The 45,798-nt window shown below is 74.7% G+C and carries 38 protein-coding genes and 1 pseudogene; 18 read left to right on the forward strand and 21 right to left on the reverse strand.

The features are described 5' to 3' along the window. Window positions 1-237: 237 nt before the first annotated feature. The 4 genes from VK501_RS18280 to VK501_RS18295 are packed head-to-tail and all read right to left on the reverse strand — an operon-like array spanning window position 238 to window position 6,470. Window positions 238-1,635, reverse strand: a complete 1,398-nt coding sequence (locus tag VK501_RS18280; RefSeq protein ID WP_324339868.1) for a sensor histidine kinase — start codon at window positions 1,633-1,635, stop codon at window positions 238-240. Between the two features lie 7 nt (window positions 1,636-1,642). Continuing rightward, window positions 1,643-3,340 carry an FAD-dependent oxidoreductase gene (locus VK501_RS18285; RefSeq protein WP_324339871.1) on the reverse strand — a complete coding sequence of 566 codons (1,698 nt, stop codon included), beginning with the start codon at window positions 3,338-3,340 and terminating at the stop codon, window positions 1,643-1,645. Continuing rightward, a complete protein-coding gene (locus VK501_RS18290; protein ID WP_324339873.1) occupies window positions 3,337-4,995 on the reverse strand; it encodes a DHA2 family efflux MFS transporter permease subunit in 1,659 nt (552 codons plus the stop codon). The genes VK501_RS18285 and VK501_RS18290 overlap by 4 nt, the downstream gene beginning before the upstream one ends. Then, entirely contained in the window at window positions 4,968-6,470 is a 1,503-nt protein-coding gene (locus tag VK501_RS18295) for a helix-turn-helix domain-containing protein (protein WP_324339875.1), read from the reverse strand. Before VK501_RS18295 ends, VK501_RS18290 begins: the two co-directional genes overlap by 28 nt. A gap of 45 nt (window positions 6,471-6,515) precedes the next feature. Between VK501_RS18295 and VK501_RS18300 the strand changes: the two genes are divergently transcribed. The 5 genes from VK501_RS18300 (at window position 6,516) to VK501_RS18320 (ending at window position 12,364) form a co-directional block, all read left to right on the forward strand. Beyond that, window positions 6,516-7,556, forward strand: coding sequence for a DUF917 domain-containing protein (locus tag VK501_RS18300; protein ID WP_324339877.1), 1,041 nt, complete (start codon window positions 6,516-6,518; stop codon window positions 7,554-7,556). Beyond that, on the forward strand, window positions 7,543-8,925 hold the full coding sequence (locus VK501_RS18305; RefSeq protein ID WP_324339879.1) for a hydantoinase/oxoprolinase N-terminal domain-containing protein: 1,383 nt from the start codon (window positions 7,543-7,545) through the stop codon (window positions 8,923-8,925). Before VK501_RS18300 ends, VK501_RS18305 begins: the two co-directional genes overlap by 14 nt. A 199-nt stretch (window positions 8,926-9,124) precedes the next feature. Beyond that, window positions 9,125-9,916: a sigma-70 family RNA polymerase sigma factor gene (locus VK501_RS18310; protein WP_324339881.1), complete on the forward strand. Its 792-nt coding sequence runs from the start codon at window positions 9,125-9,127 to the stop codon at window positions 9,914-9,916. A 4-nt stretch (window positions 9,917-9,920) separates the two neighbouring features. Continuing rightward, the gene (locus VK501_RS18315) at window positions 9,921-10,715 is read left to right on the forward strand and encodes a SigB/SigF/SigG family RNA polymerase sigma factor (RefSeq protein ID WP_324339883.1); all 795 of its coding nucleotides are present in this window, start codon (window positions 9,921-9,923) and stop codon (window positions 10,713-10,715) included. Continuing rightward, on the forward strand, window positions 10,712-12,364 hold the full coding sequence (locus VK501_RS18320) for an FAD-dependent oxidoreductase (RefSeq protein ID WP_324339885.1): 1,653 nt from the start codon (window positions 10,712-10,714) through the stop codon (window positions 12,362-12,364). Before VK501_RS18315 ends, VK501_RS18320 begins: the two co-directional genes overlap by 4 nt. A gap of 19 nt (window positions 12,365-12,383) precedes the next feature. Here the strand turns inward: VK501_RS18320 and VK501_RS18325 are convergent, their stop codons facing one another. The 5 genes from VK501_RS18325 to VK501_RS18345 are packed head-to-tail and all read right to left on the reverse strand — an operon-like array spanning window position 12,384 to window position 16,648. Beyond that, window positions 12,384-13,550 carry a hypothetical protein gene (locus tag VK501_RS18325; RefSeq protein WP_324339887.1) on the reverse strand — a complete coding sequence of 389 codons (1,167 nt, stop codon included), beginning with the start codon at window positions 13,548-13,550 and terminating at the stop codon, window positions 12,384-12,386. Next, window positions 13,550-14,395: a glucose-6-phosphate dehydrogenase gene (locus tag VK501_RS18330; RefSeq protein WP_324339889.1), complete on the reverse strand. Its 846-nt coding sequence runs from the start codon at window positions 14,393-14,395 to the stop codon at window positions 13,550-13,552. The genes VK501_RS18325 and VK501_RS18330 overlap by 1 nt, the downstream gene beginning before the upstream one ends. Continuing rightward, window positions 14,392-15,612, reverse strand: a complete 1,221-nt coding sequence (locus VK501_RS18335; protein WP_324339891.1) for a cation:proton antiporter — start codon at window positions 15,610-15,612, stop codon at window positions 14,392-14,394. The genes VK501_RS18330 and VK501_RS18335 overlap by 4 nt, the downstream gene beginning before the upstream one ends. Then, on the reverse strand, window positions 15,609-15,884 hold the full coding sequence (locus VK501_RS18340) for a 4a-hydroxytetrahydrobiopterin dehydratase (RefSeq protein WP_324339893.1): 276 nt from the start codon (window positions 15,882-15,884) through the stop codon (window positions 15,609-15,611). Before VK501_RS18340 ends, VK501_RS18335 begins: the two co-directional genes overlap by 4 nt. Then, window positions 15,881-16,648: a sigma 54 modulation/S30EA ribosomal C-terminal domain-containing protein gene (locus VK501_RS18345; RefSeq protein ID WP_324339895.1), complete on the reverse strand. Its 768-nt coding sequence runs from the start codon at window positions 16,646-16,648 to the stop codon at window positions 15,881-15,883. The genes VK501_RS18340 and VK501_RS18345 overlap by 4 nt, the downstream gene beginning before the upstream one ends. 151 nt (window positions 16,649-16,799) lie before the next feature. Here VK501_RS18345 and VK501_RS18350 point away from each other — a divergent pair, with 151 nt between their 5' ends. Continuing rightward, window positions 16,800-17,297 (forward strand): hypothetical protein, encoded by a 498-nt coding sequence (locus VK501_RS18350; RefSeq protein WP_324339897.1) that lies wholly within the window; start codon window positions 16,800-16,802, stop codon window positions 17,295-17,297. Here the strand turns inward: VK501_RS18350 and trxA are convergent. Both trxA and VK501_RS18360 read right to left on the reverse strand, forming a co-directional pair. Next, window positions 17,288-17,752: a thioredoxin gene (gene trxA / locus VK501_RS18355; RefSeq protein WP_324339899.1), complete on the reverse strand. Its 465-nt coding sequence runs from the start codon at window positions 17,750-17,752 to the stop codon at window positions 17,288-17,290. The genes VK501_RS18350 and trxA overlap by 10 nt on opposite strands. 9 nt (window positions 17,753-17,761) lie before the next feature. After that, window positions 17,762-18,031, reverse strand: a complete 270-nt coding sequence (locus tag VK501_RS18360; RefSeq protein WP_324339901.1) for an Hsp20/alpha crystallin family protein — start codon at window positions 18,029-18,031, stop codon at window positions 17,762-17,764. 125 nt (window positions 18,032-18,156) lie between these two features. Between VK501_RS18360 and dnaK the strand changes: the two genes are divergently transcribed. The 5 genes from dnaK to clpB are packed head-to-tail and all read left to right on the forward strand — an operon-like array spanning window position 18,157 to window position 24,588. After that, window positions 18,157-20,067 carry a molecular chaperone DnaK gene (gene dnaK, locus VK501_RS18365; protein WP_324339903.1) on the forward strand — a complete coding sequence of 637 codons (1,911 nt, stop codon included), beginning with the start codon at window positions 18,157-18,159 and terminating at the stop codon, window positions 20,065-20,067. After that, on the forward strand, window positions 20,060-20,608 hold the full coding sequence (locus tag VK501_RS18370) for a nucleotide exchange factor GrpE (RefSeq protein ID WP_324339906.1): 549 nt from the start codon (window positions 20,060-20,062) through the stop codon (window positions 20,606-20,608). The genes dnaK and VK501_RS18370 overlap by 8 nt, the downstream gene beginning before the upstream one ends. Next, a complete protein-coding gene (locus VK501_RS18375) occupies window positions 20,608-21,615 on the forward strand; it encodes a J domain-containing protein (protein WP_324339908.1) in 1,008 nt (335 codons plus the stop codon). Before VK501_RS18370 ends, VK501_RS18375 begins: the two co-directional genes overlap by 1 nt. Next, window positions 21,612-21,902 carry a chaperone modulator CbpM gene (locus VK501_RS18380; RefSeq protein WP_324339910.1) on the forward strand — a complete coding sequence of 97 codons (291 nt, stop codon included), beginning with the start codon at window positions 21,612-21,614 and terminating at the stop codon, window positions 21,900-21,902. Before VK501_RS18375 ends, VK501_RS18380 begins: the two co-directional genes overlap by 4 nt. Window positions 21,903-21,909: 7 nt before the next feature. Further along, the gene (gene clpB / locus VK501_RS18385) at window positions 21,910-24,588 is read left to right on the forward strand and encodes an ATP-dependent chaperone ClpB (protein ID WP_324339911.1); all 2,679 of its coding nucleotides are present in this window, start codon (window positions 21,910-21,912) and stop codon (window positions 24,586-24,588) included. 27 nt (window positions 24,589-24,615) lie between these two features. Here clpB and VK501_RS18390 read toward each other — a convergent pair whose 3' ends face one another. Beyond that, the gene (locus tag VK501_RS18390) at window positions 24,616-25,632 is read right to left on the reverse strand and encodes a sensor domain-containing diguanylate cyclase (protein WP_324339913.1); all 1,017 of its coding nucleotides are present in this window, start codon (window positions 25,630-25,632) and stop codon (window positions 24,616-24,618) included. 194 nt (window positions 25,633-25,826) lie between these two features. Between VK501_RS18390 and VK501_RS18395 the strand changes: the two genes are divergently transcribed. Genes VK501_RS18395 through VK501_RS18405 form a run of 3 tightly spaced genes read left to right on the forward strand, consistent with a single transcriptional unit; the run spans window position 25,827 to window position 28,635 of the window. After that, window positions 25,827-27,293 carry a glycosyltransferase 87 family protein gene (locus VK501_RS18395; RefSeq protein ID WP_324339915.1) on the forward strand — a complete coding sequence of 489 codons (1,467 nt, stop codon included), beginning with the start codon at window positions 25,827-25,829 and terminating at the stop codon, window positions 27,291-27,293. After that, complete coding sequence (locus VK501_RS18400) at window positions 27,290-27,706, forward strand: GtrA family protein (protein ID WP_324339917.1); 417 nt, start codon at window positions 27,290-27,292, stop codon at window positions 27,704-27,706. Before VK501_RS18395 ends, VK501_RS18400 begins: the two co-directional genes overlap by 4 nt. Next, complete coding sequence (locus VK501_RS18405; RefSeq protein WP_324339919.1) at window positions 27,703-28,635, forward strand: alpha/beta hydrolase family esterase; 933 nt, start codon at window positions 27,703-27,705, stop codon at window positions 28,633-28,635. The genes VK501_RS18400 and VK501_RS18405 overlap by 4 nt, the downstream gene beginning before the upstream one ends. Before the next feature lie 1,069 nt (window positions 28,636-29,704). Here VK501_RS18405 and VK501_RS18410 read toward each other — a convergent pair. Both VK501_RS18410 and VK501_RS18415 read right to left on the reverse strand, forming a co-directional pair. Next, window positions 29,705-30,346: pseudogene (locus tag VK501_RS18410) on the reverse strand (glycosyltransferase family 39 protein); the annotation flags it as partial. Window positions 30,347-30,357: 11 nt separating this feature from the next. Further along, the gene (locus VK501_RS18415) at window positions 30,358-31,149 is read right to left on the reverse strand and encodes a glycosyltransferase family 2 protein (protein WP_324339921.1); all 792 of its coding nucleotides are present in this window, start codon (window positions 31,147-31,149) and stop codon (window positions 30,358-30,360) included. A 123-nt stretch (window positions 31,150-31,272) separates the two neighbouring features. On the opposite strand from VK501_RS18415, the gene VK501_RS18420 reads away from it, so the two are divergent. Both VK501_RS18420 and VK501_RS18425 read left to right on the forward strand, forming a co-directional pair. Beyond that, the gene (locus VK501_RS18420; RefSeq protein ID WP_324339922.1) at window positions 31,273-31,983 is read left to right on the forward strand and encodes a response regulator transcription factor; all 711 of its coding nucleotides are present in this window, start codon (window positions 31,273-31,275) and stop codon (window positions 31,981-31,983) included. Window positions 31,984-31,989: 6 nt separating this feature from the next. Next, a complete protein-coding gene (locus VK501_RS18425; RefSeq protein ID WP_324339924.1) occupies window positions 31,990-33,435 on the forward strand; it encodes a HAMP domain-containing sensor histidine kinase in 1,446 nt (481 codons plus the stop codon). A gap of 14 nt (window positions 33,436-33,449) precedes the next feature. On the opposite strand, the gene VK501_RS18430 is transcribed toward VK501_RS18425, so the two are convergent. Genes VK501_RS18430 through VK501_RS18455 form a run of 6 tightly spaced genes read right to left on the reverse strand, consistent with a single transcriptional unit; the run spans window position 33,450 to window position 42,969 of the window. Beyond that, on the reverse strand, window positions 33,450-34,244 hold the full coding sequence (locus VK501_RS18430) for a lipoyl protein ligase domain-containing protein (protein ID WP_324339926.1): 795 nt from the start codon (window positions 34,242-34,244) through the stop codon (window positions 33,450-33,452). A gap of 15 nt (window positions 34,245-34,259) precedes the next feature. After that, window positions 34,260-35,972 (reverse strand): adenine deaminase, encoded by a 1,713-nt coding sequence (gene ade, locus VK501_RS18435; protein ID WP_324339927.1) that lies wholly within the window; start codon window positions 35,970-35,972, stop codon window positions 34,260-34,262. Between the two features lie 29 nt (window positions 35,973-36,001). Further along, on the reverse strand, window positions 36,002-37,300 hold the full coding sequence (locus tag VK501_RS18440) for a YibE/F family protein (protein ID WP_324339928.1): 1,299 nt from the start codon (window positions 37,298-37,300) through the stop codon (window positions 36,002-36,004). A gap of 50 nt (window positions 37,301-37,350) precedes the next feature. Further along, on the reverse strand, window positions 37,351-38,652 hold the full coding sequence (locus tag VK501_RS18445; protein ID WP_324339929.1) for an MFS transporter: 1,302 nt from the start codon (window positions 38,650-38,652) through the stop codon (window positions 37,351-37,353). Next, window positions 38,642-41,659 (reverse strand): putative bifunctional diguanylate cyclase/phosphodiesterase, encoded by a 3,018-nt coding sequence (locus VK501_RS18450; RefSeq protein WP_324339931.1) that lies wholly within the window; start codon window positions 41,657-41,659, stop codon window positions 38,642-38,644. The genes VK501_RS18445 and VK501_RS18450 overlap by 11 nt, the downstream gene beginning before the upstream one ends. Then, window positions 41,656-42,969, reverse strand: a complete 1,314-nt coding sequence (locus VK501_RS18455) for a pyridoxal phosphate-dependent aminotransferase family protein (protein ID WP_324339933.1) — start codon at window positions 42,967-42,969, stop codon at window positions 41,656-41,658. The genes VK501_RS18450 and VK501_RS18455 overlap by 4 nt, the downstream gene beginning before the upstream one ends. Before the next feature lie 236 nt (window positions 42,970-43,205). Here VK501_RS18455 and VK501_RS18460 point away from each other — a divergent pair, with 236 nt between their 5' ends. Then, a complete protein-coding gene (locus tag VK501_RS18460) occupies window positions 43,206-45,011 on the forward strand; it encodes a diguanylate cyclase (protein WP_324339935.1) in 1,806 nt (601 codons plus the stop codon). A gap of 94 nt (window positions 45,012-45,105) precedes the next feature. Next, window positions 45,106-45,420 carry a hypothetical protein gene (locus VK501_RS18465; protein ID WP_324339938.1) on the forward strand — a complete coding sequence of 105 codons (315 nt, stop codon included), beginning with the start codon at window positions 45,106-45,108 and terminating at the stop codon, window positions 45,418-45,420. Window positions 45,421-45,472: 52 nt separating this feature from the next. Here VK501_RS18465 and VK501_RS18470 read toward each other — a convergent pair whose 3' ends face one another. Beyond that, the gene (locus tag VK501_RS18470; protein ID WP_324339940.1) at window positions 45,473-45,754 is read right to left on the reverse strand and encodes an ArsR/SmtB family transcription factor; all 282 of its coding nucleotides are present in this window, start codon (window positions 45,752-45,754) and stop codon (window positions 45,473-45,475) included. Window positions 45,755-45,798 lie beyond the last annotated feature (44 nt).

A 45,798-nucleotide genomic window follows, 5' to 3' on the forward strand; every position in this document is an offset into this window, starting at 1 on the left:
GAACCACGCTCCGCGGCACCACCAGCGCCCGAGCGGAACGCCACCAACGCCGGCGCCCACGAACAGCAGACGCATGCTGGATCGGCCCCGCATATGGGGGTCAATCGCGCACGGATCGCCCGCACCCGCGCGCCGGCGGACGCCCGGGGGCGCCGGCAGTCCCCAAACGCTCGCTCTCGTCGGTGACCCCGGACCACGCGCCGCAGCACGACCAACGCCCGAGCTGGGCGCCGCCCCCTACCGCGCCGTATTCGCCACCGGCAACCACACCGAGAAGACCGTCCGGCCCGGCTCCGACGCCACCAACAGCGAGCCGCGGTGGCGTTCCTGGACGATGCGGCGGGCGGTGTCGAGGCCGAGGCCGGTGCCCTCGCCAACGCCCTTGGTGGTGAAGAAGGGGTCGAAGACGCGGTCGAGGATCTCGGGTGGGATGCCGGGGCCGTCGTCGGCGATGTCGATCACCGCGCAGTCGCCCTCCTGGCGCGTGCTGATCGTGATCGTCCCGGTCTCGCCCAGCGCGGCGATCGCGTTGTCCAACAGGTTGGTCCACACCTGGTTGAGCTCGCCGCCGCGCGCGATGAGCTTGGGGAGGTCGCGGTCGTAGTCGCGGACGACCTCGATGCTGGTGTGCTTGAGCTTGTGGTTGAGGACGACGAGCGTCGTCTCGAGCGCCTCGTGGACGTCGACGTCGACCACGTCGCCCTGGTCCATGTAGGCGTAGGACTTGACCGCGCCGACGAGCTGGCTCATGCGCTCGGTCGAGTCCGCGATGTCGGACGCCAGGCCGGACGCGGTCAGCGACGCGGCCACCCACGCGACGGCGGCCTCGGTCGCGCCGCCCGCCGCGGCGGCGACGCGCGCCAGCCACGCGGCGTCGAGCCCCGCGCCGGCCAGCGCCTCGGCGTACTTCCAGCCGTCGGCGAGCCCGAGATCCTCCAGTGCGTCGCGCAGCGCATCCTCCTCGTCGGCCGCGTCGAGCGCCGACAGCGCCGTGCGGCCGTCGGCGGCGGCCAGCGCCTCCTGCTGCAGGGCGACGAGCTCCTCGGCCCCCTCGCGCGACACGCCGGCGGCGACGAAGTGCCCGATCGTCGAGCTCAGCACCGCCAGCTCGTCGCACATCGCCTTGGCCGCCCGGCGCGCTGCGGCGGCGGGGTTGTTGAGCTCGTGCGCGAGGCCGGCGGCCATCGTGCCCAGCGACGCCAGGCGCTCGCGGTTCTGCTCGCGCTGGGTCATCCGCGACATGACCGGCCGGACCTGGGCCATGACCCGGCTGAACACCGGACGCTGGCCGACGATGAGCTCGTAGGCGTCGGCGACCGGGATCGTCACCAGCCGCACCTCGCCGTCGGCCTGCATGAGACCCGGCACCGGCATCTCGGTGAGGATCGGGATGGCGCCCATCCACGTCGGCCCGGTGTGCCGGGCCAGGGGCTCGGGCCGCCCGTTCTCGAGGGTCAGCATCTGGATCGTGCCGTCGAGGATGAGGTGCAGCCCCGCGGATCCGTCGCCCTGGCGCTCGAGCGTCTCCCCCGCGGCCAGGTGCCGCTCGACGGCGGGCGCGAGCCAGCGGCCCAGCTCGTCGTCGGTGAGGTCGTCGAAGAGGTCGATCGGCCGCAGGTCGGCGATCGTCAGCACGGACGGGCTACGCCCCCGCGAGGTACTCGTGGATGAGCGAGACGGCCATCGAGCCCTCTCCGACCGCGCTGGCCACGCGCTTGATCGAGCGGGCGCGCACGTCGCCGGCGACGAAGACGCCCGGCACGCTGGTCTCCAGCACGAGCGGGTCGCGCTTCAGCGGCCAGCCCTCCTCGCGCACGTCCGGCCCGGCGAGGATGAACCCGCGGGCGTCGCGGGCGACGACGCCGTCGAGCCAGTCCGTCCGCGGCGACGCGCCGATGAACACGAAGCACGCGTCGACGTCCTCGACCGACTCGCTGCCGTCGGCGTGCCGGACGGTGATGGTGCGCAGGCGGCCGTCGTCGCCGTCGGCCGCGAGCACCGACGCTCCGGTGCGCACGTCGACGTTGGGCAGCGCCGCGATCTGGTCGATCAGGTAGTGCGACATCGACTTGGCGAGCGAGTCGGCGCGCACCAGCATCGTGACCTTCCGCGCGTAGCCGCTGAAGTAGACCACGGCCTGGCCGGCCGAGTTCGCGCCGCCGATGACGACGACGTGCTGGCCGGCGCAAGACCGCGCCTCGGTCATCGCGGCGCCGTAGTAGACGCCGGCGCCGGCGAACCGGTCGAAGCCGGGCGCGTCCATCTTGCGGTAGGCGACGCCGGACGCCACGAGCACCGTGTTGGCGCTCAGCGCGCCGCCACCGGTGAGGTCGATGAAGCGCCCCGCGCCCTCGACGCGCAGCTGCGACGCGTCCTGCACGGTCAGGAGCTCGGCGCCCAGCCGGCGCGCCTGGTCGGTCGCGCGGCGCGCGAGGTCCGAGCCGCTGAGCCCCCGGGGGAAGCCGAGGTAGTTCTCGATCAGGCTGGACTGGCCGGCCTGGCCGCCGGGCGCCTCGCGCTCGATCATCACGGTCCGCAGGCCCTCCGACGCGCCGTAGACCGCGGCGGCCAGCCCGGCCGGTCCGCCGCCGACGATCACGAGGTCGTAGTGCTCCTGCGTCGGCTGCACGGCGATGCCGAGCCGCTCGGCGAGCTCCAGCAGCGTGGGGCGCTCGAGGACCGTGCCGTCCTCCAGCAGCGCCACCGGCAGGTGCTCGGCGTCGGCGCCGACGACGGTCAGCAGCTCGCGCGCCTCGCCGTCGCGCTCGACGTCCAGCCAGCGGCCCGGAACCCGGTTGCGGGCCAGGAAGTCGCGCAGCTCGTGCGTGGCCTTCGAGAAGCGATGGCCGATGACGCGCACGCCGCCGGACTCGAGCGCGGCGCCCGACTCCCACGTCGTCAGCAGGTCCTCGAGCACCGGGTAGAGCTGCTCCTCGGGCGGATCCCAGGGCTTGAGCAGGTAGTAGTCCAGCGCGACCTCGTTGATCGCCGCGATGGCGGCCTCGGTGTCGGCGTACGCGGTCAGCAGGACGCGCTTGGCGTCGGGCGCGAGCTGGCGCGCCTGCATCAGGTACTCGGTGCCCGAGAGCCCGGGCATGCGCTGGTCGGCGACCAGGAGGGCGACGGGCTCGCCGCGGCGCCGCAGCTCGGTGAGGATCTCGAGGCCCTCGGCGCCCGACGACGCGCGCAGCACGCGGTAGCGCTCGCCGAAGCCGTGGCGCAGGTCGCGCGCGACCGCCGCGAGGACCGCCGGCTCGTCGTCGACCGCGAGGATCGCGGGGCGGCGCTGGCGGGGTGCGACCTCGTCGGGCTGCTGGACCGATGCCGTCTCCGAGGTCATGGAGCGGACGGTACCGAACCGGTCTCGGCGCCCGAGAGCGACAGCGCCGGCACCGACCGGGGGACCGCCGCGGCGGGCTGGCCGGCGAGCTGGCCGCCCGCGCAGTCCTCGCAGCGGACGACCCGCCGCGGGTTGACGATGCCGACGAGGCCGAGCAGACCTGCGAACGCGACCAGCACCGCCGACAGGCCGATGCCGAGATGGAAGGCGTGGACCGACGAGGCCTGCACCGCCTCGGCCACGGGCCGGCGCTCGGGCGGCGGCACGCGCGAGACGTCGGCCTCCGCGAGCGTGCGCCGCTTGGCCTCGACGACCGCCTGGCGGGCCGCCGGGCTCAGCGGCCGCCCCGACAGCTCCCGGTCGATCGACGAGGAGAACGACGCCGCGACGACCGCGCCGAGCGCCGCGATCGCCAGCAGCCCGGCGACGCGCGCGATCGCGTTGTTGACCCCCGAGGCGATCCCGGCGTTGGAGTCGTCGGCGTCGGCCAGCACGGTGGCCGTCAGCGGCGCGACGGTCGCCGACAGGCCGAGCGAGAACAGCAGCAGCCCCGGCAGGATGTCGGTCCAGTAGTCCACCGTGGCGCCGATGCGCGACAGCCACGCCAGCCCCGCGGCGGCCACCAGCGGGCCGAAGCCCATGAACCACCGCGGCCCGTAGCGGTCGGCCATGCGCCCGGCCCGCTTGGACAGCGCGAACATCACGAGCGTGGTGGGCAGCGTCGCCAGGCCCGCCTGCAGCGCGTCGTAGCCGGCGACCTGCTGGAGGTAGAGCACCAGGAAGAAGAAGGTGATGCTCAACCCGCCGTACATGAGGAACGTCTCGGCGTTGCCGACCGAGAAGTTGCGCCGCCGGAAGAGCCCGAGCGGCAGCATCGGGTGGGGCGCACGCGCCTCCCAGGCCAGGAACCCCCCGAGGAGCGCGAAGCCCGCGAGGCCGGGCACCAGCACGCCGGGTGCGGTCCACCCCAGCTCGGGCTGGCGGATCAGCGCATAGACCGGCCCGGCGAGGCCGAGCGCGCAGAGCACCGCCCCGAACACGTCGATCGGCTCGTGGCGCCCGGCGCGGACCCGCTCGGGCACGGCCACCGCGACGATGACCAGCGTGGCGATCACGAACGGCACGTTGATCGCGAAGATCCAGCGCCACGAGGTCGCGTCGACGAGGTAGCCGCCGGCCAGCGGGCCGATCACCGTCGCGATTCCCGACCACGCGGTCCACGACCCGATCGCCCCGCCGCGCTCGTCGGGTGGGAACGCCGAGACGATCACCGCCAGCGCGCTCGGCGTGAGCAGCGCGCCGAAGACGCCCTGCAGCGCGCGGCCGGCGATCAGCACCTCGATCGACGGCGCCAGCGCGCAGACGACGGACATGAGCCCGAAGCCGGCGACGCCGATCGTGAAGACGCGGCGCTCGCCGAGCACGTCTCCCAGCGACCCGCCGATGAGGATGAGCGACCCGAGCGCGAGCAGGTACGCGTTGGACACCCACTGCTGGCCGGCGAGGCCGCCGCCGAGGTCGTTGGCGATCGACGGCAGCGCGACGTTGACGACCGTCGAGTCGAGCCCGACGACGAAGGACCCCATGATGGCCGCGAGGAGGCTCAGCCGCTTGGCGTCGAAGCGCTTCACGCCGCCATCTCGCGAGCGCGGCACGCCAGCTGCAGCAGCAGCCGGTCGTCGGCGCTCTCGGGATCGACGTCGAGCATGGCGAAGATCTGGTTGATCCGGTAGGACACGGCGTTGCGGTGCAGGTCCAGCGCCTCGGCGGTCTTGGTCAGCGAGCCCTGGTGGTCCAGGTAGACGTGCAGCGTCTGGATCAGGCGCTCCGAGCGCGCGCCGCCGAGCTCGACGAGCGGCCGCAGGACCGTGGTGATCGCGTCCTGAGCGGTGTCGGACGCGTACCACTCCACGAGCGTGCGCCGGAGGCCGACGCTGTCGAACGGCACGGCGCTGCCCGCGCGCCGCGTCGTCCGCGCGGCGGTGGTGGCGGCCCGGGCCTCCGCGGCGGAGGACAGCAGGCCGGCCAGGCCCGCATGGGGGCTGCCGACGCCGCAGCGGACGACCGTCGTGGCCCGCGGCAGCCGGACGTGACCGAGCGCGGCGTCGATCTCCTGGGCCAGCTTCGCGGCCGCCCCCGACCCGGGGTCCTCGGACGTCATCGACACGAGCACGGCCGCCGTCCCCGAGCGGGCGGCGTGCCACACCCCACCCGCCTGCGCGAGCTCGCCGAGGACCGCGCGCGCCATCGCCTCGCGCTCGGCGAAGGCCGCGACGCCGTCGCGCTCCGGCGCGTCGGCGAGCTCCTCGAACTCCAGGCGCGCCGCGACGTGCCAGCCGTCGATCGGGATGCTGAGCGAGCGGGCGCGATAGGCCGAGGCGTCGCGGGCCTCGGGCGGCACGGCCAGCATCTCCGTGAGGACCTCGGTCCGCGACTGCATCGGCAGCTCCTCGGCCCGGTGCGCGTGCTCGAGCGCCTGCCAGGTCCCGGCGGCGACGATCGGCAGCACGAGGTCGACCGCGAGGCCGAGGTCGCCGTCCTGAGCGTCGGCGACGACCCACAGCTCGGTAGGCCCGTCGCGGCCCACCGGCGCCGCCGGCCCGTCGGCCGGCGCGCTGCCCGCGAGCGACACGGCGACCCCGAGCGCGGCGCTCGCGAGGCCGGCCAGCGCCTCGGGCGTCCCGCCGGCCGGATGGGCGAGCACGGCGCGCATCGCGGTGTGCGCCCGCAGCAACGCCGCCTCGGCGCCGCCGGCCAGCTCCCGGCCGATCGCGATCGCCAGCTCGCCGAGGTCGGTATCGGGTCGCGCGCCGAGGATCGCGATGCCCGCGCGATCGGCGATCGCCGCGGCCGTCGTGGTGACGTCGGCCAGCTCGGGCCCCGACAGCACGAGCGCGGCGAGTCCGACGCTGCGCGCCACGCGCAGGGCGACGTCGAAGCGGTACGTGCCGGCGACCGCCGAGGCCTCGCGGGTCAGCAGGACGATCGTCTCCGCGCGGACGCGATCGAGCTCCGAGACGTCCTCCACCAGCGCGACCCCCTGGACTTCGGGGGTCTCCTGTGGGCGTGCCAGATAGCTGAGCCGTCGGCTCAGGGGCGGCGACCCAACGAGCTGTTCCAGTGTCGCCACGGGCTTATGCTAGTCCCCGCCCGACCGTGTTCCCAGCGCTGCCTGATGCGCCTTGACGATGACACCCTGCCGGACCTCGCGAGGGGTTGCGCGATCCTCGGCGCAGGGGGTGGCGGGGAGATCGACCTGGCGCTGGCGATGGCCCGCCATGCGGTCGATCAGCATGGCCCCGTCGACGTCATCGGGCTCGACGACGTGCCCGACGACGCCCTGCTCATGCCCTGCGGGCTGGTCGGCTCGCCGACCATCGCGGCCGAGCGCATCCCCAGCGGCGACGAGGGCCTGGTGCTGCGCGCCGCCGTGGAGGCGCGGGCCGGCGCGCCCGTCGCGGCGCTCATGCCCTACGAGATCGGCGGCAGCAACGGGCTGATGCCCGTGGTCTGGGCCGGGCGCCTCGGGCTCCCGCTGGTCGACGCCGACGGCATGGGCCGCGCCTTCCCGTCGCTGGCGCAGCTGGCGCTCGAGCTGTCCGACGTGCACGTCGGCTCGTGGGCGCTGACCGACGGCCGCGGAAACGTCGTCGCCGTCGACGCCGCCGACGCCGTCTGGGCCGAGCGGCTCGTGCGCGGTGCGTCGACGACGCTCGGCGGGGTCTGCGCCGCCGCCCCGGCCGGCCTCACCGGAGCGCAGGCGCGGGCGGGAGCGATCGCGGGCTCGGTCTCGCGCGCGCTCGCGTGCGGCGCGGCGCCCGACGGCACCGGTCGCCTGCTGATGGAGGCGCGCGTGACCGAGGTCGCGCGCCGCGTCGACGGCATGCGCGTCCACGGCTCCGCCACGCTGCACGGCACGGGCCCGGACGCCGGACGCCGGGCGCGGCTCGAGCTGCAGAGCGAGTACCTGCTGGCGCTCGAGGACGGCGACGTGCTGGCCGCCGTCCCCGACATCATCGCGCTCCTCGGCGCGCAGTCCGGCGCGCCCGTGCCGGCGCAGCGCCTGCACCGCGGCCAGCGAGTGCGCCTGATCGCGCTCGAGGCACCGGAGATCTGGCGCTCGGCCCGCGGACTCGCCGCGGCCGGCCCCCGCGCCTACGGGCTGGACGTCGACCACGCGCCGATCGCACCGGAGCCCGTCCGTGTCCGGCGCTGAGCTGCGGGTCGGCATCGACGTCGGGGCGACGAACGCCCACGCGGTCTTCATGGACGGCGGCGGCCGGCTGCTCGCGCGCGCCAAGGTGCCGGTCGGGCGCGATCTGCGCGCCAGCCTCGACGCGGTGCTGGCCGAGCTGCTCGGCGCGGCGCCCGACGCCATCTCCCCCGGCGGGCCCGTGCGCGTGACGCTCGGCACGCGGCGCGTGACCGACGCGCTGGCGCAGCGGCGCGGGCTGACGCGGGTGGCGGTCCTGCGCCTCGGGTCGCCCCTGACCGGCGGTGTCCCGCCGCTGTGGACGTGGCCCGCGGAGCTGCGCGCGGCCGTGTCGGCGGGCGAGCAGATCGTCGGCGGCGGGGCGGAGTACGACGGACGCACGCCGACGCCGCTGGACGTCGACGCCGTCCGGCGCTTCCTGCACCGCGTCGCCGGCACCGCCGAGGCCGTCGCCGTCAGCGGCGTGTTCTCCCCCATCTCGCCGGAGCAGGAGCTGGCCGTCGCCGACCTGGTCCGCCGCGAGCTGGGCAGCGGCCTCCCGGTGAGCGCCAGCCACGAGATCGGCTCGTTCGGGTTGCTCACGCGGGAGAACGCCACGGTGCTCAACGCGACGCTGATCGCTCCCGTCCAGGCCGTGGCCACCGCGCTGACCGGCGCGCTGCGGGCGCGGGACATCGCGGCCGAGACCTATTTCGCGCAGAACGACGGATCGGTGATGGCACTTGAGCATGCGCTGCGCTTCCCGGTGCTCATGATCGGCAGCGGCGCGGCGCTCAGCATCCGCGGGGCCGCGCAGCTCAGCGGCGTGGCCGACGGGGTGGTCGTCGACGTCGGCGGCACCCGCACCGAGGTGAGCGTGCTCGTGCACGGGTTCCCGCGCGAAGCCGCGCCGCCGACCGAGGTGGCCGGCGTGCACACCGACTTCCCGCTGCCCGAGGTGTGGACGCTGCCGGTCGGGGCCGCCACGGCCGACGGCGGCGGCGACGCGCTGGCCTGGGAGCTCGAGGACGTCGACGTCCTGGGCGGCGACGCCGGCGCGCCGGTCGTCGCGGTCGGCGGCGGGGCCGCGCTGGTCGAGGAGGCGCTGCCCGGCGACCACGAGGTCGTCCTGCCCGCCCACGGCGACGTCGCCGGGGCGATCGGCGCCGCCATCGCGCCGGTGAGCGGGCGCGCCGACGTCGTGTGCGACCGGGACTCCGACCATTTGGACGCCGCGCTGCTGCGGGCGCACCGGACCGCCGTCGAGCGCGCCATCCACGCCGGGGCCGACCCGGCGCGCGTCGAGATCGTCGAGGTCGAGCAGATGCCGCTCAGCTACCTCGTCGAGCCGGCGTTCCGCGTCCGCGTGCGCGCGACCGGACCCTGCGTCTGACGGTGGCGACTCAGACCCAGAGCCGCACGGCGGACCCGGACCCGTCGTCGGTGCTCCTCCCCAAGACCCCGCCCGCCGCGTTGTTTTGCAACGCCTGCCGGCCGCCGGCCGCCGGATCTGTGCAGCCCTCACAGACCGCGGCGCACGTCTGTGAAGTCCGCCGAAGACGCGGCGGGAGACGTTGAGGACGGTGGACGCCATGACAGTGATCTCGGCAACCCACCAGCAGACCTCGCTGAAGGCCGAACGCGAGATGCTCATCGCCGCCCGGCCGCACGACGCCGTGCGCCGCGACGAGGTCGTCGACGCGTTCATGCCCCTCATCGGCTCGGTCGCCCACCGCTATCGCGGCGCCCGCGCCGTGGACCGCGCGGAGCTCATGCAGGAGGGCGTGGTCGGCCTCCTGCGGGCCCTCGACCGCTACGACCCGACCCTGGAGACGCCGTTCTGGGCCTACGCCTCGTGGTGGGTGCGCCAGGCCATGCAGCAGTTGGTGAGCGAGCTGACGTGGCCCGTCGTCCTGTCGGACCGTGCGCTGCGTCAGCTGGCCCGGGTCAAGGACGCCCAGCGCCTCTTCGCGCAGGACAACGGCCGCGAGCCGAGCCCGACCGAGCTGGCCGAGACGACCGGTCTGCGCAAGGAGCACCTCGGCTTCCTGCTCGCGGCCGAGCGCACGCCGCGCGCGCTGCACGAGCCCGTCGCCGCAGGTCAGGCCAGAGGCAGCGCGCTCGGCGACCTACTGGCCGATCCGGCCGGCGAGGATCCGCTGGAGCGCGTGCCGCCCCGCCACGCCGCGGGGGTGCTCGCCGGCGTCCTGGCGCAGCTGACGGTGCGCGAGCGCAGCGTCCTGAGCCGGCGCTACGGCCTCGACGGCCCCGAGCAGACCCTGCGCGAGATCGCCGGGACGCTCGGCGTCAGCGCCGAGCGCGTGCGCCAGATCGAGCAGGGCGCGCTGGAGAAGCTCCGCGAGACATGCGACTGGCAGGGCTGAGGCGATGGATGCCACCGAAGCCCAGCGCGAGCGCCGGCTGTTCAGCCGGCTCCATGATCCGAGCGACCCGGTGGACGCCGACGTGGTCCTCCGGCGCTACCTCCCGCTCGCCCGCCGCATCGCCGCGCGCTTCCGGGGGACCGGCGAGCCGTTCGACGACCTCCTGCAGGTCGCCAGCCTCGGCCTCCTGAAGGCCATCCGCCGTTTCGACCCGCAACGCGGGACCATGTTCTCGTCCTTCGCCACGCCGACGGTGCTCGGCGAGCTGCGGCGTCACTTCCGCGACACGACGTGGTTCGTGCACGTGCCGCGCGAGCTGCAGGAGCTCGCCCTGCGCGTCGACCGCGGCGGCCGCGAGCTCACCGTCCGCTCCGGACGCCCGCCGACCGTCGACGCGCTCGCCGACGCGCTCGGGTGCTCGACCGAGGAGGTCGTGGAGGGCCGCATGGTCCTCGGAGCCCACCGCGCGATCTCGTTCGAGACGCCGCGCCGCGGCGACAGCGAGGACGAGGCCGCGCTGATCGACACCCTCGGCGACGAGGACGCGGGCTTCGGCGGCGTGGTCGAGCGCGGCGCGCTGGACATGCTCCTGCGGTCGGTGCCCGTGCGCGAGCGCGAGATCCTGCGCCTGCGCTACTACGAGGACCTGACCCAGGGCGAGATCGGCCGGCGCATCGGCGTGTCGCAGATGCAGGTGTCGCGCATCCTGCGCCAGGCGCTCGGCCGGCTGCAGGCGGCCAGCAGGGGCGAGCCGGCGCTGGCCGGCGCGCTGCAGCGCTCGACCGCGAGCGGGACATGACCACGCGCACCGAGGCGCCGACGCTCGTGGAGACCCCCGACCACGACGGCGCCTACCCGCGGCTGAGCCCGGAGCAGATCGCGGCGCTGTCGCGGTACGGCACGCGCCGGGCGGTCAAGGCCGGCGAGATCGTGTTCCGGGAGGGCGACGAGCACTACGACTTCTTCGTCGTGCTGGCCGGGACGGTGGCGATCGTCCAGGACCACGGCGGCGAGAACCGCCTGATCGCGGTCCACGGCCCGGGGCGCTTCCTCGGCGAGCTGAGCCTGCTCACGGGCCTGGCGGCGTTCTTCACCGCGGTGATGCGCGAGGACGGCGAGGTCCTGCAGGTGCCCGTCGAGCGGCTGCGCGCGCTGGTCGCCCAGGACGCCGCGCTCGGCGACCTCATCCTGCGCGCCTACCTCATGCGGCGCGAGATCCTCATCGGCCTGGGCGCCGGCCTGAAGATCGTTGGCTCGCGGTACTCGCCCGACACCCGGCGGCTGCGCGAGTTCTGCGCCCGCAACCGGATCCCGTACCGGTGGATCGACCTCGAGGAGGACGGAGCCGCCGAGCAGCTGCTGCAGGGCATGTCCGTCCGGCCCGACCAGACGCCGGTGGTGGTGTGGCATGGCCGCGTGCTGCGCAACCCGAGCCCGCAGGAGCTCGCCCGGGCCATCGGGCTGGGCGAGTCGGTCGACGACAAGGTGACGGTGTGCGACCTCGTCGTGGTCGGCGCCGGGCCGGCCGGCCTGGCCGCCGCGGTCTACGGCGCGTCGGAGGGGCTGGACACGGCCGCGCTGGACGCCGTGGCCACCGGGGGCCAGGCGGGCACCTCGTCGCGCATCGAGAACTACCTGGGCTTTCCGTCCGGGATCTCTGGCGGGGAGCTGGCCGAGCGCGCGACGATCCAGGCGCGGAAGTTCGGCGCGCGCATCTCGGTCCCCGCGGAGGCGGTCGCGCTGGAGCGCGAGGACGGCCACTACCGCGTCCGGCTGGCCGACGGGCACACGCTCCAGACGCGCGCGCTGGTCATCGCCAGCGGAGCCCGCTACCGCAAGCTGCCCGTGCCGCGGCTGGAGGAGTTCGAGGGCAACGGCGTGTACTACGCGGCCACCACCATGGAGGCGCAGCTGTGCGCCGGCCAGGCCGTCGCGGTGGTCGGGGGCGGCAACTCGGCCGGCCAGGCGACGCTCTTCCTCTCGCAGTACGCCGCCCCCGTGCGGCTGATCGTCCGCCGCGACGACCTCGGCGCCGACATGTCGCGCTACCTCGTCGACCGCATCGAGCGCGCGCCCAACGTCGAGGTGCTCCTGCACACCGAGGTGCGCGAGATCGACGGAGACGGCCGCCTGGAGCGGATCGTCGTCGAGGACAACCGGGCCCACGAGCGCCGGACGCTCGGCTGCGGCGCGCTGTTCGTCTTCATCGGCGCCGACCCGCACAGCGACTGGCTGTCGGGGCTCGTGGAGCTCGACGAGAAGGGCTTCGTCCTCACCGGCGTGGCCGACCACGCCCATCGGCGCGCGCTGCTGCTGGAGACCAACCTGCCCGGCGTGCTGGCCGTCGGCGACGTGCGCAGCGGCTCGGTCAAGCGCGTGGCGTCCGCGGTCGGCGAGGGCTCGATGGCGGTGCGCCTGGTGCACGAGCACCTCGGCACGCTGCACTGAGCGGCGGCCGCCTCCGAGCTTAGGCCGGCTCCGGCCGCGGCGGGAGCCCGAACCGCAGGCCCGCGGCGGCGCGATGCTCGCGCAGCGGCGTGTCCTGCGCGACGACGTGCTCGATCGTGCCGCCCTCCTCGATGACCGCCTCGACCAGGTCGTCGACGACGTCGGGCACCGGCCGCGTCGGGCTGCCGCACAGCGGGCACGTCGCACCCTCCAGCGCCAGCCAGCCGTCACCCTGGTCGCAGACCACGCCGGGGACCTCGAGGTCCTCCTGCACCAGCAGCGTCCCGACCGCTTGCACCGTGCCCGCCCACAGGCAGTCCTCGAGGCCGACGACGGCGGGACCGTGCGCGGCGGCGACCCCGAGCACGTGCTCGACGCTGTGGCGCTCCTGCCGGCGTTCGTAGCGTTCGACGACCTCCTCGGCGGCGCGCCGGAGGTCTTCGGTCGTGGCCGTGCGGGGATCGAGGCTGATCGTGCCCGCGACGCGCGCCCGCAGGTCGTTGGGCAGCTCCTCGACGAAGCCGGGCCGCTCCTCGCGATGGCCACCGATCACCAGCAGCTCGCAGCCGTGGGCCAGGCAGACGATGCCGACCTGGCGCGCGACCTTCCGGTAGTGGCGCCGGGCCAGCTCGCCGCTGCGCCGCTGGACGCGGTGCTCGTCGAGGCCCGCCCAGCCGGCGAAGTCGGGCTTGCGCGGCGTCTCGTCGCGCTGGCCGCCCGACCACCGCAGCTCGCCGTCGGCCAGCGTCCACACCCGCGCCGCGCCGCGATCGACGACCACGACGCAGGCCGAGTGCTCCTCGTCCAGCACCGCGACCATCGGCCGGATCCACGGCGTGCCGTCGACCACCGCGCGGTTGCGGATGGTGCGCGACAGCGCGACCTCCTCGTAGAGCCCGGCGCCCGAGCAGGAGACGATCGCCGCGGTCCCGGCCGGCCACTCCTGCTGGGTGAGTGCCTCGTGGATGCGGCGCTCGTCGGCGCGCAGCGAGGAGCGCGCGGCGTGCGACAGCGAGCCGTCGCGCGCGACCTGCCGGCGGACGTCGTGCAGCAGGCTGTCGGCGTGCGTGCCGAGCGCGCGATCCCCCGGGTCGACCTCCACGCGCGAGTAGACCGACACGACCGGGAGGCCGTGCGCGTCGAAGGCCGCCAGGCGGCGGACGGTCTCGGCCGAGACGCGGCGCATCAGATCGCCCTCCACCGGTGGCGGGGGCACAGGATCCGGGTGGCCTCCTCCGGGCCCTGCGAGCCGGCCGGGTACTGCGGCAGCGGGCCGGGCAGCGAGTGCCACTCCTGCAGGACCGGATCGCAGATCCGCCACTGGGCCTCGACCTCGTCGTCGCGCGTGAAGAGCGTGGCGTCGCCGCGCATGGCGTCGAGGAGGAGGCGCTCGTAGGCCTCGGGCGAGTCCGACAGGAACGTCGCCCCGTAGACGAACTGCATGAGCACGGGCCGCAGGCGCATGCGCGGCCCCGGGATCTTGGCGGCAACCGACACGGAGACTCCCTCGTCGGGCTGGATGGACAGGACGATCTTGTTGGGCTCGACGGGCGCCGCCCCGTCGGCCGCGAAGCTCAGGTGCGGGACCGGGCGCAGGATCACGGCGATCTCGGTCTTCTTGCGGGTCAGGCGCTTGCCGGTGCGCAGGTAGAAGGGCACGCCGGCCCAGCGCCAGTTGTCGATGGACAACCGCAGCGCTGCGTAGGTCTCGGTGGTCGAGCTCGGCGGCACGCCCTCCTCCTCCAGATAGCCGGGGACGAAGTCGCCGCCGATCACCCCGGGGCCGTACTGGCCCCGCGCGGCACGACGGGTGATCTCGGCCGGCGCCGGCGGCTGGATGGCGTGCAGCACCTTGACCTTCTCGTTGCGCACCTCCTCGGCGGCGAAGCGCGACGGCGGCTCCATCGCCACATGGCAGAGGAGCTGGAGCAGGTGGTTCTGGATGAGGTCGCGCAGCGCGATGGGATGGACCGGGAGGCGTTCGAGGCCTTCGATGAGCGGGTTCTCGGCGACGACCGCGGGGATGCTCATGTCATGCCCTCCCTGCTGGTACCAGGTCGTGGCAGCCCGACGCGCAGGAGGCTGTCGACGGCGCGGAGGACCAGGTCGGGGCTGCGCATGAGCACCGGCCCGACGATGGCCGTGACCAGCACGTAGCCGGCGGCCAGCGGCGCGAGCTGGGGCTCGAGCCCGGCGCCCGCCGCGAGTCCGGCGAGCACGATGGCGATCTCGCCGTGCGCGATCAGCGCGGTGGCGGCCCGCGCGCGGCCGGGACGGTCGACGCCGGCCAGCGTGGCGGCGTGCCAGCCGGTGATGCCCTTGGTGACCACCGTGACGACGGCCAGCGCCGAGATCGGCGCGGCCACCGACGGCAGCCGGCCGGTGTCGATCTGGAGGCCGAAGAACAGGAAGAACAGCGCCATGTTGAAGTCGCGGATCGGCTCGAGCAGCGGCCGGGTCCGCTCGGCCACCTCCCCCGACAGCGCGATGCCGACCAGGAACGCGCCCACCGCCGCCGACACCTGGAGCGTCTCGGCAAGGCCGCCGACGACCAGCACGAGCCCGAGGACCGAGAGCAGCACCGCCTCCTCGGAGCGGTGCTCGACCAGCCGCCCGAGGGTCGCCCCGTAGCGCAGGGCGCCGATCAGCGCGACGAGCACCGCGCCCGCCGCGACGGCCACCGAGCCGGCGATCGCGATGACGCCGCCGCCGAGCAGGAGCGACGCGACCAGCGGCAGGTACGCGGCGGTCGCCAGCTCTTCGACGAGCAGGACCGACACGATCGCCGGCGTCTCCGGGCAGACGAGGCGCCCGAGGTCGCGCAGCGCCTTGCCGGTGATCCCCGAGGACGACGCCCACGTCACGCCGCCGAGCACCACCGCCGCCACCCAGCCCCAGCCGAGCAGGACCGCGAGAATCACGCCCGGCGGCCCGTTGAGCAGGGCGTCGGTCACGCCGGCACGGCGGAAGCGGCGCAGGTGGCCGGTGAGCTCCTCGGCGGTGTACTCCAGGCCGATCAGGAACAGCAGCAGGATCAGGCCGAGCTGCGCGGCGAAGCGCACCACCTCGCCGTCGAGCGAGGGCAGGTCGAGCGCGCCGACGACGAGCCCGGCGAGCAGGTAGAACGGCACCGGCGAGATCCCGACGTGGGCCGCCGCACGGGCGCTGAGGCCGAGCAGGAAGACGGCAGCGCCGAGCTGCAGGTAGATCGGGGCCACGTCCTGCGCGGCAAGGATCGTGGCGGTCACGCGCGCGGCGGCACGGCGGGAAACGACCACTCGACGATGGCGTCGACCTTGGCCGCCAGCCGTAGCTCGGCGTGGGTGATGCCCGCGTGGTTGAGGTTGCTGATCGACAGCCGCACGTGGTTGAACTCCGAGATCGTCATGTCGGGCCGCCGCTGGTAGTCGACGGCGCCGCGCGCCACGAGGCCGACGAAGCGGAAGGCCGCGTCGAAGTCCCGGAACCGCAGGTCGCGCACGAGGGCCCCGTCCTCCTGGCGCCAGCCCGCCTGGGTCATTCGGGCGTCACCAGGCCGTAGTCGCCGTCGGCGCGGAGGTAGAGCACCTTGCCGCGGCCGTCCTCGGCGTCCACGAAGTACAGGAACCGGTGGTTGAGCATGTCCATCTCGCTCCGGGCCGTCCCCAGGCTCAGCGGCTCGTCGTAGCGGCTGGGCTCGGGCACGACGTCGGTCTCGTCGCCCAGCGCGCTGCCGGGCGGGTACAGCAGCCCGATGCGGCCGTCGTCGCGCCAGTGGACGACCGCGTCCTCGTTCGTGCGCACGTGGACGAAGACGTGGAACAGCTCGGCGTCCTCCAGGAGGTCGACGATCGCCGACAGCGTGGGCTCGGGCGAGGACGCGTACGAGCGGCGGCTGACGATCTCGCGCTCCTCCGGCGGCTTGAGCCGCTTGATGGGTAGCGGGCGGTCGGCCTGGCGGAAGTCGTCGATGGCCTTCTGGATCGTGCGCGGGTCGTTGCGCATCGCCACCTGGGAGTCGACGATCCGCCGCATCTGCCGGCGCAGGCGGCGGACGACGGCGTCGGTGGCCTCCGCCGGCGTCGGCGCGGACGCGTGGGCGGCCAGGACGCGGCCGTCGAACGGCATCGATGCGTCGACGACGAACGACTGGCTCGGGCCGCTGCGCCCGGGCCCCTCGCGCAGCGTCAGCCGCACGGCCATCGGCGCGTCGTCGGCGTAGCGCTCCAGCGACTCGACGAGCTGGCGCGCGTCGGCGATCTGTCCGGGGGCGACCTGCCCGTCGACCGTGATGTCAATGTCCATCAAAACTCCGTTCCCGTCGTACAGGCGGTCGGTGGGCCAGTGGATCGTCGTCGGGCCGTTCATGTGGCAGGCGTGGAGGTAGGCCCCCGCCGGGCGCGGCCAAGTCGCGCCGACGCTGGCCCTGCACTCGCCCCGGCCTAGGTGCCTCGATGTGAGCCGTCACGTGCACCTGGTCGTCGACCGCGTCCCCACCGACCCCGTCGTCGCCGAGATGGTCGAGGGACTCGCGGTCGCCGTGCCGGACGGGACGGTGTGCGTCGAGCTCGTGGACGGCGGCGACACCGTCGCCGCGGGCCAGACCGTCGCCGGGCTGGCGCTGGCGCAGGGACCGGCCGGCCGCGTCGTGGCCCACGACGTCGCCTCTGCCGACGGTGATCCGGGGCCGTGGCCCGACGGCTCCGACGACTGCTTCTGCGTCGCCCGCAGCCGCACCGGCGTGCTCGTCGTCGGGCCGAACGCCGGCTGGACGTGGGCGGCCGCGCTGACCGGCCTGACGCCCCTGTTCCGCATCGACGTCACCGCGGCAGGGGCGCCGCCGCACGCCGCGGGCCGCCTGGCCGTCGCAGTGCGGCACGCGGTCGGCGGGCACCCCCATACGGTCGCCTCGGCGATCGATCCGCGCGGGGTTCCCGTCCGGCGTCACGCCTGAGCCGGCGCCTCCGGCGTCTCGGGGACCGGCGGTCCGAGCTGGGGCTCGAGCCACTGGCGCAGCGCCGCCTCGGGCTGCGCGCCCACGCGGCGGTCGAGCTCCTGGCCGTCGCGCAGGAGCACCAGCAGCGGGATGCCCTGGACGGCGAACCGGCCGGCCACGTCGGGGGCCGTGTCGACGTCGAGCTTGACCACCTTCAGCCGTCCGGCGAACTCCGCCGCCAGCCGCTCCACCGCCGGGGAGACCATCTTGCACGGGCCGCACCACGGCGCCCAGAAATCGACGAGCACCGGGATCGACGCGGCGACGTCCCCGTCGAAGCTCGCCGCGTCGGAGTCCACGATCCAGGGCAGCGCGTGATGGCACACCGCGCACCGCGGGATCCCCTCCGCGCGCGGGGCGACGCGGTTCTTCGTCCCGCAGTTGGGACACGTGACCGTGGTGGGGCCGGACATGGCCGGCGCTCAGCTCCCCGTCGTCGCGCCCTCGGGCGTGCCGGCGCCGGTGGCCGGGGACCCCATGCCGTCGCCGCCGGAGCGCGTGCTGTCGGACTGGATCGGGATCTCTCGCGCGCGCGAGCGCTCGGCCTTCGGGACCTTGACCTCGAGCACGCCGTCGTGCAGGTGGGCCTCGGGCTTCTCGCTGTCGACCGGCTCGGGCAGCGTCACCTGGTAGGGCTGGACGTAGTGCTGGCCACGGGACGGTCCTTCGCGGCGGCGGACGAGGACGGGCATGGCGCATCTCCTTGAAGAAGTGGTTGCGCCCGGGTTCCTAGGCCGGCGATCGGGGTTGCCAAGCCGCAGCGGCGCCCTACCTGACGGGGTGCGCAAGGACTGAGGGCGAACCGAGAGGAGCGATGATGGCCAAGGCCGTCGGCATCGATCTGGGCACGACGAACTCTGTCGTGGCAGCCACCATGGAGGGGGGCCACGCGGAGGTGATCCCCAATGCCGAGGGCGCGCGGACCACGCCGTCGGTGGTCGCGTTCACCGATGACGGCCAGCGGCTCGTCGGGCAGGTCGCCAAGCGCCAGGCGATCCTGAACCCCGAGGCCACCATCTACTCGGCCAAGCGGTTCGTCGGCCGCAAGTGGGACGAGGTCGGCGAGGAGGCCAAGATCGTCTCCTACAAGGTGGTCAAGGGCCCCAACGACGCGGTCCGCTTCGAGATCCGCGGCAAGCAGTACGCGCCCGAGGAGATCTCCGCGCTGGTGCTGCGCAAGCTGGCCGACGACGCCGCGAAGTTCCTCGGCGAGAAGGTCACCGAGGCGGTCATCACCGTTCCCGCGTACTTCAACGACGCCCAGCGCCAGGCCACCAAGGACGCCGGCAAGATCGCCGGGCTGGAGGTGCTGCGCATCATCAACGAGCCGACCGCCGCGGCGCTGGCCTACGGGCTGGACAAGGCGGGCTCGGAGACCATCGTGGTCTACGACCTGGGCGGCGGCACGTTCGACGTGTCGATCCTCGACGTCGGCGACGGCGTGGTCGAGGTCCGGGCGACCAACGGCGACGGCCATCTCGGCGGCGACGACTTCGACAAGCGCCTCGTCGACTTCCTGGCCGACGAGTTCAAGAAGGACCAGGGCATCGACCTGCGCAACGACCCGCAGGCGCTGCAGCGCCTCTACGAGGGCGCCGAGCGCGCGAAGGTCGAGCTGTCGGCCACGACGCAGGCGCAGGTCAACCTCCCGTTCATCACCGCCGACGCGTCGGGTCCCAAGCACCTCAACATGACCGTGACGCGGGCGCAGTTCGAGCAGCTCACCAAGGACCTGGTGCAGCGCACGCGCGGGCCGGTGGAGCAGGCGCTCGCCGACGCGAAGCTCACCGCCGACGACATCGACGAGGTCATCCTCGTCGGCGGATCGACGCGCATCCCGGCCGTCCAGGAGCTGGTCCGCCGCCTCACCGGCGGCAAGGACCCCAACATGACCGTCAACCCCGACGAGGTCGTGGCGCTCGGCGCGGCGATCCAGTCCGGGGTGCTCAAGGGCGAGGTCGAGGACGTCGTCCTGCTGGACGTCACCCCGCTGTCGCTCGGGCTCGAGACGCTCGGCGGCGTGATGACCAAGGTCATCGAGCGCAACACGACCATCCCCGCCCGGCGCACGGAGACGTTCTCCACCGCCGAGGACAACCAGACGGCGGTCGACGTCGTCGTCCTCCAGGGTGAGCGCGAGCTGGCCTCCGACAACCGTCAGCTGGCCCGGTTCCGCCTCGACGGGATCCCGCCGGCGCCGCGCGGCGTGCCGCAGGTCGAGGTCACCTTCGACCTCGACGCCAACGGCATCCTCAACGTCTCGGCCAAGGACAAGGCCAGCGGCAAGGAGCAGACCGTCACCATCTCCGAGACGGCCAACCTCGACCAGGGCGAGGTAGAGCGGATGGTCCGCGAGGCCCAGGAGCACGCGGGCGAGGACCGGCGCCGCCGCGAGGAGATCGACGCCCGTAACGAGCTGGACTCGCTCGCTTACCGCGTCGAGCAGCTCGTCGGCGACCTGCAGGACCGCCTGCCGGTCAACGAGAAGGCCCGCGCCGAGCAGCTCGTGGCCGACGCCCGCCAGGCCGTCGGCGAGCAGGCCGGCCTGGACCGTGTCCGGCCGCTGATCGCCGACCTCGAGCAGCTCGTCCACGCGCTGCCGGCCACGGCCGCGCAGGCCGCCGGCGCCGGCGCGGGCGCGGCGGGCGCCACCGGCGACGGCGACGGCTCCGCCGGCGAATCCGCAGACGACGAGGAGGTCGTCGATGCCGAGTTCACGCGTGAGTGACCAGCAGCAGGTCCATGAGCAGCCGAGCGCAGAACGGGCCGAGCACGGCCCCGACACCGCTGCCCTGGAGGCCGAGGTCGCGCGCCTCGAGGATCGCTTCAAGCGGGCGCTGGCCGATCTCGACAACTTCCGCAAGCGCTCCGCCCGCGAGCTGGAGCGGCGCACCGCGGAGGCCACCGACGCGATCGTCCGCGACTGGCTGGAGGTCGCCGACAGCATCGAGCGGGCATTGGCCAGCGGGACGGACGGCAGCACCGGGGAGGGCCTCCGCGCTGTCGCGGAGCAGATCGCCGCAACGCTGGCGCGCGAGGGCGTTGCCCGGGTCGGGACGCCCGGCGAGCGGTTCGACCCCGAGCGCCACGACGCCGTGGACGTCCGCGTGACGCCGGGCGTCGCCGACCAGACGATCCTCGACGTCGTGCGGTCGGGGTACGTGCGCGGCGACCGCGTGCTGCGACCGGCGCAGGTCGTCGTCGCGCGCCGGCCGCCGGAGGCGCCCGCGACGGCGCCCACGGAGCCCGCCGGACCCGACGGCCCCTGATGGCCGTCGGGTACCGCGATTACTACGACGCGCTCGGCGTCTCGCGCAACGCGAGCACCGACGAGATCCGCGCCGCGTACCGCCGGCTCGCCCGCGAGCACCACCCCGACGTCAACAAGGAGCCCGAGGCCGGGGATCGCTTCAAGGAGATCTCCGAGGCCTACGAGGTCCTGCGCGACGAGGACAAGCGCAAGGCCTATGACCGCTTCGGCGAGAACTGGAAGGCCGGGCAGGACGTCAGCTCGGGCTTCGGCGGCGGCGCGCCGGGCGGCGGCGGAGCGGGCGGCGCCGGGACCGCGGGCGGCCCGTTCGGCGGCGGCCAGGGCTTCGAGGGCTTCTCGGGCTTCAGCACCGGTGGCGGAGCCGCCGAGGGCGACTTCAGCGACTTCTTCGAGAGCCTGTTCGGCGGCGGCCGCGCGTCATCCCGCGCCGGCGGCCGTCGCCGCCGCGGAGCGGACCAGGACGGCTTCTCCCTGCGCGGGGGCGATCAGGAGGCGACGATCGACCTCACCGTGGAGGAGGCGTACCAGGGCGGCACGCGCCACTTCCAGCTCAGCGACGGGCGCGACTACGAGGTCACGATCCCGCCCGGCGTGCGCGAGGGCCAGCGCATCCGGCTGGCCGGCGAGGGCGGCCCCGGCGTCGGCGGGGGGCCCAGCGGCGACCTCTTCCTGCGCGTCCACCTCCTCCCCCACCCGCGCTTCCGGCTCCTGGGCCGCGACGTCGAGGTCGACCTGCCGGTGGCTCCGTGGGAGGCCGCGCTCGGCGCGACCGTGCCCGTCGGTCTGCTCGACGGCGGGACGGCGCGCGTCAAGGTCAAGGGCGGCTCGTCGAGCGGCACGCGCCTGCGCCTCAGGGGCGAGGGCTGGCCCGACGGCCGCGGCCAGCGCGGCGACCTGTACGCCGTGGTCAAGGTCATGGTCCCCAAGAAGCTCAGCAAGCGCGAGCGCGCGCTGTACAAGGAGCTCGCCGACGTGTCGGACTTCGATCCCCGGGCCACCGCATGAGCCTGGTCGTCCTCCACGCGCGCCGCTCCGGCTCCATCGGCATCGAGCAGCTGGCGCGCGAGTCCGGCCTGCACCCCGACGTGGTGCGGCGCCTGGTCAGGCTCGGCCTGGTCACGCCGCCGTTCGGCCCCGACGCCGCCGCGCGGCTGGCGCGTGCGAGCCGGCTGCGCCGGGACCTGGGCCTGAACTACTCCGGCGCGGTCCTGGCCACCGAGCTGCTGGCCCGCATCGACGAGCTCGAAGGGCGGCTGGCCCGCTCGACATCCAACGGACGACGCACGAGGTGACCTCAGCATGGACCCGAACCGCCTGACCCAGAAGTCGCAGGAGGCCCTGCACGACGCGCAGACCAAGGCCCTGCGCTACGGCCACACCGAGATCGACGTCGACCACCTGCTGCTCGCGCTGCTGGAACAGCGCGACGGGCTCGTACCGCGGCTGCTCACCCGCCTCGACGCCAGCAGCGACCAGCTGCGCGCCGGGCTCGAGCAGGCGCTCGAGCGCCGCCCGCGCGTCTCGGGCGGCGGCGCCGACGGCAGCCAGATCCGCATCTCGCGGGCCTTGAACATGGTGCTCGACGCCGCCGCGCAGGAGGCCGAGCGGCTCAAGGACGAGTACGTCTCGGTCGAGCACCTGCTCCTGGCCATCCTCGCCACCGGCACCGGGACCGCGGCCGGACGGCTGCTCACCGAGGCCGGCGTGACCGCCGATCGCTTCCTCGGGGTCCTCACCGAGGTCCGCGGCAGCCAGCGGGTGACCAGCGACACCCCCGAGGGCTCCTACGAGGCGCTGGAGAAGTACGGGCGCGACCTCGTCGCCGAGGCCCGGCAGGGCAAGATGGACCCGGTCATCGGCCGCGACGAGGAGATCCGCCGCGTCGTCCAGATCCTCTCGCGCAAGACCAAGAACAACCCGGTCCTGGTCGGTGACCCGGGCGTCGGCAAGACGGCGATCATCGAGGGGCTCGCCCAGCGCATCGTGCGCCGCGACGTGCCCGAGGGCCTGCGCGACAAGACGATCTTCGCGCTCGACATGGGGTCCTTGGTCGCCGGCGCGAAGTTCCGCGGCGAGTTCGAGGAGCGGCTGAAGGCCGTCCTGCAAGAGGTCAAGACCGCCGAGGGCCGCATCCTGATGTTCATCGACGAGCTCCACACGGTGGTCGGCGCGGGCGCCGCCGAGGGCGCGATGGACGCGGGCAACATGCTCAAGCCGATGCTCGCCCGCGGTGAGCTGCACTGCATCGGCGCGACGACGCTCGACGAGTACCGCAAGCACATCGAGAAGGACGCCGCGCTGGAGCGGCGCTTCCAGCCGATCGTCGTCGACCAGCCGTCGGTGCAGGACACCATCTCGATCCTGCGCGGTCTGCGCGAGCGCTTCGAGGTCCACCACGGCGTGCGCATCCAGGACGCCGCGGTCGTCGCGGCCGCGACGCTGTCGGACCGCTACATCACCGATCGCTTCCTCCCCGACAAGGCCATCGACCTGGTCGACGAGGCGTGCGCGGTCATCCGCACCGAGATCGACTCGATGCCCCAGGAGCTCGACCAGATCACCCGCCGCGTGATGCAGCTGGAGATCGAGGAGGCCGCGCTGGAGAAGGAGACCGACGAGGCCAGCCGGCAGCGGCTCGAGATCCTGCGCAAGGAGCTGGCCGACCTGCGGGCGCAGGCCGACGCGATGACCGCGCAGTGGGAGGCCGAGCGCCACGCCATCAAGAAGCTGCAGGAGCTGCGCGCCGAGATCGAGGAGGTCCGGCGCCAGATCGAGGAGGCCGAGCGCGCCTACGACCTCAACCGCGCGGCCGAGCTGCGCCACGGCAAGCTGCCGCAGCTGGAGCACCGCCTGCACGGCGAGGAGGAGCGGCTGGAGAGCAAGCAGAGCGGCACGCGCCTGCTGCGCGAGGAGGTCACCGCCGACGAGATCGCCGAGGTCGTCGCCCGCTGGACGGGCATCCCGATCACCCGGTTGATGGAGGGCGAGCGCGAGAAGCTGCTGCGCCTCGACGAGGTGATGCACGAGCGCGTCGTCGGCCAGGAGGAGGCCGTCCGGCTCGTCGCCGACGCGGTCATCCGCGCCCGCGCGGGCGTCAAGGACCCCCGCCGGCCGATCGGCTCGTTCCTGTTCCTCGGCCCGACGGGCGTCGGCAAGACCGAGCTGTCGCGCGCGCTGGCCTCGGCGCTGTTCGACTCCGAGGACAACATCGTCCGGCTCGACATGTCGGAGTACCAGGAGCGCCACACGGTCAGCCGCCTGGTCGGCGCGCCTCCCGGCTACGTCGGCTACGAGGAGGGCGGCCAGCTCACCGAGGCCGTGCGGCGCAAGCCGTACTCCGTGGTGCTGCTCGACGAGATCGAGAAGGCCCACCCCGACGTGTTCAACACGCTGCTGCAACTGCTCGACGACGGCCGGCTGACCGACTCGCAGGGGCGCACGGTCAACTTCCGCAACACGGTCGTGATCATGACCTCAAACATCGGGTCCGAGTACCTCATCGACGGGCTCGACGACGAGGGGCAGATCCGGCCCGACGCGCGCGACCGCGTGTTCGCCGAGCTGCGGGAGCGCTTCCGTCCCGAGTTCCTCAACCGCATCGACGAGACCGTGCTGTTCAAGCCGCTGACGCTCGGTGAGATCGAGCAGATCGTCACGCTCCAGCTGCAGTCGGTGTCGGCGCGCCTCGCCGACCGCCGGATCGCCCTGGAGGTCACCGTGCCCGCCCGCCGGTTCATCGCGCGCGAGGGCTTCGACCCGGTCTACGGTGCGCGGCCGCTGCGCCGCTACATCCAGCGCGAGGTCGAGACCCGGATCGCCCGGGCGCTCGTGGCCGGCGACATCACCGACGGCACGACGATCTTCGTCGACGCCCGCGAGGGCGACCTGCTGATCCGGTGGGAGCGGCCGCAGGGCGAGGGCGACGGGCGCGCGGCCGACGACAGCCGCCGCGAGCCGCCCGTGGGGGCGACCGCCTGACGGCGCCTGCGCGTCCCGACGACCGGTTCAGCGGCCGGTGACGGCGCGATCCTTGCCCTGCGCCTTGGCCGCCAGCAGCCGGTCGTCGGCCGCGCGGAAGAGCGTGGCGACCGTGTCGCCCTCGGCCGGCGCGACGGCGAGCCCGACCGACGTGGTCAGCTCACCGGTCGGGCCGAGGCGGGCACGGCGCACGGCGTCCACGAGGCGATGAGCGGCCCTGATCGCCTCGGTCTCGTCGGTGCCGGGCAGGATGACCGCGAACTCCTCGCCGCCGGTGCGGCAGACGATGTCGGCGCCGCGGACCTCGCTGCGCAGCACGTCGGAGAAGTCGCACAGCACGGTGTCGCCCACCGGATGGCCATGGCCGTCGTTGACGGCCTTGAAGTCGTCGACGTCGAGCAGCAGCAGCGCGACGGGCTCGTGCACGCGACGGGCGCGCGCGAGCTCGGTGCCCATGCGCTCGTGGAAGTGACGGCGGTTGAACAGCCCGGTCAGCTCGTCGGTCCGCGCCTGGGCGCTGAGGCGCTCGCGCTGGCGGGCGTTGTCGTAGGCCAATGCGGCCAGCGTCGCGAAGCGCTGGATGAGCTGGACCTCCTCGGCGGCGAACGACGCGGGGCCGCCCTCGCGCCACACGTTCAGCGTGCCGACGACGTGGGCGCCGGCGATCAGCGGCGTGCAGACCAGCGCCTCGGGCTCGTCCTGCGGCGTGCCCGGCACCTGGTAGATCCCGAGGCGGGGCGAGGACGGCTCGAGGTGGACGAGCATCCGCGTCGTCACGACGCGCCCGGCGAGGCTCCCGTCGATCGGCGGCCGCGCCGCGAGCGTCTCGTCCACGTAGCGCCCGACCGCGAAGACCGGCACGAGCACCTCCGCGTGCTCCTGCGCGGAGTAGACCGCCAGGCTGGTGAACGGCACGATCGCGTCCAGCGCCCGCGCCATCTCGTCGAACGTGGACTCCAGCGAGCCCTCGGCGAGGATCGAGGCCGCGGCGTCGATGATGGACTCCAGTCCGCGGGTGAAGCGCGTGTCGTCACCGTGCTGCATCGGTCGTGCACCGTACTCGGACCGAACGGCGTTAGGTTGAGATTGGCGGGTGACCTATGGACATCTTTGGACACTCGTCCTGCAGAAACCTCGCCGAGGATCCCGGGCGCCACAACACGGTCCCAACACAGTCCTGACGCGACGCCGATGCGGCGCTCCGCGCGCGTTGAGCGCCGCGCGGGACGCTGCCCGTGGTGCGCGACACCCCCGTCTACGCCGCCGTCCCCGCCTCCCGGCGGGCGCCCGCGCGCAGCCGCAACCTCCCCGCGCTGCGCGCCGGGGGCGGCGTGGTCGCGGGGGTCCTCGGCACCGCGGCGATGGGCGCGGCCGCGGGGCTGTGCACGGTCATCGTCCTCGGCGCCGCCGAGCGCCCGTCGTTCCTCTCCGGCCCGGCGCAGCGCGGCTTCCCGAGCTGGATGGTCGGGCCGCTGGGGCATCGCTTCGCCGCCCTGCCGCCCAGCCCGCCGGCGCTGCAGGGCGACCTCGTCCGTGCGCTGGCGCTGCTCGGCATCGCCTGGGTCGTCGCGTGGCGGTGCGCCGACCACGTCCCGGCGCCCGTGCTCTGGGGCGCCGCGATCGCGGCGCAGGTCGTGCTGCTGCTCGGGCCGCCGCTGTCGCTGACCGACCTGTTCAACTACCTGCACTACGGGCGGATGGGGCCGCTGCACGGCCTCAACCCGTATGCCGACCTGCCGGTCGCGGCGGCCCACGACCCGTCGTACCGCTACTCCAACTGGCATCACCTGCCCTCGCCCTACGGTCCGCTGTTCACGCTGCTGACCGAGGGCCTCGCGCCGCTGTCGGTGCCCGCCGCGTACTGGACGCTCAAGGGGCTGCTGCTCGGCGCGTCGGTCGGGACGCTGGCGCTCGTGGCGAGCACCGCGCGGCGCCTGGGCCGGTCCCCGCGGGCCGCCGTGGCGCTGGTCGCGTTCAACCCCTTGGTGCTGGTCTATGGCGTGGGCGGCGCGCACAACGAGCCGCTGATGCTGCTGCCGGCGGTGGGCGCCGTGGCGCTCGCCGTGGCGGGCCGCCAGGCGCGGCGGCCGTGGTGCGATGCGGCCGCGGGTGCGTGCGTCGTGGCGGCGGCCGCCGTCAAGCCGTCGGTCGCGCTGCTCGCGCCGCTGGTCGTGCTGGCGTGCCGCCGCCGCGACGCCGCCCTGGCGGGTGCGGCCGCCGCGGTCGCCGTGGTGCTGATGGTCGTGGCGATCGCGTTCGGCGGGAACCTGCCGGCGACGTCGATCCAGGACCGGCTCGTGACGCCGCTGTCGGTCGTCAACGTCCTCGCCGCGCTCGCGGGCCACGGTGGCCTGACGGCGGGCGACCGCACGCTGGCCCACGCGGTGCTCGCCGTCGTGACGATCGCAGCGGCCGCGGCCGTGTGGCACCGGCGGGAGCGGTTGCCGGGCGCGGCCGGGATCGTCCTGCTCGCCACGGTCCTGACCCTCGGCTGGACGATGCCCTGGTACGTCTGGTGGGTCCTGCCGTTCGCGGCGCTGACCCGGACGCGCGCGCTCGCCGCGGCGTGCGTCGTGCTGACGGCGTGGCTGGCGCTCGGCGCGATCCCGCAGATGATCCAGCTGATCCACGACGTCGGCTTCTACCCCACGCGCTCGGCCGTCGGGCGCGCGAATCACGTCTTCACGCAGCGCCACCTGCGATGAGCGCCCTCGCCCCCACCCGCGTCCCGCGCGTGCCGATCGGCCAGCTCGTGCGCTTCGGCGCCGTCGGCGCGTCGAACACCGCGATCACGCTGGGGGCCTACGCCGCGCTGGTCGCGGTCGGCACGCCCGCGGTCGTCGCGGCCGTCACGGCCTGGGCCCTCGGAGCGCTCAACGGCTACCGCCTCAACCGCCGCTGGACGTTTCGCAGCGCCGTCCGCGGCAGCCGTCCGGCGGCGCGCTACGCCGCCGTCCAGGCGCTGGCCGCGGGCGCGGACGCGGCCGGCATCGCGGTGCTCGTCGGCCATGACCATCTGCCGCGCGTCGGCGGCCAGATCGCCATCCTTCCCGTGGTGACGCTCGCGACCTTCCTGATCTGCCGGCGCTGGGTCTTCGGGCCGGGGCGCCCGGCGTGACCGCGCGCCCGGGGCGCAAGGCCGCGACGTCGCTGGCGGGCCTCGCCCTGCTGGCGGTGTGCGCGTGGGGCGCCGCCGCGCTCGCCTCGCGCTACGCGTCGAACCCGGCGACCGAGCCGTGTCCCGCGCTGACGCCGGGCGACCACCAGGTGCAGGTCGCCACGCCCGACGGCACACGCAGCGTGCTGCTGCACGCGCCGCAGGACGCGTCGCGGCCGCTGCCGCTGGTGATCGCGCTGCACGGCGCGGGCGAGAAGGGCCCCGACTTCGCCGACGACACCGGCTTCAGCCGCCTTGCGGACCGCGAGAAGTTCCTGGTGGCCTACCCGAGCGCGGTCGGCGCGCGCTCGTTCTGGGACATCTCGGGCACGGCGACCGCCGGGCCGGAGGAGGTCACGGAGCTGCGCCGGTCGCTCGATGCGCTGGAGGGCGCGGTGTGCGTGAACCGCTCGCGCGTGTTCGTCACCGGCGTGTCCAACGGCGGCGGGATGGCGGCTCGGCTCGCGTGCGAGCTCTCGGATCGCTTCGCCGGCGTGGCCCCGGTCGCGGGCGGCTACCGGTCGCTGCCGCCCTGCCATCCGTCGCGGCCGCTGCCCGTGCTGGAGATCCACGGGACGGGCGACCAGGTCGTGCCGTACGGCGGGATCGCGCCGGACTTCGCCGGCAGCGTCGCGCGCTGGCTGACGCGCTGGCGACGCATCGACGGCTGCCAGGGCGCCGCGGAGCGGATCGACCCGGCGGTCGGCGTCCACGAGATCACCTGGCGCCACTGCGCGGCCGCGACGCGCGTCGAGCACGTCCGCCTGGACCACCAGGCGCACGGCTGGCCCGGCGGGCCGCGGACGATGCCGCTGCCCGCGCCCTTCTCCGCGACGTGGCGGACGTGGGAGTTCTTCCGCTCGCTGCCTGACCGCGCGCCGGCAGGGTGAGGTCGTAGAGCGCTCCGCGGTGCGGCTGGCCGGCGGCGCGGCTGACGTCGGTCCCGTGCCGCCGGGCCCAGCGCATGACCGGCAGGCAGCCGGTCCGGGCGTTCCCGCCGGTGGCCGTGCAGCCGTCGCCCAGCCAGGCGAAGCGGACGTGACCGGCGGCGACCGCGGCCGCGAGCCGGCCGGGCGTCACGAGCTGGCGCCCGGCGCCGTCGGAGAGGATCAGGACCGGCCGGCCGTCGCGCGCGATCAGCTGGCTCGCCTTGGCGGGCGCGCTGGTGGCGACCTCGTCGGTCGTCCCGCCGTCGCGGGTGGTGACGTAGGCCGACAGCGCGTCCACGCGGGCCACCGGCAGGGCGCCCGGGCGCCCGGAGTCCTGCGTGCCCCGAGCGACGGCCTGTACCGAGACCACGGCGGGCACCGCGAGCACGGCGACCAGCGCCACCGCGGCGACCGCTCCGGCCGTCCGCCCCCGGCCGCGCACGGCGACCGCCAGCCCCGCGCCCAGCGCGCCCGCCACCGCCGGGTCCACGCACGCCAGGTAGCGCGGCCGCAGATCCGGCATGGCGCTGCACAGCACGAGCCCGCCCACCAGCCACAGCGCCAGCGCGACCAGCCCGCCGCGCGCGACCCGGTCCATCCGCCAGGGCCGCCCGAGCGCCAGCGCCGCCGCCAGCGCGGCGAGCGCCGCGACCGCCTCGAGGCCGATCCACGTGTCGAGGTGCGCGCGGGACGACAACAGGCGCGCGGGGCCCGGCGCCCCAGGCCGGCGTCCCAGCGCGGCGAGGTGCATGCGCCGGAAGCGCGCGGCCGCCGCCGCGGCATGCGCCGTGTGCCTTCCCCGCCGGTGTGGCAGCGCCGCCGCGCCCGCGCCGCCGGCCGCCGCGTGCCCCGGCACGAGCCGGTCGATCCCGTCGTAGACCAGCGCCGCCTGCCACGGCGAGCCGCTCGTCGAGCCCAGCGCCCACGGCCGCGGGTGCAGCGGCACGATCGAGACGGCGCCCAGCCACGCGAGCGCGGTCACCAGGAACGCGCTCCCACCGATCGCCAGGCCCCGCCCGCGCCGGCCGGGCGGAGCCGCGAGCAGCCAGAGCGCGCCCGCCGCAGCGACCGGCAGCAGCGCCTCGGCGAGCTTGACGTCGAACGCCAGGCCCAGCAGCACGCCCGCGCCGGCCAGGGGCGCCACGCTCGCGCGCCGCGCGCCCCGCGCCACCAGCGCCGCGGCCGCCGTCGCCAGCGCCGCCATGACCGCGTCCATCGTGTCGCTTCGTGCGGTCACGACCGCCACCGGCAGCACCGCGAGCGCCAGCCCGCCGGCCAGCGCCGCGCCACGGCCCAGCAACGTGCGCAGCAGCGCCATCAAGGCGATGACCAGCGCCACGCCGCCGAGCGCCTCGGGCAGGTGCAGCGCGACCGGGCCGAACCCGAACGCCCGCACCGACAGCACCTGCAGCCACAGGTCGACCGGCGGCTTGTCGATCGCCACGCGCCGCCCCGGCTCGAACGCGCCGCCGAGCAGCGCCGGCCAGCTCATGCCCATGCTCCGCACCGCGGCGTCGTAGTACGGGTCCAGCGGGACGCGCGCCAGCGCGACCAGGCGCAACCCGCCGGCCAGCGCGACGACGCCCGCCTCCGGCGCGCACGCCGCCGCCCATCGCAGCGCGCGTCCACCGGCCTCGATCCGCGCCGGGCGAGGCGCCGCGTAGGACGCCATCGCCCGACCGCTCAGACGGCCCGGACGCGCGTCGCCGGCCGCACCGCCGGCTCCGCGTCTGCCCGGACCTCCTCGCGCAGCGCCCGCAGCTCGCGGAACGCACGCAGCACGACCGCCGGGTTCGCGCCCGACGACCGGCCCGCCACGCGCGGCCGATGCGTCACGCCGAGCTCGGCGATCTCTGCTCCCGCCGCACGAGCGCGAACGAGCAGCTCGGTGCTCACCATCGCGCCGTCGGCGGTCAGGTCGAGCCCCTGCAGCAGGTCGCGGCGGATCAGCTTGAAGGCGCAGTCGACGTCGCGCACCGGCAGGTCGAAGCTGCGCCGCACGAGGGCGTTCCACGCCGCCGCGTTCAGCCGCCGGTGCGCGCGGTCGGCGCGCTGCAGCCGGAAGCCGGCGACGACGTCGCACGCCGGGGCCAGCGCCAGCACGCAGTCGAGATCGTCGAGATCGAACTGCAGGTCGGCGTCGGTCACGAAGACCCACTCCATCCGCGCGGCGGCGAAGCCGGTGCGCAGGGCGGCGCCGTAGCCCCGGTTGCGCCGGTGGACCAGGACGCGGATGCGCGAGTCGTGCGACGCTCGCTCGGCGGCGAGCGCCCGGGTGGCGTCGCGGCTGCCGTCGTCCACGACCAGCAGCTCGTGCGCGTCGGCGACGCGCTGCGCGGCCCGCGTCGCCTCGTCGATCGCCCGTTCGATGTTGTCGGCCTCGTCATGGCAGGGCAGGACGATCGACAGACCGGGAAGGCGCCCGAGCGGGCCGGCGGCCGGGCCGGCGACCGCGGTGGTGAGCATGAGGTCCATGCCCGTCAGCATCCGGGCGCTGGCTGAACGGGCCGGCAAGCCGGGGTTGCGCGTGCCTGCGCAGCGTGTTGGGATCCTGTTGGCCCCCCGAAACCGCGGGTCCCGTCATCTACCGTCTTCGGGGTGCTGGCCGATGGCACGCCCCTCGCAGGCCGCGTCCTCGTCGTGGAGGATGACGCCGACCTGTGCGAGGTCATGGTCGGCGCCCTGGTCTCCGACGGTCATTCGGTGGTCGCCGCCGCCGACGGGCACGCCGCGCTCGACGCGCTGGCCGCCGAGCCGTTCGACCTCGTGCTGCTCGACCTCGCCCTCGGCCCCGGACCGGACGGCGTCGAGGTCTGCCGCCGGCTGCGCGCCGCGGGCGACGGCGCCCACGTGGTCGCGGTGACCGCACGCGGCGGCGAGGCCGACACCGTCCTCGTCCTGGAGGCCGGCGCCGACGACTACGTGACCAAGCCGGTCGGGATCGCCGAGCTGCGCAGCCGCGTGCGTGCGGCGCTGCGGCGGGTGCAGCGCAGCGCGGCGCCGGCGCGTCCGCTGCTCGAGCTCGGCGCCCTGCGGGTCGACGCCGACGCCCGGCGCGCCGAGTTCGCCGGCGCCGAGCTGCCGCTGACCTTCTCGGAGTTCGAGATCCTGCGCTCGCTGCTCGCCGCCGAGGGCCGGCTGCTCTCGCGCCAGGCACTGCTGGACGCGATCTTCGGCGGCCACGCCTTCCGCGACCCGCGCGCCATCGACGTCCATGTTCATCATCTTCGCGACAAGATCAGCGCGGCGGGCGGCGACGGAGCCGTGATCGTGACCGTCCGCGGCGCCGGCTACCGGATCGATCGGTGAGGATCCGTGTTCGGCCTGCGCTTCCGGCTCGCCCTCGCCCTCGTGGCGGCGAGCGCGGTGACGCTCGCGGCGGCGGTCGGCACGCTCGTCCCGCCGCTGGAGCACCGGCTCGCCACCGACCGCGTCCGCGACCTCCGCGAGCTCGCGCGCACCGCGGGTCTCGGCCTGACGCGGCTGCCGGCCCGCGACCTGCGCCCGGGCGCGAAGCTCCCGCGCCACATCGTGGTCCAGCTTGCGCGCCGCACGGGTGCCAACGTGCAGCTCTTCGACGCCCATGGCGTCGAGCTCGCCGACACCGACCCCGAGCCCCACCGGCCGGGACCCGTCCCGCCCGAGCGCCTGGTGGACGCCGGCTACACGCGTGCGGGCGACGTCCGCCAGCGCGTGACCGCCCGCGAGGCCATCGTGGTCGCCAGCGTGCACACGCGCGCGGGGCGCCGCACGATCGTGCTGCGCAAGTCGCTGGACGACCAGCGCGCGGCGGTGGCGGTGGTCCGTGGGGCGCTGCCGGTCGCGGCCGGCGTGGGCCTCGCGCTGGCCGTCGCGCTGGGCGTGGCGCTCTCCTACGGCCTGCTGCGCCGGCTGGAGAGCCTGCGCCGCGGCGCGCGGCGGTTGGCCGAGGAGGGGATCGAGCGTCCCCTGGAGGTGGACGCGGGATCCGACGAGGTCGGCGAGGTGGCCCGCGCGCTGGAGCTGATGCGCACGCGGCTGCAGGCCCAGGAGCGCGGGCGCCAGGCGTTCCTCTCGACGGCCTCCCACGAGCTGCGCACGCCGGTGGCCTCGCTGCGCGGCACGGCCGAGCTGCTGGAGGAGGAGCTGGCCGGCGACGCGCCCGACGTGCAGCGGGCCCGCACCCGCGCCGCCGCCGTCTCGCGCCAGGCCCACCGGCTGTCGGCGCTGGCCGACGACCTGCTCGGCCTCGGCCGCCTCGACGCGTCGGTGGAGCTGGCCGCCGAGCCGATCGACCTGGCCGAGCTGGCCGGCACGCTCGCCGGTGAGGCCGAGCCGCTGATGGAGGCGGCCGACGTCGCGCTGGACGTCGAGGCCGACGCGCCCGCCTGGGCGCTCGGCGATCCGGTGGCGGTGGCGCGCATCGTGCGCGCGCTGCTCGACAACGCCCTCCGCCACGGCGGCCCTCCGGGGTCGCGGATCGTCGTGGCGGCGGCCACCGACGGCCAGCGCGCGACGGTGACGGTGACCGACGCGGGCACCGGCGTCGCCGAGGCCGACCGCGAGCGCATCTTCGGCCGCTTCGAGCGCGGGGCGACGCATGGCTCGGGCGGCTTCGGCCTGGGTCTCCCGATCGCCCGCGGCCTCGCTCGCCGCATGGGCGGCGACGTCCTGCTCGGCGCCTCGGAGAGCGGCGGCGCCTCCTTCGCCCTCGTGCTGCCGGCCTGCCCGTCGCCGCTCCCGCAGCCGGCGCCGCCGGCGGCCGCGGAGTCGCCGAGGTAGCGGCACGGCCAGCGTCACGGCCCCCCGCGCGGGCGGGGTGGCCGGGATGACCGACCATGGATGTCGGTGATCCCGGCCACCCCGTGCGCGCCCTGGAGCTCGCGCGCGAGCGCCAGCGTGGCGCCGTCCAGCTCCCCCGCGACCAGCGACTCGTGCGCGGCGAGCGTGGCGATCACCGCGCGCTCGGCGTCCGGTGCGCGCAGGCCCGCCCGGATCTCGTCCGCGGCGCCGGCGGTCGCCGGGCGCCAGTCGATCCCGAGCGCGGCGTAGACGTCGACCAGCGCGTCGCGCAGCCGCCGGCCGCCCTCGACGATCAGCATCGCCGTGACCAGCGACGCGCCGCGGATGGATCGCTGCGCCGTGCCCGCCAGCTTGACGCCGGTGGCGTTGACGCTCCACGCGCCGGCGCAGTACTCGCCCGGCAGCTCGCCGACGTGCGCGCCGACGCCCAGTGCGGCCAGCGCCTGCACGAGCAGCGCGGTCGCGCCGGCGAAGCGCTCCTGGATGCCCTCCGCGATCGCCGGCTCGGGCCGGATCAGCTCCACCAGCACGGAGCCCTCGTCGTAGCCCGCGGCGTGGCCGCCCCCGAGGCGCACGATTGGCGCGTACCCGTGCGCGGCCGCGGCGTCCCGCGCGCCGGCGAACCCCGCGGCGAGCGCGTCCAGCCGCCCGAACGCCATCGTCGGCCCGGGCCGGAAGACGCGCGCGACCGGGCCCAGCTCCCCCGCCGCGACGCGCCGCAGCAGCGCGTGCGTGACCGCGGCGTCGAGCACGGGGTCCTGCGGGTGGCGAGCGCGGATGAGCTGCACGGAGGCGGCGGTGCCTCAGACGAAGACCGGCGTCAGCGCGAACGCGTCGACGTCGACCAGTCCCTGGTCGGTGAGCTTCAGCGACGGGATCACCGGCAGCGCGAGGAAGCTCAGCGCCATGAACGGCGCCGTCAGCACACACCCCAGCTCGGCGGCGACGCGCGTCGCGTGCGCCAGCTCGTCGGCGACCTCGCGCGGCGGCCGGTCGGCCAGCAGCCCCGCCAGCGGGAGCGCGACGGCGGCGCGGACCTCGCCGCCCGCGACGACCACCAGGCCTCCGCCCATCTCGGCGACCGCGCGCGCGGCCACCAGCGCATCGCCGTCGTCGGCGGCCGCCACGACGATGTTGTGGGAGTCGTGCGCGACCGACGACGCCAGCGCGCCGCGGCGCAGCCCGAACCCGGAGACGAACCCCTGGCCGACCGCGCCGCTGGCCGTGTGGCGCTCGATGACGCTCAGGCGCAGCAGGTCGCGTGCGGGGTCGGGGCCCGCGACACCGCCGCTGCCCGCCGCGGCCAGCGACTCCACCGACGACGTGGTGATCAGCTGGTCGGCGATCAGCCCGATCGCCCGCACGCGGTCGCTCTCCTGGGCCAGGCGCAGGTGATCGCGCCACGCGACGTTCATGGTCGGCGGCAGGCCCGACGGCGCGAGTGCTCCCCCGCCGACCCGCTCGCCGTCGCGCGCGACCACGCGGCCGCCCGCCAGCACGAGCGACGGCCGGAGCGCGTGCAGGTCCTCCACGACGACGAGGTCGGCGCGGCGGCCGGGCGCGATCGCCCCGCGGTCGCGCAGCCCGTAGTGCTCCGCGGCGTTGAGGCTGGCCATGGTGATGGCGGTCAGCGGGTCGAGCCCCGCGCCGATCGCCATGCGCGCCAGCGCGTCGATCGATCCGTCGTCGAGCAGCTCGCCGGGCACGCGGTCGTCGGTGCAGAACGCGAAGCGCCGCGCGTTGCGGGGCGTGACCGCGGGCAGCACGTCGAGCAGGTTGCGCGCGTTGGTGGCCTCGCGCAGGAAGACGGTCATGCCGAGCGCGACCTTCTCGCGCGCCTCGTCGGCGGTCAGGCACTCGTGGTCGGAGACGACGCCTGCGGCGACATAGGCCTGCAGGTCGGGCCCGCGCACGCCGGGCACGTGCCCGTCGATCGGCAGCCCCGCGAACGCGGCGAGCTTGGCAAGCTCCTCCGGGTCGCCCGCCAGCACGCCCGGGTAGTTCATCATCTCGGCCAGCCCGAGCACGCGGGGATGCTTCGCGAGGGCGACCAGGTCGGCCGCGACCAGCCGGGCGCCCGCGGTCTCCAGCCGCGAGGCGGGCACGCACGCCGGCGCCATCACGAGCACCGACAGGTCGAGCCCCTCGCTCGCGTCGAGCATCCACCGCACGCCGTCGACGCCCAGCACGTTGGCGATCTCGTGCGGGTCGGAGACGATCGTCGTCGTGCCGTGCGGCAGCACCGCGTCGGCGAACCGCCCGGGAGCGACCATCGAGCTCTCGACGTGGACGTGCGCGTCGACGAACCCGGGGCAGACGAACCGCCCGCCCACGTCGATCTCCTCGCGCCCGCCGAGCCCCTCGCCGACCCCGACGATCCACTGGCCCACGATCGCGACGTCCGCCCGCCGGATCTCCTGCGTGAGCACGTCGACGATCCGGCCACCCCGCACCACCACGTCGGCCGGCTCGAGCCCCCGCGCCACCCGGATCCTCCGGGCGAGATCGTTCGTCATGGCGACATTGTGCCGCGGGGCGCGCGGTCTCAGTGCGCGTGCCCGTGGCCGCCGCCCTCGGGCAGCGTGGCCGCGGGGATCCGTGCGACGAGCGTGGCGGCAAGGCCGGTGGTCAGCGGGACCGCCGCGATCAGCGCGATGCAGCCGACGACCGTGGCCGCGATCGGCTCGGCGATCGACTGGGCGTTGAGCGCGTCGCCGGCCGGCAGCCGCGACTGGCGCATGATGAGCAGCAGCGGCAGCGCTGCGCCCGTGTAGGCGAGCACGAGCGTGTGGATCGTGGCCGAGAGGTGGTCGCGGCCGACGACGAAGGCCTCGCGGTACAGCCGCCCGGCGCTCAGCGCGGGGTTGGCCCGGCGCAGCGCCATCACCGCGCTGGCCTGCGTGACGGCGGTGTCGGCCAGCACGCCGAGGGCGCCCACGAGCATCGAGGCGAGCACCACGCCCGTCAGCGACACGCTCGCGTTCTGGTTGCCGAGCGCGAGCGTCACCTCGTCGGTCTTGCCGTCCAGGTGCGCGAGCGAGACCGCGGCCTCGGCCAGCCCGCACGCGAGCACGAGCGTCACCGAGATGCCGAGCGCCGCAGCCAGGGTCTGGGCTCCCAGCCCGTTGGTCAGCACCAAGGTGATGAACATCACCGCGAGCGCCGCGACCAGCGCGACCAGCAGCGCCGGCCGCCCGGAGAGGATCGCCGGGACGAGAAAGGCGAGGACGATGAACAACGACAGCACGACGCCCACGACGGCGAGCAGCCCGCGCCACCGCAGCAGCACGAGCGCGAGCGCCAGCACGGCCAGCGCCATCCACAGCAGCGCGCCGTGGCGGTCGACGTCGACGAAGGCGTAGGGCTCGGCGCCGCGCGGCAGCCGCTCGCCCTTGGGCACCGGCGTGCGCGTCACGCGGACCGCCTCGCCCGCCGCGACCGCCGGCGCCGAGAGCACCGGCCCGAGCGTGAGCCTCGCGCGCCGCCCGTCGGCGCGGATCACGGCGGTGCGGCACTGCTGCACGACCGGACTGGACGGGCATCGCGCGTCGGTGACCGACACGACCTCGGCCGGCACGGTCACGCCCACCGCGGGGCCGTGCGGCTGCCACCCGTGCGGCCACAGCGCGAGCAGCCCGACGACCGTGAGCATCGCGATCGCCGCCACCGACCCGACCAGCCACCGGCCTCCGGGGGCGTCGAGCAGCTGCGCGAGCTCGCGCGGCAGACGCAGTCGCGCCCGCCGCACACGTCCCTCCTCCCGCACCCGCCGGCGTTCGCGCCGCCGGCGCGCCCGCTGCTCCTGCTCGGCGAAGAACTCGTCGTAGGCCTCGTCGTTCGCCACGTCTCGGAGTTCGGGCCGCCACGACGAGCCCCTGCACGGACCGCGGTGCCCTACGCCGCCGCTCCCACCAGCCCGTCGCCCTCCCGCCGCTGCTCGAGCACCCGCATCCCCGGCACCCACAGCGCGGCGAGCGTCACGACGGACCCGAGCACGCCCGCGCCGATCAGCGTCGCCTCAGGGCCGATGGCTGCGCTCACGGGTCCCGTCAACGCGAACGACAGCGGCAGCAGGCCGACGGAGATCAGCCAGTCCAGCGACGACACGCGACCCAGGAGCGCGCCCGGCACGTGCTGCTGCTTGGTGGTCGCCCACACGATCGTGCCCGCCGTCTCCAGGCCGTTGAAGATCGCGCTGGCGATCATCAGCTGCCAGATCGCGTTGGCCGCGCCGTAGCCCGCGACCGCCAGTGTGGCGACGGTCCAGGCGACCAACATGAAGGTGATGCTCCGCCGCGGCAGCCCGTAGCGCCCCAGCAGCACCGCGCACACCATCGACGCCAGGCCCCCGGCGGCGAACACCAGGCCGAGGTCGAACGCCGAGCCGCCCATCCCCTCCTTGACGATCCACGGCAGCAGGACCTCGACCGGCCCCATGAAGAGCAGGTAGGCGATCGCCGCGCTGGCGAACGTCGCCCACAGCCACGCGTGGCCGCGGACGAAGCGCCACCCCGTACGCAGATCCCCGAGCAATGACCCGCCCGCCGCCGCCGCGACGCGCGTGCCGTCGGCCGGGCGCATCAGCAGCACCGTGCCGGCCGCCGCCAGGAAGGACGCCGTGTCGAGCAGGAAGACGGCGCCCGCGCCGCCCACGCCGACGATCACGCCGCCGAGCGCCGGCCCGCCGAGCCGCAGCGCCAGCGGTCGCATCAGCTGGTCCAGCGCGTTGGCCTGCGCCAGCCGCTCGCCCGCGAGGAGCTCCGGGACCAGGGCGTCGAACGCCGGCGCGTGGAACGCCGACCCCGTCCCGTAGAACGCCGACAGCACGACGACGTGCCACAGCTCGACCTGCCCGCCGATCGTCAGGCCCGCCAGCAGCGCCACCGCGCACGCGCGCAGCAGATCGGCCCCGACGAGGATCCAGCGGCGCTCCAGCCGGTCGCTCGCCACGCCGCCGATCAGCAGGAACGTGATCGTCGGCACGGTCATCGCGATGCCGACCAGCGACATCCCGGTCACCGAGCCCGACATGGCGTACACCTGCCAGACCAGGGCCACCAGGAACGCGCCGTCGCCCAGCAGCGACGCGCAGGCGCCCGCCCACAGCAGCCGGAAGTCCCGGTCGGCCAGCGGGGCCAGGAGCCCCGAGCGGCTCACGCCGCCGGTGCGGTCCAGGCTCTCGTGGCTATGCTGCATCTTCGCGCAGCGGCAGCCCGGCGATGTCGCCGGCGATGCCCTCGGCGAGGAACGCGCGAGCCGACTCGGCGTTCATCGGCCGCGCGAAGTAGAAGCCCTGGCCCAGCTCGCAGCCGAGGTCGCGCAGGGTGTGCCACTGCTCCGGCAGCTCGATGCCCTCCGCGACGACCTCGAGGCTGAGCGTGCTGCCGAGCGCGACCACCGCGTTGGCGAGGTCGGTCGTCTGCGGCGAGGCGCTCTCGTGCAGGAACGAGCGGTCCATCTTCAGGACGTCGACGGGGAACTTGCTCAGGTAGCTCAGCGACGAGTAGCCGGTGCCGAAGTCGTCGAGCGCGAGCTTGATGCCCAAGGCCTTCAACTCCGCCAGGCGCTGGACGGCCAGGTCGGTGTCGGCCATCAGGACGCTCTCGGTGATCTCGAGCGTCAGCTGCTCCGGCGGCAGGCCGGACTCCTCCAGCGCGTCGCGCACGTCGGCGACGATGTCGGAGTGCTGCAGCTGCTTGAGCGACAGGTTGATCGCCAGCGACACCGGGCGGTCGGTGGGCAGGCTGGCCATCAGGCGGACACCCTCGCGGCAGCCCTCGCGCAGCACCCAGCGGCCGATCGGCACGATGAGCCCGGTCTCCTCCGCGAGCGGGATGAACTGGTCGGGACCGACCATGCCGCGCTCGGGGTGGTTCCAGCGCAGCAGCGCCTCGACGCCGCTGATCGTGCCGTCCTCCAGCCGGATGACCGGCTGGTAGAAGAGCTCGAGCTGGTCGGTGGCCAGCGCGCGCTGCAGGTCGGTGCGCAGCTCCAGCCGGGCGAGCACGCCCTCGTGCATCTCGGGCTCGAAGAGCCGGTAGCCGCCCTTGCCGTCGCGCTTGGCGATGTACATCGCGGCGTCGGCGTCGCGGATCAGCTCGTCGGCGTCGGCGGTGCCGTCCTCAGGCGCGATCGCGATGCCCAGGCTGCAGCGCAGCACGAGCTCCTTGTGCGCCGCGGTGAGCGGCGCGCCGATGGCCTCGATGATGCGCTCGGCGGCGTCGGCCGCCTCCTGCACGCCCTCGATGTCCTCCAGCAGCACGGCGAACTCGTCGCCGCCGAAGCGCGCCGCGGTGTCGCTGGCGCGGATGCTCAGCGCCAGGCGCTGGGCGACCTGCGTGAGCGCCTCGTCGCCCGCGGCGTGGCCGAGGCTGTCGTTGATGATCTTGAAGTCGTCGAGGTCGATGAACACGACGCCGAGACCGCGCCCCTCGCGCCGGCCGCGGGCGATCGCGTGGCGCACGCGCTCGACGAACAGCGCGCGGTTCGGCAGCCCCGTGACCGGGTCGTGGAACGCCTGGTGGGCGAGCTGGCGCTCGAACGCCTTGCGCTCGCTGACGTCACGGCTGTTGAGCACGATGCCGTTGACGGCCTCGTCCTCGAGCAGGTTGGTGAACAGCACCTCGAACTGGCGCGACGTGCCGTCCTTGTGGGCGAGCGTGCACTCGAGCACCTGCGAGCCCCCGCCGGGCGCATGGACGCCGTCGGCGATCAGGCGCAGCAGGCGCCCGCCCTCGCCGGGCTCCATCAGCTCGTCGATCCGCCGCCCGTGGACCTCGTCGGTGCTCCAACCGAGCACGCGCTCGATCGACGGGCTCTGGTAGGCGATGGTCGCGTCGGGCGCCAGCACGGTGATCAGGTCGGTGGAGTGCTTGACCAGCGACGCGAAGCGCGCCTCGCTCTGGCGGCGCACGAGCTCCTCGGTCAGCGCGGCGCGCTCGTAGGCGAGCACGACCTGCGTCGCCAGCGCGCCCAGCACCTCGCGCACGGCGCGGTCGGCCAGCGCCGGGCCGGTGACGGCCAGGACCGACGAGCGACCCTCGCGGGGCTCGAGGTCGATGACGACGCCGCTGTCGTTGGTGCCCGCGGCGCGGGCAGAGACAGACAGCTCGCCGGCCGCGTACAGGCCGACGTCGGCGTCGGGTCCGGCGAGCTCGCCCGCGGCGCGCACGGCGACGGCGTCGAGCTCCTCGCGGGTGGCGGCGGCGACCAGCTCGGCGCCGGCGCGACCCAGCGCGCGCTCACGCTCCATCGAGCGCTCCTGCGCCCGCATCAGGCCGGCCATGCGCACGACGACCAGGCCGAAGAGCACCAGCGCGGCGCCGGTGACGACGGCCATGTCGGTGTCCGCGCGGCGGATGTCGTGGGCCAGCTCGAACGCCGGGGCGATGACCGACGCGCAGGACAGCAGCGCCAGGCGCGTTCGGGTCAGGACCGAGCGCGACGGCCGGCCGTGGTCCAGCACGCGCATCGACGGATGCAGCGCGGCGGCGCCCCAGAGCACGTAGAAGGCGATCCAGCCGAGGTCGAGCCACAGCTGGTGGTCGTAGGTGCCCTTCAGCGTCATCAACCCGTACACGAAGTCGGTGACCAGCAGGCCGACGATGGCCGAGCTCAGCAGGTGGAACGCGGGGCTGCGCTTGCCGCCGTCCAGCGCGAGGCGGATCGCGGCGGCCAGCAGCAGGACGTCGCCCAGCGGGTAGGCGACTGAGACGGCCTTGGCGACCGGCGACATGGACTGGTCGTGCAGGTAGGGCGCCATCAGCGCGATCCACGACGGGACCGTCAGGCCGATGGTGAGGATGGCGGAGTCGACGGCGCCGCGGTCGGTCGACCGTTTCGCGCGGCGGCGCACGACGAGCAGCAGGCCGACCATGATCACGGGATAGACCGCGACGTAGAAGCCGTCGCCGATCGACGGGAACGGCACCTCGCGCCCCAGCAGCTTCGGGTAGCTGTAGGTGTAGAGGTCGCCCAGCCAGAACAGCAGGAAGCCGGCGGCGAACCAGTACCACGGTGCCTTGGACTCGGGCTGGTGCAGGCGGACGCCCAGCAGGATCGCGATGACGGGCGAGATCCCGAGGACGTTCATGACCGGCCCGCTGCCCTTCAGCGGCGCGACGATCAGGTACAGCGCGGTCAGCACGATGCCGCCGGCCAGGTAGGCCAGCCATGCGTGCTTGGCGACGCGCTCGTTGGTCATGCGGCGGCGCTCCGTGCGGTCGGCAGCTCGCCGGCGGGCCGGAGCACGCCGCGGGCGGCGAGCTCCTCCAGGGCGGCGAGCAGGGTGTCGACCTCCGCGTCGGTGTTCGCGGCGGTCAGCTGGACGCGGAACCCGACCTCGTCCTTGGGGACGAGCGGGTAGGCGGCGAGCGTGACGTAGACGCCACGCTCGAAGAGGAACCGGCCGACCGAGTCGATCTGGCCGTGGTCGCGCAAGGGGATCTCGATGATCGGCAGGCCCGACCGGTTCGGGGTGAAGATGTCGAGCCGCTCGAGACCGTCGAGCGTGCGGCGGGTGAGGCGCTCGAGCTCGTCGCGCAGCGCGTCGCCGCGGCGCTCGTTGACGTCCATCCCCGCGAGGACGGTCGCCAGCGAGGCCACCGGCGACGGGCCGGAGTAGAGGTACGGCGGCGCCGCCACCTTCAGCAGGTCCTTGACCGGCGTCGGGCACGCGATGAAGGCCAGCAGCGAGCTGTAGGACTTGGAGAACCCGCCGACGAGGATGAGGTTGTCGTAGGTCTCGTCGAAGTACCTGACGATGGAGTTGCCGCGCGAGCCGTAGGGATTCGTGATCCCCACCCCGCGCTCGCCGATGACGCCGAAGCCGTGCGCGTCGTCGACGTAGAGCAGCGCGCCGTGCCGGCGGGCGACCGCGGCGAAGGCCGGCAGGTCCGGCGGGTTGCCGGTCATCGAGTTGACGCCGTCCATGCAGACCAGGCGCGTGGGGTCGCGCTCGGCGGTGAGCAGCTCGTCGAGATGCTCGGGATCCTCGAAGCGGAAGCGCCGCACGGCCGCGCCACGGGCGCGCGCCGCCTGGCAGCCGTCGTAGATCGTCTTGTGCGCGCGAGCGTCGAGGAAGATCGTCCCGGAGGCGGCGAGCAGCGGGATCACCGACAGGTGGATGTGGGTGATCGTCGGCAGGACGAGCGTGTCCGGCGCGCCGATGAGCGCGGTGAGGCGCTCCTCGATCTGCTCGTAGAGCACCGGGCTGCCGAGCAGGCGCGACCAGCTCGGGTGGGTGCCCCACGCGTCGAGGTAGGCCGGGACGGCGTCGATGATGTCGCGGTCGAGGTCGAACCCCAGGTAGTTGCACGACGCGAAGTCGGCGAGCCACTGCTCGCCGACCCGGATCATGCGCCCGTCGATCTCGTCGATGACGGCGTCGACCATCGGGTGCGAGGCCTGGAGCTCGGCGAGGTCCTTGACGCTCTCGAGCCAGTGGTCGAGCCACGGGCGCCGAGGGACCGGACCGGGAACCGGCGGGGCGAGGGAAGTCGGCGTAGGACGCATAGTCCCTCGCGTCCATCGGGTGTTTCGCCCCCGAATTTAGGCCGGATGGCCGCATAGCAGGCTTTCTGCAGCTTCCGAGGCGCAATTCGTCCGGTTGAGGACCTCCGACCGGGCGCCACCCATCCCGGACGAGGGTCGCGGCGATCCAAGAGGGCGCGTTGGCGCTCCAGCGCAGGGCCACCGGAGCCGATCACCGGATTGATCGTCCGGTCGCCGACCGGACCGCCCCTACCCCCGTGTCCCGCACCACCTCCCGCCTGCTGCTGCCCTACGCCTCGTGCCTCGTGGTGGTTCTCGCCCTGCTCCCGCTCGAGGGAGAGGTCGACCTCGTCGAGGTCGCGATCGCGCTCGGGCTGCAGGGCGCGGCCGCCGTGCGGCTCGCCGCGGCGCAGCGGCTGGGCTCCCGCGCATGGATGCGGATCCTCTGCCTCGTGGCGTTCCTGGCGTCGATCGCGCTGCTGCGCGACGGCGTCGGCCCCACCGCCGGCTTCGGCCCCCTGGTCTTCCTGCCCGTCATGTGGGCGGCGCTGGAGCGGCGCCGCGGCGAGCTGATCGTCGCACTGGCCGGCATCGCCCTCATCTACGCCGTCCCGATCCTCGTCGCGGGCGCGCCCCAGTACCCCGCGACCGGCTGGCGCGGGGGCGCGCTGCTGCTCGTCGTCGCCACCGCGCTGGGCTTCTCGGTGCTGTCGCTGGTGGAGCGGCTGCGCGTGGAGGTCGACCACTCCACCGCGATCATCGGCGCGATGTCGGAGGGCTTCGCGCTCACGCGCAACGGCGAGATCGTGGCCGTCAACCCGGCGCTCTGCGCGATCACCGGCTTCAGCGAGGCCGAGCTGCTCGGCTGCCGCCCGCCGTTCCCCTTCTGGCCGGCCGACCGCCTCGCGGAGTCCGGCGCGCGCCTGCGCGAGATCGTCGCCGCCGGCGGCGGCGAGTTCGAGCTGCTGCTCGCACGCCGCGACGGCACCCGCTTCCCCGCCGAGATCGCGGCCGTCGCGACCGACCTCGGCGACGGCAGCCGCGGCTTCCTCAACACCGTGCGCGACATCACCGAGCGGCGCGAGCACGAGGACGCGATGCGCCGCCACGCCGAGCAGCTCGCCGCGATCGCCGACGTCGTGCGCGTCGTCGGCCACAGCGACCCGCTCGAGGCGCGGCAGACGATCTGCACCACGGCGCTCGCGCTCTGCGACGGCGCGCACGCGGTCGGCCTCTGGGAGCCCGGGGCCGACGGCGGGCTCGTGACCACCGCGACCCGCCCCGAGTCGGCGAGGTCGTACCGCATCCCCGCCGACCATCGGGAGCACGGGGCGCGGGTCGTGATGGAGACCGGCGAGCCGCTCTTCGTCGCCGACGCGGCCGCGAGCCCCCACTGCGACCGCCGCCTGATGCAGCTCCTGCAGGCGCGCTCGGTCCTGTTCTGTCCGATCGCGGACGCCGGTGGCGTCCGGGGCGCCCTGGCCATCGCATGGCCGGAGCCGCTGGCGGGGCTCAGCGAAGGCGACGACCTGCTCGTCGGCGTGCTCACCGGCGAGGCGGCGCTCGCGATGCAGCGCGCCGACCTCCTCGGCCGCCTGGACGAGCTGACGCGCACCGACGAGCTCACCGGCCTGCCCAACCGCCGCGCGTGGGACGAGCTGCTGACGCACGAGCTGGCCGCCGCGCGCCGGCACGACCAGCCGCTGTCGGTGGCGATGCTCGACCTCGACTTCTTCAAGCACTACAACGACCAGAACGGCCATCTTGCAGGCGATCACCTCCTGCGACACGCCGCGCACGCGTGGCTGCACAACCTCCGCGCGACCGACGTGCTGGCACGCTGGGGCGGCGAGGAGTTCGCGCTGCTGCTGCCGGGCTGCGACGCGACCCACGCGGCGGTGCTCGTGGATCGTCTCCGGGGCACGCTCCCCGACGGCGTGACCTTCTCCGCCGGGGTCAGCTGCACCGACGGGACGGCGGCTCCGCGGACGCTCGTCGACGCCGCCGATCAGGCGCTCTACCTCGCCAAGGCCAACGGCCGGGACCGCGTCGTCGTAGGGTGAGCAGACCATGCGCCGGCGAATTGCCGGTATTCAGACTCAGATCTGTGTAGCGTCTGCTGTACAGTCGCCGCGCACGTCCGGACGGGGTACCCACATGTCACGAAATCCTGATATCGCCGCGGGCATCGATGCAGCGTGTGACGCGGCGATCGAGGCCTTCGCGGAAGCGACCGACGGCGACGACCTGCCGGACGTCCGCCTCATGCTCATCGCGAGCGTCGGCGACCCGGCCAACCTCGGCGAGACCGAGGTCCGCCTGGCCGCCCCGGACGACGTCCGGACGTCGGTGAGCCAGAAGAGCGCGATGCTCGTCGCCTCGCTCAGGGCCATCGCGCCCGAGCTCTACGACTCGATGATGAGCGGGCTGGACCGCCTGCGGTCCAACCAGCCGCGCCGCCGCGGCCACTGAGGCCGCCCGGCGCCCGGAAGCCGGCCGCCGGCGACGCACCGCGCGTCGCCGGTCAGTCGGGGTCGGTGCCGGCGGCGCCGAGGCGGCGGAGTTGGGCGTCGATCGTCGCCCAGCCGTGGGTGGTCGTGCGCAGCCGGCCGGGTCGGCGGCCGTCGGTGACGAGGCCGGCCTCGCGGAGGACCGCGAGCTGGGTCGCGGTCTCGGGCGGTGTCAGGCCGAGGCGCTCGGCGAGCGCCGCGGCGGTCAGCTCGTCGCGCTCGAGCGCGACCAGCAGCGCGAGGCGGACGGGATGCGACAGCGCCCGGAGGACGTTCGCGGAGACTGGCTCAGCCATCGCGGTAGACGATAACTCCACTGTGCAACGTTTGCTGAACAGTC

It is taken from the genome of Baekduia sp., assembly GCF_035318805.1.
In the GTDB taxonomy this organism is placed as follows: Bacteria; Actinomycetota; Thermoleophilia; order Solirubrobacterales; family Solirubrobacteraceae; genus Baekduia.

What these genes read in the sequence shown, in the direction of transcription:
- VK501_RS18285 (WP_324339871.1), bottom strand. Translation starts at nt 3,340, where the DNA reads ATGACCTCGGAGACGGCATCGGTCCAGCAGCCCGACGAGGTCGCACCC.
- VK501_RS18300 (WP_324339877.1), top strand. Translation starts at nt 6,516, where the DNA reads ATGCGCCTTGACGATGACACCCTGCCGGACCTCGCGAGGGGTTGCGCG.
- VK501_RS18310 (WP_324339881.1), top strand. Translation starts at nt 9,125, where the DNA reads ATGACAGTGATCTCGGCAACCCACCAGCAGACCTCGCTGAAGGCCGAA.
- VK501_RS18315 (WP_324339883.1), top strand. Translation starts at nt 9,921, where the DNA reads ATGGATGCCACCGAAGCCCAGCGCGAGCGCCGGCTGTTCAGCCGGCTC.
- VK501_RS18320 (WP_324339885.1), top strand. Translation starts at nt 10,712, where the DNA reads ATGACCACGCGCACCGAGGCGCCGACGCTCGTGGAGACCCCCGACCAC.
- VK501_RS18325 (WP_324339887.1), bottom strand. Translation starts at nt 13,550, where the DNA reads ATGCGCCGCGTCTCGGCCGAGACCGTCCGCCGCCTGGCGGCCTTCGAC.
- VK501_RS18330 (WP_324339889.1), bottom strand. Translation starts at nt 14,395, where the DNA reads ATGAGCATCCCCGCGGTCGTCGCCGAGAACCCGCTCATCGAAGGCCTC.
- VK501_RS18340 (WP_324339893.1), bottom strand. Translation starts at nt 15,884, where the DNA reads ATGACCCAGGCGGGCTGGCGCCAGGAGGACGGGGCCCTCGTGCGCGAC.
- VK501_RS18345 (WP_324339895.1), bottom strand. Translation starts at nt 16,648, where the DNA reads ATGGACATTGACATCACGGTCGACGGGCAGGTCGCCCCCGGACAGATC.
- trxA (WP_324339899.1), bottom strand. Translation starts at nt 17,752, where the DNA reads ATGTCCGGCCCCACCACGGTCACGTGTCCCAACTGCGGGACGAAGAAC.
- VK501_RS18360 (WP_324339901.1), bottom strand. Translation starts at nt 18,031, where the DNA reads ATGCCCGTCCTCGTCCGCCGCCGCGAAGGACCGTCCCGTGGCCAGCAC.
- dnaK (WP_324339903.1), top strand. Translation starts at nt 18,157, where the DNA reads ATGGCCAAGGCCGTCGGCATCGATCTGGGCACGACGAACTCTGTCGTG.
- VK501_RS18375 (WP_324339908.1), top strand. Translation starts at nt 20,608, where the DNA reads ATGGCCGTCGGGTACCGCGATTACTACGACGCGCTCGGCGTCTCGCGC.
- VK501_RS18380 (WP_324339910.1), top strand. Translation starts at nt 21,612, where the DNA reads ATGAGCCTGGTCGTCCTCCACGCGCGCCGCTCCGGCTCCATCGGCATC.
- clpB (WP_324339911.1), top strand. Translation starts at nt 21,910, where the DNA reads ATGGACCCGAACCGCCTGACCCAGAAGTCGCAGGAGGCCCTGCACGAC.
- VK501_RS18390 (WP_324339913.1), bottom strand. Translation starts at nt 25,632, where the DNA reads ATGCAGCACGGTGACGACACGCGCTTCACCCGCGGACTGGAGTCCATC.
- VK501_RS18400 (WP_324339917.1), top strand. Translation starts at nt 27,290, where the DNA reads ATGAGCGCCCTCGCCCCCACCCGCGTCCCGCGCGTGCCGATCGGCCAG.
- VK501_RS18415 (WP_324339921.1), bottom strand. Translation starts at nt 31,149, where the DNA reads ATGGACCTCATGCTCACCACCGCGGTCGCCGGCCCGGCCGCCGGCCCG.
- ade (WP_324339927.1), bottom strand. Translation starts at nt 35,972, where the DNA reads ATGACGAACGATCTCGCCCGGAGGATCCGGGTGGCGCGGGGGCTCGAG.
- VK501_RS18445 (WP_324339929.1), bottom strand. Translation starts at nt 38,652, where the DNA reads ATGCAGCATAGCCACGAGAGCCTGGACCGCACCGGCGGCGTGAGCCGC.
- VK501_RS18450 (WP_324339931.1), bottom strand. Translation starts at nt 41,659, where the DNA reads ATGACCAACGAGCGCGTCGCCAAGCACGCATGGCTGGCCTACCTGGCC.
- VK501_RS18455 (WP_324339933.1), bottom strand. Translation starts at nt 42,969, where the DNA reads ATGCGTCCTACGCCGACTTCCCTCGCCCCGCCGGTTCCCGGTCCGGTC.
- VK501_RS18465 (WP_324339938.1), top strand. Translation starts at nt 45,106, where the DNA reads ATGTCACGAAATCCTGATATCGCCGCGGGCATCGATGCAGCGTGTGAC.
- VK501_RS18470 (WP_324339940.1), bottom strand. Translation starts at nt 45,754, where the DNA reads ATGGCTGAGCCAGTCTCCGCGAACGTCCTCCGGGCGCTGTCGCATCCC.